Raw genomic sequence first — 56,138 nt, 5'->3', positions numbered from 1 at the left:
ACGAGTTTCAGATTGGCCCAGGCGAACGGGATTCCGATAATCGTGATGGCCAGGGCGATACTCGTGAAGATGTGCCCCAGCGCCAGCCACCAGCCCGCCACGATGAACCACACCACATTGCCGAGCATGGACGGCACGCCCGCGCCCGGCTTCTCGACGGCTTCGCGGCCGAAGGGCCACAGCACGAACGAGGCGATCCGGAACGACGCGATGCCCCACGGAATGGTGATGATCAGGATGCAGCAGATCAGCCCGGCGATCACATAGCCGACCGCCATCCAGAATCCGACCAGGACGAGCCAGAGGACGTTCAGTACGAGCTGGATGGGTTTCACGTCTTCCAGGATGCCAGCCGCCGGGGGCGGCTGGCATCAGGGAATACCCTTAATCAGGGAGTTCTCAGAAGAACCAGCCCGGTTCCGGATCACGATCGGCCGCGAACGCCTCGTCGAAGGCGCGCAGCACGGTCGCGTCCTTGGCTTGGATGCGATTGGCCGCGGCGAACACCTGGGCGCGGTGCGCGCCGAAATAGAGACTGCCGAGCACGTCGATGCCGAGCTCCAGATCGGGTGTCGCGGTGGTCGGTTCGCATTCGGCCACGCCGTCGCGCACTCGCAGCGCGAAGGCGCCGCCCGCATTGCGGAACGGATCCGTCACGGCGAGAACGACATCCAGATCGGCGCGGTAGCCGCGCGCGGTGAGGGCCGCGGGCACGTCCATGACGCGGGTCCACATGCCGTCGTAGCGCTCGGTGACCCGCACCAGGCGCGGATCGGTCACCAGATAGGGGAGCGGATCGCTCTCGGTGAGGCTGCCCTCGACCTTGTGACACAGATCCAGGCTGAGCAGCACCCGCCACAGCGCGATGTGCGCCTCGGGCGTGACCGAGCAGAATTCGGCGACCAGGGCGGTGTTCTCGTCGTTCTCCCACTTCCGCCGGTAGAGCACGTAGCCGTCGGGATGGGTGAGCACGAACAGCGCGGACGCGCCGTCGCGGTAGCGCTCCAGATCGGCGAACCAGATCTTCCAGTTCTGTTCGGGGCGGACCTGGGCGCCGGGCACGAGCCGCCGCCAGCGGTCGTACACCGCGCGGAGGTGATCCTGGGCGTCGGCCAGCACCTCGATGCTCACTCCACCGGGATCCGGTGTGCTGGGCCGGAATTCGGCCTTGCGCCGATTGATGCTGACCTCGTTGCGGATGGTCGAGGGCCGTAGCCGAAGCGGCCGTAGATGGTGCCCTCGCTGGCGGTGAACATGGTGATCGGCAGGCCGTCGGCCTCAGCGCGGCGGTGCAGTTCGGTGTAGAGCGCGCGCAGGATGCCCCGGCGGCGATGGGTGGGAGCCACTCCGACCGCGGAAACACCGCAGGCCTGCACGGTATTCAGACCGGGCACGGTGACCGTCATGGTGCGGTCCACGGTGTGTCCAACGATCTTGTCGCCGTCCACGGCGACGATCGCGCGCTCGATCGGGAACAGATCGGCCGAGATTTCCAGGTCGGCGGGGTCGGGTCGGGATCCGAAGCAGGTCGCCAGCAGTTCCCGGATACGGGGCCGGTCGTCCGGGGTGGCAGAGCGCAGGGTGATGGATGCCATTGGCCGACCATCCCATGAATTCGGGGGCGGGCGCATCCGATTTTCCGGTGTGCACGGCACCGAGGATCGGTACCTGCCACCCCCTCCGTGGCAGGTACCGATCCTCACCCCCTCGGGAGCTCCCCTCTCCCTTGACAAGAACTATGTCGGTGAGTGCTGGTGACTTCCTTAAAGATTCCTTGCGATAGCGAAAACAACGGAACCCGCCCTCGGTGAGGACGGGTTCCGTTGTGTGCGAAGCGATCAGCGCAGGGTGATGCCCTCGTAGTTGCGCTCCTCGTAGCCGGTGTAGATCTGGCGCGGGCGGCCGATCTTCAAAGGCTCGCGGTGCATTTCGCGCCAGTGCGCGATCCAGCCGGGCAGGCGGCCCATGGCGAACAGCACGGTGAACATGCGGGTCGGGAAGCCCATGGCGCGGTAGATGACGCCGGTGTAGAAGTCGACGTTCGGGTACAGGCGGCGCTCGATGAAGTAGTCGTCGGTGAGCGCGGCCTCTTCCAGGGCCTTGGCGATATCGAGCAGCTGGTCGTCGCCGCCGATCTTGGCCAGGATCTGGTCGGCGACCTTCTTGACCAGGGTCGCGCGCGGGTCGTAGTTGCGGTAGACGCGGTGCCCGAAGCCCATGAGCTTCACGCCGTCTTCCTTGTTCTTGACCTTGCGGACGAACTCCTTGACGTCACCGCCATTGGCCTTGATGTCGTCCAGCATCTCCAGCACGGCCTGGTTGGCGCCGCCGTGCAGCGGGCCCCACAGCGCGTTGATGCCGCCGGAGACGGAGGTGAACAGGTTGGCGTCGGAGGAGCCCACCAGGCGCACGGTCGAGGTGGAGCAGTTCTGCTCGTGATCGGCGTGCAGGATGAGCAGCATGTCCAGCGCCGCGGCGACCTCGGGGTCGACCTCGTACGGCTCGGCCGGGAAGCCGAAGGTCATGCGCAGGAAGTTCTCGACCAGGCTCAGCGAGTTGTCCGGGTACAGGAACGGCTGGCCGACCGACTTCTTGTAGGCGTAGGCCGCGATGGTGGGCAGCTTGGCCAGTAGTCGGATGGTGGACAGTTCGACCTGCTCCGGATCGCGCGGGTCGAGCGAGTCCTGGTAGTAGGCCGACAGCGCGTTGACCGCGGAGGACAGCACGGGCATCGGGTGCGCATTGCGCGGGAAGCCGTCGAAGAACCGCTTCAGGTCCTCGTGCAGCAGGGTGTGGCGGCGAATGCGGTTGGTGAAATCGTCCAGCTGGGCCTGGGTCGGCAGCTCACCGTAGATGAGCAGGTAGCTGACCTCGATGAAGGTGGACTTCTCGGCCAGCTGCTCGATCGGGTAGCCCCGGTAGCGCAGGATGCCGGCCTCACCGTCGATGTAGGTGATGGCCGACTTGGTCGACGCGGTGTTCATGAACCCGGGGTCGTAGGTCACATACCCGGTGCTGGCCAGCAGCTTGCCCAGGTCGATTCCGTCGTTGCCCTCGACAGCCTTGGCGACGGTCATCGGGTACTCGCCGCCGGGGTATGTCAGTACCGGCTTGGAGTCGTCGACGTTGATGATGTTCTCAGCGGGCACGGAAGGATCCCTCTCAGGCTTGAAACCGTAGGCATCGGACGCGGTGGCTCACGATGCGCTTGCCTTAACGCTAGCCGTTGTCCGGTAGGCCCGACCAACGAGGGTCACCAATAACTACCTCACAGTCACATCGCCGCGAGGTGAGGTGCGGTGCGGTCATGTGTTATTGGCATGATCCGCGATTTGTACCTCCGAATGGGCTCGTGAAACCCGGTATCTGAGGAATGCCGGGAAAATCAGAGCCGCTGCGACCATGCCGATCACCACCAGTACGCCGCCGCCTGCGGCTGCCGCGGCGGTACCCACGGCGGCCGCCGCGAAACCGTGCGCAACATCACCGATGCGGGGTCCGCCCGCGACCACCACGATGAAGACGCCCTGCAGGCGGCCGCGCATGTCGTCGGTGGCGACGGACTGCAGCATGGTGGTCCGCAGGGCGGCGGAGAACATGTCCACCGCGCCGCCGAAGGCCAGGCAGGTGAAGGCGATCCAGAGGGCGACGGTGACGGGCAGCGGCCCGCCCGCCGCGCCGACGGCCAGGCCGAAGCCGACCATGCCCAGCCCCCACAGCACGATCAGTCAGATCACCGCCAGGCCCTGCCGGTGGATGCGGGTCAGCCAACCGGAGAAGATGCCGCCCAGCACCGCGCCCACCGACATGGCGGCGAAGAGAATGCCCAGGGCGGTGCCGCCGTCATCGGAGCCGGGGAAGGTGTCCGAGGCGATCTCGGGGAACAGCGCGCGGGACATGCCGAAGACCATGGCGACGATGTCGACGGCGAAGGAGGCCAGCAGGATTCGCTGGGCGGCCAGATAGGCGAAGCCGTCGAAGACCTCGCGCAGGCCCTCCCGGCGGGATTCGCCGGTGGGTGGGATGGACGGCAGTTTCCAGGTGGCCCAGAGCATGGCCAGCAGCGCGATGGCGTCCAGTAGATACAGCGTGGACAGGCCCGTGACCGGAATCAGCATGCCCGCCGCGACGGGTCCGGCGATGGCGCCGAACTGGAAGACCGTCATGCTCAGCGAGTTGGCGGCGGGCAGCTGCTCAGGGGGTAGCAGGCGGGGGTAGATGGCCGCGCGGGCGGGCTGGTTCACCGCGAAGAACGCCTGCTGAACGGCGAAGAGCGCGAGGATGAGCCATTCGTTGTTCAGGTTCGCGGCGGCCTGGGCCCAGAAGGCCAGCGCGGTGAGACCGGTGCCCGTGCCGGTGATGAGCAGCAGTTTGCGGCGTTCCATGACATCGGCGAGGGCGCTGCCCCACAGACCGAAGACAACGAGCGGCACGAGGCCGAAGAGTCAGGCCAGCCCGACATAGGAAGAGTTGTGGGTGATGTCCCACAACTGCTTCGGCACCGCTACCACCGACAACTGCGCTCCGATGACCGTGACTACGCCGGTGGTCCACAGGCAGCGGTAGTCGGGGTTTCGGAGCGGGGTTATGTCGGCGAGCAGTTTCACTGAGTGCACATTAATGGGATGAATTGTGTTGGAACCAGCCTTTTTCGGCGGTCATCCCATGTATTGGAAGTGATACATGACACTCGAAGGGGTTTGGGGCGAAGCCCCAATGGGGGTCGTGGGGGCTAGCCCCCGCCCACCGGGGGTCCGGGGGCGGAGCCCCTGGGAAAGCACAGCTCAGGGCTGCAAGCGCTCTATCTTCATGGCGGCGATATCGGTATTGCCCGGTTCCAGCAGTACTCGAATCCGGTTGTGCATGCGGCTGCGGCGCCCCTGCCAGAACTCCACGGTCTCCGGTTCGATCAGGAACCCGCCCCAGAACGGCGGCACCGGAATGTCGTCCACCTCGGCGAAGCGCCGCTCGAATTCGTCCATGCGCCGGTCCAGATCCGCGCGCGAGGCAATGGTGCGCGACTGCTCCGAGGCCCAGGCGCCCAGCCGCGAACCGCGCGGGCGGGACTGCCAGTACACGGCCGTGACCTCGGGTGCGACCTGCCGGACCGGCCCTCGCACCGTCACCTGCCGCCCCATCGCGGTCCACACGAAGGTCGCCGACGCATACGGCGTGGCAATCAGCTGGCGCCCCTTGAACGATTCGTAATTCGTGTAAAAAGTCACACCCTCCGATGACAGTCCCTTGCACAGCACCGTGCGCGTGGACGGTCGCGGACCGGAGTCGGTCACCTCCACGGTGGCCAGCACCATGGCATTGGGATCGCGCACCCCCGCGCTCGTCGCGTCCTCGATCCAATTGCGCAGCAACGGCTCCCAGCCACCCGCCAGCCAGCTCTCGTCAAGGTCGGTTTCCAGCCCCGGATGGTTGTCCCCGGCGTCCACGCCGTACTCCACCCGCATGGCCGCGATATCGAGGTCGGAAGTGGCGAATTTCTCCTGGTCGCGCATGGGCCAGACGTTACTCCTGGGTAATCCGCGCGTTAAGGTCTAACTGATCGGCGTGGCCGCCCATCGGATCGGGCGGCCCGATTTGCAAGGAGAGTCACAACATGACTGCCAGCGCTGCGGTTCCCAGCCCTGCCGTCCCCGCCGACTTCGTCAGCGGCCTCGAAGGCGTGGTGGCATTCACCACCGATATCGCCGAACCGGACAAGGACGGCGGCGCGCTGCGCTACCGCGGCGTCGACATCGAGGACCTGGTCGCGAACCGGGTCACCTTCGGTGATGTCTGGGCCCTCCTGGTGGACGGCGAATTCGGCCGTGGTCTACCGCCCGCCGAACCGTTCCCGCTGCCGGTGCACACCGGTGACGTGCGCGTCGACGTGCAGGCCGGGCTGGCCATGCTGGCTCCGATCTGGGGTTATCAGCCGCTGCTGGACATCGACGACGACACCGCCCGGGAGAACCTGGCGCGCGCCTCGGTCATGGCGCTGTCCTATGTGGCGCAGTCGGCGCGCGGCATCTACCAGCCCGCCGTGCCGCAGAAGAAGATCGACGAGTGCACCACCATTACCGAGCGGTTCATGACCCGCTGGAAGGGTGACCCGGATCCGGCGCACATCGAGGCCATCGACGCCTACTGGGTATCGGCCGCCGAGCACGGTATGAACGCCTCCACCTTCACCGCCCGCGTCATCGCCTCCACCGGCGCGGATGTGGCGGCCTCGCTGTCCGGCGCCATCGGCGCCATGTCCGGCCCGCTGCACGGCGGCGCCCCGGCCCGTGTGCTGCCCATGATCGAGGCGGTCGAGAAGTCTGGTGACGCACGGGCCCTGGTCAAGGGCATCCTGGACCGCAAGGAAAAGCTCATGGGCTTCGGCCACCGCGTCTACCAGGCCCAGGATCCGCGCGCCAAGGTGTTGCGCGAGACCGCCAAGCGCCTGAACGCCCCGCGCTACGAGGTCGCCGCCGCGCTGGAGCAGGCCGCGCTGGCCGAACTGCGCGAGCGCCGCCCGGACCGCGCCATCGAGACCAATGTGGAGTTCTGGGCCGCGGTCATTCTCGATTTCGCCGAGGTGCCCGCGCACATGATGCCCGCCATGTTCACCTGTGGCCGCACCGCGGGCTGGTGTGCGCACATCCTGGAGCAGAAGAAGCTGGGCAAGCTGGTGCGCCCGGCCGCCATCTACACCGGTCCGGCCCCGCGCACGCCCGAGACGGTCATCGGCTGGGACAGCGTGATTCGCAAGTAGTGATCGGAAAGCGTGTGGCCCGCAGCGGATTCCGCTGCGGGCCACAGTGCTGTCCAGGCCGACCGATAATGCTGTCCAGGCCGACCGATAATGCTGTCCGGGCCGACCGGCGGGAACGCCCCGCCCCCGCCGGTCAGGCGCGGACGATCAGGCCTTCACCACGATGGATTTGACGATCTTGTCGGCGAAGGTCTGCTTCTTGGCATCCCACAGCGGCCACAGATAACCGATGTAGCAGGGCAGGCCGTCCACGATGTGGGCGAACTTCCGCCCGACGCCCGCTCCGGCGCCCAGGAGCTGACCGTCGGCCTCGCGGATCGTGCGCAGACCGACCACCTTCTTGCCCGGGGTCTGTCCGGTGGTGCCTTCCGTGTAGCCCAGGAAGACGGTGCCGCCGAGGGCGATCGCCCAGCCGAGCAGCAGCAGGATCCAGCCGACGGCGGAGTATCCGCCGCCGGTGCAACCGGCGCTGTAGGAGCTGCTGAAATCGCATTCCAGCGGTTCGGTGCCGACGCTCGCGGCCAGGCCGTACAGGATGCCCGCGGGCAGGCCCACGATCAGGTAGTCGATCAGGAACGAGCCCGCACGCTGACCCCAGCTGGCATAGGGGGCCTGCGGTGCGCCGTACTGCTGTTGCGGTGCGCCGTATCCCGGCTGCTGCGGGGGGTAACCGCCCGGCTGCTGCGGCTGCTGCGGGTAGGGATTGTTCGGGTAGGTCATTCGGGTCCTAGCTGACGTTGGAGCAGACAATGCGGACGTGTTGGGTGACCGCACCGCGCTGCAGTCTGGAGCATTCCGGCTCGTAACGTGAGCCGGACGCCGGATGCCCCGAATTCCGTGGGCCCTCGGCCGGATTCGGGACGGAGGTGGATCGTGGCGCTGGAGATGCGGACTCTCTGCGAACGATGTGAGGTTGCCGAGTTGCCTGCCGACGGGGCGGCACTGATCTGCTCATACGAATGCACATTCTGTGAAACGTGCGGTCGAACAATGGATTACGTCTGCCCGAACTGTGGTGGCGAGCTGGTTGCCCGACCGCGTCGGACGGCCTAATCGCCGTCTTCGAGCGAGGCCGCCCAATCCACCGCGACGGATTCGCCGCGGTCGACTGTGAAGAAGGCGACCTCGAGATGGCGGCCGAGGTCGACCAGTTCCAGTGCGGCCAGCGGCACCGGCTGGACTGTGCGCACGCGCCACGGCGACGGTTCGTCCCAGGTCTGCAGTTCCAGATCGAGGCGCAGGATCGGATCGTCGCGGCCGGTGTAGTCGGCGGCCAGCGGCGCGGCCGCGAGCACGGTGGCGCGGGCGCGGCGGCCGTCGCTGAGGATCTTGGCGATATTGGTGCGGGCGGTCTCGCCCGGCGGCGGGACATAGAGGACCACGCGATCGCGATCGTCCGGATCCACCCGGCAGGCGACCTCGTCGCCGGGCCGCATCCACTCCGCGTCGGCGGCGGTGACGTGCTGGCGGACCCGGGTCTCGTAGGGATGCTGACTCTCCAGCTTGATGCGCACCCAGTATTCGCAGCCCGGATCCGGTTCGGCATCGGTGCCGGAGCTCCTCGTCCCGGCGCGGACGCTGAGGATGGTCGCCGTGCCCTCGGCGCCGTGCATGAGCAGCTCGCGGCGGGCCGCGTCATCGAGCGCGGGACCGCGGCGGGACAGGCCGCGCGAGCCGAACTGCGAGGACAGGCGGGTGAACAGGCCCGGTCGCGGACGGTCTGCCGCGGGGGTACGCCGTTGTGCGCGTCCGGATTTCGCGGGTGCGCCGAATTGCTCGGCGTCGGTGTCAGGTCGCTCGTGCGCGGTCATATCCATGGCCGTACACCGTAATGGCTCTGTGGCCCGCCCCACACCAATACTCGCCGTTTGAACGGCACTCGAATTCACGGGCTTTCCAGTGGCTACCCACTCGCGTGCGCGGATACACCCAACCTCTACCCTTGTCGCCATGACCTCTGCGTTCCCGACCATCCCCGACGATCTCAAGCCCGCCGACGGACGGTTCGGCTGCGGACCCTCCAAGGTGCGTCCCGAACAGCTGCAGTCCCTGGTGGATACCGGCGCTTCCGTGTTCGGCACCTCCCACCGGCAGAAGCCGGTGAAGGATGTGGTGGCCCGCGTGCGCTCCGGTCTGCGCGAATTGTTCGCGCTGCCGGACGGTTACGAGGTCGTCCTCGGCAATGGCGGCACCACCGCGTTCTGGGACGCGGCCGCCTTCGGCCTGATCCGCGAGAAGTCGCTGCACCTGAGCAATGGTGAGTTCTCCTCCAAGTTCGCCTCGGTCGCCAAGGGCAACCCGTTCATCGGCGATCCGATCGTGGTCAAGGCCGAGCCGGGCAGCGCGCCCGAGCCGACCTCGGATCCCTCGGTCGACCTCATCGGCTGGGCGCACAACGAGACCTCCACCGGCGTCGCCATTCCGGTGTCCCGCCCGGCGGGTTCGGAGAATGCGCTCATCGCCATCGACGCCACCTCGGGCGCGGGCGGTCTGCCGGTGAACATGGCCGATGCCGACGTCTACTACTTCGCGCCGCAGAAGTGCTTCGCCTCCGACGGCGGGCTGTGGATCGCGCTCATGAGCCCCAAGGCCCTGGAGCGCGTGGAGGAGATCAAGAATTCGGGTCGCTGGACCCCCGAATTCCTGTCGCTGCCCATCGCGGTGGACAACTCCTCCAAGGATCAGACCTACAACACCCCGGCGCTCGCCACGCTGTTGCTGTTCGCCAACCAGATCGAATGGCTCAATGGCAATGGCGGTCTGGACTGGGCCGTGAAGCGCACCGCCGATTCCTCCTCGCGCCTGTACTCCTGGGCCGAGACCAGCGAATTCGCGACGCCGTTCGTGGCGAACCCGGCGCACCGCTCGCAGGTGGTCGGCACCATCGACTTCATCGATTCGGTGGATGCCGCACAGGTTGCGAAGATCCTGCGCGCCAACGGAATCGTGGACACCGAGCCGTACCGTAAGCTGGGTCGTAACCAGCTCCGCGTCGGCATGTTCCCGGCCATCGATCCCGAGGACGTGTCGCAGCTGACGCGCTGCATCGACTGGGTGGTCGGCCAGATCGGCTGATGCCGAACCACACAAGCTAATGCGGCGCGGGAGTCTGGCGACAGATTTCCGCGCCGCGTGTCTTGCCCCGTGATTCACAGAAGTGCACTACTGTTCCAGAACGTGGGCGGTATTCACCGGGCGGAGACCGACGGTCGCGAGCCTGGCGATATAGCTGTGAGGGACGCAGCGCTGTGCTTGATGCAGTGATAAGGAGGTAACGGTGCGTGAACTTCGAGTAATCGGATTGACACCCGATTCCGCGCATATCGTGTGCATCGATACCGAGTCCGGCCAGAAGTACCGGCTCGCCGCCGATGACAAACTGCGTGCCGCCGCCCGTGGAGACCTTGCCCGATTCGGCCAGATCGAGATCGAAACGGAAGCCACCATGCGTCCTCGCGATATCCAGGCTCGAATCCGTGCCGGTGCGTCGGTGGAGCAGGTCACCGAGGAATCCGGAATGCCCTCCAGCCGGGTGGAGCGCTTCGCGTATCCCGTACTGCTGGAACGGGCCCGGGCCGCGGAGTTGGCGCAGAAGGCGCATCCGGTCCGCAATGACGGCCCGGCGGTGGAGACCCTCATCGACATCGTGTCCGCGGCCTTCGCCGAGCGCGGCCACAATATCGAGGTCGCCGAATGGGACGCCTGGAAGGACGAAAAGGGCTACTGGGTGGCCCAATTGCAGTGGCAGGCCGGGCGCTCGGTGATCGCCGCGCACTGGCGCTACCAGCCGGACGCGCACGGCGGATCGGTGGTCCCGCTGGATGATCCGGCCGGGGATCTCATCGATCCCGATTTCGGCCGGGCCCTGCGCGGGCTGGCGACCATCCTGCCGGATCAGTCCGAGCCCGCGGTGGCGGAACCGCCCGCGCCGCGTGCGCCCGCGCCACGCGAGAAGCGGGCCGAGTACGCCGCGCCCACCCGATCGGCGAATCAGGAAAGCCTGGACGGCTATTTCGAGCAGCGCGCCGCGGTCGGCGACGGCACCGTGCCGGTGCCCACGGCCGCCGCTCCGGCTCCGGCCCCTGCTCCCGCTCCGGCAGCGCCCGCCGCGCCCAAAGCCCCGAATCCGCCCGCGCCCGCCGAGCATTCGGCTCCGGCGCCCGCCCCCGCGGCGCCCGCTGCGGCCGAACCGGCCGCCGCTGCGGCCGAACCGGCCGCCGCTGCCGCCGAACCGGCTCCCGCGCCCGCTCCGGAGAAGCCCGCCGCCAAGCCGAATGCGCAGAAGCCGAATCGCGCCAAGCGCGGCGGCAAGGCCCCCATGCCCTCCTGGGAGGACGTCCTCCTAGGCGTGCGCAGCTCCGGTCACTGAAATTTTCCGGAAGCTAAAAGTTTGCTAGACCGCTGATACTGTTGCGCGCCGGTTGCTGCCGTGCCATTCGGGCGGCTGGGTAGCCGAATCGATGCGGATATCCGTCACTGCCTGGACGTGCGGTTCGATCTTTGACCGTTTCGTCCGAACCTAATTCGCGGCCACGAGTTCGCCGCGCCGAGAACGGGCTCGAGCAACAGCGACATTTCCGGCCGTGGTGGGGGTAGATTTTGTACTGGTGGCGGTGATTGCCGGGGCGATCCGACGCCGAAGCGCAAGAACGGCCGCCGAGAGTTGCTCAAGATTTGCCATCTTGACTACAAGCAATTCGGGAGGTGCCGGACCGTGCCATCCACAGTGTCGTCCATCTGGTACGTCGACGCCCCCGATCCGGTCGCCGTACTGCGCGCGCATCCGGGACCGGATCCCGAAGCGGCCTGGGCCCTGGCGCGGCAACTCAATCCGGACCGCGATGTGGTGCCCGCCGCCTCCGGCACCATGAAGGTGTGGGCCGGGCCCGATCCCGAATCCGTCTATATCGGCTGCTATCCCGGCGTCACCGTGGTCTTCTCCACCCAGGCAGCCCTGCCGCGGCCGACCAAACTGCCCGAGCTGCTGGCGCGTCCGCTCGCCTCCGAGCACACCTTCCTCGTCTCCTACGATCTCTCCCTCGGCTGGGGCGCGTTCGCGCATTGGGAGCGCGGCGAATTCCGGCGGTCCTTCAGCGCGACGCGGGTGAACATTCTCGAGGACGCCGGACTGCCGCTGGTGTGGGAGCGGCCGTACTGGGCGGGGGACCACCCCATCGAACTCGCGCCGGGCGAATTGCCGGATCCCCAGCTGCTGCCGTTCGATCCGCCCGATTTCGCGGATGCCGCCAACGCCATCTGGCTCGGATTCCGGTATCGCGGCGGGGTTTCCGTGGATACCGAACCGCAGGGGCCGCCGCCGGACATCGAGATGACCATGCCCGATGGCGAACCCATCGATGTGGACGCGCCGCCACCGGACCGCTCGCCCCTGCGATCGGAGGAGATCGAAGTGTGCGGTTTCTCGCTGTTCCCCAAGGGCGAGGCGCCGCAACCGGAGGCGCCGCCGGAGACCCAGGTGGAGCACAACGGCAAGCGCGGACTGTTCAGCTGGCTGCGCGGCCGCGACCGGGTCTCCTGAATCCGGCCGGGCCTAACCGAAGATCAGCGCGAACCAGCCCAGCAGGACGCCCGCCGCGAGTCCGGCGATGACCCAGCGGGTCACCGGGGCGAAGCGCCAACGCCAGGCCGTGGGCGTCGCGCCGCCGACCGCGACCAGATTCACCACCACCGCCAGCACCGGATGCACCTCCGCCAGCGCCGCGCCGAAGGCGTAGACCCCGCACGCCGTGAGCGCCGCCACGATCGCCACGGCCATGATCCCGGCCGCCCACGGGGTCGGCTCGGAATACCCGTATCCGTACGGGCCGTCGGGTGGGTGGCTCACTGGATTCGCACTCTCTCGTAGAAGGCCATGGCTGCGGCGGTGGCCACATTAAGCGAATCGGTGCCCGGTGTCATGGGGATGCGGGCGCGAATATCGCTGGCCCGCATGGTCTCCTCGGTCAGGCCCGGGCCCTCCGCGCCGAGCAGCAGCGCCACCTTCTCGCCCGTCATGGCGGCGGCGAGGGTGCCGGACGCGGGGTCCGGGGTGAGCGCTATGATCTGGAAACCATTGTCGCGCAGGATATCCAGGCTACCCGGTAGCGGCGGCAGCTGCGCGAACGGTACCCGCAGCACATGACCCATGGAGACGCGCACGGCCCGCCGGTACAGCGGATCGGAGCAGCGGTCGCCGAACAGGACGGCATCCGCGCCCAGGCCCGCCGCATTGCGGAAGATCGATCCGATGTTCTCGTGATCGTTGACGCCCTCAAGCACCGCCACCGTGCGCGCCCGCGCCAGCGCCTCGTCGACGGTGAGTTCGTGCGGCCGCCGCGCCGCCGCCAGCACGCCCCGGTTGAGATGGAATCCGACGACCTCGGCCATGACCTCGGCGGTGGTCCGGTAATACGGCACGTCCACGTCCGCGAGATCCGCCTCGAGCTGTTCGAACCGCCGCGACACGCCGAGCAGTGCGAACGGAGTGAACCGCGAGGCGAGCATGCGCTGCACCACCACCGTGCCCTCCGCGATGACCAGGCCCTTCCCGCCCGGCAGGTCCGGACGGCGGTCCGCGGAATTGAGGTCGCGGAAATCGGCGATCCTCGGATCGGCGGGGTCGTCGATATCGATCACGTCAGCCACCGCATAAGGTTGTCACGATCCCGAATCCCCTAAAGAAGAGGACAGTCCATGACCAAGCCCGTAGTCGAGTTCCAGGAGGGCCCCGCCCCCACCGAGCTGGCGATCAAGGACCTCGTGGTGGGTGACGGCGCCGAAGCCAAGCCGGGTGACACGGTCGACGTGCACTACGTGGGTGTCGAGTTCGACAGCGGCGAGGAGTTCGATTCGTCCTGGAAGCGTGGCGAGTCCATTACCTTCCCGCTGCGCGGCCTGATCCAGGGCTGGCAGGAGGGCATCCCGGGTATGAAGGTCGGCGGCCGCCGCCAGCTGACGATTCCGCCGCACCTGGCTTACGGTGCGGCCGGTTCGGGTCACCCCCTGTCGGGAAAGACCCTGGTCTTCATCATCGACCTGCTCGACGTCCTCAACTGAGAACGGCATTCGAACGGCTCCGGGCCTGGCGGTCCGGAGCCGTTTGTTGGTCGGTCAGCCGCCGACGACCGTGTTCATGATGGTGCCCGCGCTGGTGGCGGTGGCGCCGCCGACCATGGCGTTGGCGATCATCTTGGGGGACTGGAGGCCGCCGCCGCCCCATTTTTCCCAGGCGAAGCGGCCGCCGCCGTAGGTGATGGCGGCGATGCCCGACATCTGGGTGAACCAGGTGAAGTAGCGGAAGAGCTTCATGAGTTTGTCGGCCATGGGCGGGGTTTCGGCCGTGGGGTTGCCCAACTGGGCCAGGACCGTGCCGTACATGTCGTGCGCGGCCAGCAGCATGCTCACGATCGTTTCCTCTCCGGTGCGGGTCAGGCGTGGAGCAGCGTGAAACGGGCGATCAGAGCAATTAGAGCGATTCGGGCATGAGTTTAGCTTCGCGAACCGCCGATTGTTGCTGATTGTTTGCAGACTTATTTGCGGACGATCTCCACCGGATCGGTCAGCATGGCCGAGATCAGCGACTGCTGCGGCACACTGCGCGCGGGCAGCGAGTTCAGCGCCTGATTGGCCTGATTGCCGAGCGTGGTGGTGACCGCCTGCAGCTGGGTGACCCCGGTGGTGAGCGCCTGCATGGCGGTCAGGAGCTGCGTGCTGCCCTGATCGGCGATCCGCGGAATCTGCTCCGCCAGCTGCGCACCCTGACTCAGTTGCGCGCCCGCTTCGTTCAGCCGGGTGGTGGCATCGCGCAGCAACTGGCTGATGGTGGTGTCGGCGGTGACATCGGTCCCGGTGATCTGGCCGAAGCCGCTGAGCTGCCCGCCCGCCTGATTCGCAATGGTCTGCAGGCTCTGCATCTGCTGGATGATCGAGGCCAGCTGCGGATCACCGGCGAACGGCAGCGCCTGCAACAGCGGCACCACCGTATTGATCCCGGTGCTCAGCGAGGTGGTGGCATCGGTGATCTGCCCGACCGTGAGCCCGGTGGCCTCCAGGGCGTCGGCGAGCTGATTGGCCTGCGCGGTGGCCGCGGCGACCGTGGTGTTCAGCTGGGCGATGGCCGAAGTCATCTGCGCCGCAACGGTTTTGGCCTGCTCCAGAAAGCTCAGCAGCTGACCGGCGCCGCTCTCGAACTGGCCCGCCCCGTCGGCGGCGGACTGCACCCCGGCGCTGAGCAGCTGCGAGGTGAACGCCACCTGCGAGACCTGCCCGCGCGCGGAGTTCATGGCGGCGAAGAAGGAATCCAGTCCGGCCGCACTGATCTGCTTGGTCACCTCGTTCACGGCGTCGTTCACCGTATTGGCATCGGCGCGGTCATGGGTGGTGACGGTGACCTGCGCCTTCCGCGGTTGGTCGGTGGCCAGCGAGGTGACCGAGGTGGACAGATCCTCGGGCAGGGTGATGATGGCGGCGTAATCGGCGGTGCTCGCCTCGTCCACCACGTCCCAGGTGCGAGTCCCGCTGTCCTGCAAGGCTTTCACGACCCGTTCGCCGGTCGGGCCGGTATCGGCGTTGATGAGCGCCACCCCCGTCGGCGCGGGTGCGTGCCGGAGTAGCGCGATCGCGCCCGCGGCGACCGCGGCTGCCAGCAGCAGAACGAACAGGGCCCAGCGGCTACGTTTTCCGAACACCATTCAGACCGTAGAGGTACCGAATGGCCCTAGCTCTGGCGTTTGTCTGAGAGTTCCGTAAATGGTTCGGGCTGCGGCGTGTCGCGGTCCGGCAATTCCAGGATCAATCGGACACCGCCCAGCAGGCCGTCGTCGAAATAGGCACGTCCGCCGTGCAATTGCGCCTGCTGGGCCACCAGCGCCAGCCCCAGCCCGGAGCCGCCCTTGCTGGCCTGGCTGCCACGGAAGAAGCGCGCGAAGACCGCATCGCGCTCGGCGGCCGGAATGCCGCGGCCGTTGTCGTCGACCGAGATGACGATGTACCCGCCGGGCGCCCGGTGCGCGGACAGCAGCGCCTCGGTGGCCCCGCCGTGCCGCGCGGAATTGGCCAGGGCATTGTCGATGGCCAGCCGCAGCCCGGTCGGCAGGCCGCGGGTGGGCAGTTCGGCATCGGTGTCGATGCGCACCTTCAACTCCGGGAAATGCCGCATGGCATCGTGCGCGGCGGCATCGCAGACCTCGGCCACATCGGTTTCCACGTGATCGCGCTCATTGGTGAGGTCACCGGCCGCGAGCCGTTCCAGCGCGGCCAGGGTGGCCTCCACCCGATTCTGGCTGCGCTGCAGGTCGGCCAGGATCTCTATGCGCTGTTCCTCGTTCAGGTCGAGGGTGCGCAGCACCTCCAGATCGGTGCGCATGGCGGTGATCGGGGTGCGCAGTTCGTGCGCGGAGACGGCGGCGAAATCGCGGGCGGTCTCCAGGGCGGCGGCGGTCTCGGCCTGCGCCCGGTCCACCCGTTCCAGCATGGTGTTGACGGCCTCGGCGAGCTTGTCCGCCTCCCGCACCCCGGATCCGGCCACCGGCAGCGGATCGCCCGGATCGCCATTGGGTCCGCGCCGGTCCAGTTGCCGGGTGAGGCTCACGATGGGCCGCACCGCCCGGCCGCCGAACAGCCAGCCCAGCCCGGCCGCCGCCGCCACCGAGGCCAGCGCCGCCCACAGCACCCAGCGGCGCTGCGCGGCGGTGGCCTGCTCCGTGGCGGTCATCGGAAGGCCAAGGGAGACAACGCGTCCCGTCGGCTGATTCTCGGCGGTGGTGAGTACCCGGTAGGTATTGCCCGCCACCGTCACGGTGGCCTTGCCGACCGGCAGCTCGGGCAGCTGCACCGAGGTGCTGGCCAGGGAGCCGTCGGCATTGCGGACGGTGACCGAGAGATCATTGCTGGGCCCCAGCACATTCAGCACGGTCACCGCGATCACGGGCTCGATGAGCACCACCCGGGAGGCCACCGCCAGCTGCTGATCGGCATTGGTGATGTTGTTGCGCTCGATGGCGTAGATGGTGACCCAGCTGAGCACCGCCACAATGATGGTGGCGCCGAGCGCGGCCGCGGCGGCGACGCGTGTCCGTACCGAATACGAACGCCGCCAATTCATTTCAGTGCTCGCAACATTTCGGGGCCCGTATCATTTCGGCGCCCGCAGCACGAAGCCCACGCCGCGGATGGTGTGCAGCAGCCGGGGCGTGCCGTCGGCCTCGAGTTTGCGGCGCAGATAGCCGACGAACACGTCCACCACATTGGTGTCGGCCGCGAAATCGTAGCCCCACACCAATTCCAGCAGCCGCTCCCGGCTCAGCACCACCCCGGCACTGCGCGCCAATGTCGACAGCAATTCGAATTCCCTTTTGGTGAGCTCGATTTCGCGCCCGTGCAGCAGTGCGCGATACCCGGCCACATCCACTTCCAGCGGGCCCACGCTGATGCCGCCGGGAATGGTGGAGGCCGGGACGTCCGAGCGCCGCCGCAGCAGCGCCTTGATGCGCGCCACCAGCTCGGCCAGCACGAACGGCTTCACCAGATAGTCGTCGGCCCCGGATTCCAGTCCGGCGATGCGATCGTCCACCGAACTGCGCGCCGACAGCACGCAGATCGGCACCTCGTTGCCCATGGCCCGCAGCGCGGTGACCACGCCCGCACCGTCCAGCACCGGCATATTCATATCGAGAACGACCGCATCGGGAGACTGCTCGGTCACGGCGCGCAAGGCCGCCACCCCGTCCCGGGCGATGACCACCCGGAAGCCCGAGAGCCGGAGCCCGCGCTCGACCGATGCCAGAACGTCCTCGTCGTCGTCCACGACGAGGACAGTGGGTAGCTCACCGCGTTCGACCACGGGCTCCATTGTCGCAGGCTCTACCTCAGTAGTTGTGGCACGTATCGGCCACCTGCTGGATGGCCGCGGCGATGCCACCGGCGCGCGGGTCGGCCTCGGCCTGGGCGGCGGCGTCCGGGTTGGCGTCGAGGTAGGCCTGGAACTCGGCCTGGCGCTGGGCGACGGGCTGGTCGAACTTGGCCTGCAGTTCGGCCTTCTGGCCCGGGTTCTGGTCGAGGAACTGGGCCAGCGCCGGGGCTTTGTCGTGCAGGGCGGCGTCCACCTGGGCGAAGCTGCACGTCGAATTCAGCAGCGGGGCGACCAGATCCGCCGGGGCCGCCGATGCGGTGGCCGGAGCCAGAGCAATGGCGATGGCGGCGAGGGCGCCGGTCCCGAGGACCGCGCCGACCCGGCGATTACGGACGAAACTCATGTGCATCGACCTTTCCGATTGGCGTGCGCGGTGATCCGCGCCCGCCCGACGGTATGGCACCGGCATGGGGGCCGATGAACGATCTCTGAGAAAACCGTGTGGGCGTCAGTTGGCTGCGGCGGCGTCGCCGGTGGCCGCGGCCGGGTCGATGCGGCGCAGGGGCATGGTGGCGGCCGCGGCGGCATCGGCCGCGGCAATCCGTTCCCGGTCCTCCATCACTGTGACGGCATCGCGGATCTGCTTCTCCAGGGTGGGCAGCATGCCCGCGTCCTCGATGGTGGGCGGCACCTCGAAGGCGTCCCCGGCCGCGATCTGACGCATGGTGCGGCGCAGGATCTTTCCCGACCGGGTCTTGGGCAGCGCCGAGACGGCCACCACGTCGTAGAGGGTGGCGATGGCGCCCACCCGCTCGCGCACCCGCGCGATCACCTCATCGCGCAATTGCGCGGCGTCGATATCGATTCCGGCCTTGAGCACCACATAACCAATGGGGCGCTGGCCCTTCAGCTCGTCCGGAATGCCGATGACCGCGGTCTCGGCCACGGCCGGATGTCCGGCGATGGCGGCCTCGATACCCCCGGCGGAGAGCCGATGCCCGGCCATATTGATCACATCGTCGCTGCGGCCCAGGACGTACAGATAGCCGTCCTCGTCGAAATAACCGGAGTCCCCGGTCAGATAGTGGCCGGGATAAGCGGACAGATAGGAGCGCTCGAACCGCTCGTCGTCGCGCCACAGCGTGGTGAGGGTGCCCGGCGGCAGCGGCAGCCCGATGACGATATTGCCCTCGGTGTGTGGCGGCACGGCGTTGCCCTCGGAATCCAGGACGCGCAGCCGGAATCCCGGCACCGGCACCGAGGCGGAACCGGTCTTGATCGGAAGCTGCTGCAATCCGAGCGGATTGGCGCAGATCGGCCAGCCGGTCTCGGTCTGCCACCAGTGGTCCACCACCGGGCAGTCCGGACGGTCGGCGAGCAGGGTGTCCACCGACCATTCGTAGGTGGCCGGATCCAGGCGCTCACCCGCGCAGAACAGGGCGCGCAGGGTGGACAGATCGTGGCGCTTGGCGGCGGCGGCCTCGGGATCGGCGCGCCGGATGGCCCGCAAAGCGGTTGGTGCGGTGAACATCACGTGCACCTTGTAGTCGTCGATCAGCCGCCAGAAGGTGCCCGCGTCGGGGGTGCCGATCGGCTTGCCCTCATAGAGAACAGTGGTCGCGCCGACCAGTAGAGGGGCGTAGACGATATAGGAGTGCCCGGCGACCCAGCCGATATCGGAGGTCGTCAACATGACTTGCCCGCCCCGCACGTCATAGATATTGCGCATGGACCAGGCCAGCGCCACCGCGTGCCCGCCGTTGTCGCGCACCACGCCCTTGGGCTTCCCGGTGGTTCCCGAGGTGTAGAGGATGTAGAGCGGATCGGTCGCCGCCAGTGAGACCGGTGCGGCCGGTTCGGCATCGCGGGTGGCGTCGTCCCAGTCCAGCCAGCGCGCGACCACCGTTTCCGAGGAGGCGGGCAGGGATTCGGTGGCGGCCTGTTCGGCCGGGAAGCGCAGCGCCGGAAAACCTTCGCGCTGTTTGACCAGAACGGTCCGCGGCGAGGTGGTCTCGGCGATATCGAGGGCCTGCAACACGATCGGCGGATATTCGATCCGGCGGCCGGGTTCAAGCCCCCCTGACGCAGTGATAATCAGCACAGGTTTGGCATCGTCGATGCGGGCGGCCAATTCGTGCGCCGCGAAGCCGCCGAACACCACCGAATGCACCGCGCCGATACGCGCGCAGGCGAGCATGGCGATGACCGCTTCGGGAATCATCGGCATATAGATGACGACGCGATCGCCGGTCCGAACACCAAGGCGCACCATGGATCCGGCAAATCGGGCAACTTCCTCCAGCAACTCGGCATATGTGTACACACGCCTGGCGCCGGTCATAGCGGAGTCGTATATTAGGGCGGGCTGATTCGCGCGACCCCCCTCCTGAGCGATGGATGCGCCGTCGGGGGCTGTGATCTCGCGCACATGCCGATCGAGGGCGTTGTAGGAGGTGTTGAGGCGAGCGTCGGTAAACCAGCGGGCCGTCGGCCGTGCCGCGGCATCCAGAATTTGGGTGGGAGGCACGTCCCAGCTGATGCAATCGGCCGCGTCACGCCAGAACTCCGAAGGATCGACCAGGCTCAGCTGATACGCCGGTCGGTACTCCTGCTTCGCGTTCAACCCCGTGACTCCCTAGCTCCGCACCAGCACGCTTGTGATGGGCATGGATGCCCGCCTCGATAGATCAGCCTGATTGTGGCAGACTTCACGCGACGTCCGGGCGGACGCCGCGACCTTTGATAATGCCTGGAATCGGCAGGTCAGAGCCCGGTGGTTGCCAAGAAGTCACACAAGAAGTTATTGATCCGTTAGAATCGCATGTCACATATTTCGGCCGTCATGGACGCAATTTCTCGGCCAGCCGCAATTTCTCGGCCAGCCGCAGTTCTCGGCCAGCCGCAGTTCTCGGCCAGCCGCAGTTCTCGGCCAGCTCTGTCTGTCGAGCCCAGCGTGCGATCGTGGAGGCTCGTGGATGGCGCGTGGCTTGGGCCAGTTTGGAAAGTGAGTGGGAGATGCGTGACGCCGCTAGGTCCGGCAGCACACGGCGCTGGGCGCTGAGCAACTGGGACCTGCGATGGAAGGTGACGGCAGTTCTGGCCGTCCCGCTGTTGGTCGCGGTCGCGCTCGGTGCGTCGAGGATCTCGGCGGAATTCGCCGAGTCGAGCCGGTACAGGACGGCAGTCGAGCACGTCGGGGTCATCCCGGCGATCACCGGTCTGTCCGCGGCCGACTCACAGGTGGCCTCCGGTCAGTCGATCATGTTGTCACCGACCCAGTCGATGACCTCCGAACCGGAACTGGCGGCCCTCGACACCGCCATCGCGTTCGCCGAGAAGGCCGCTCCCAAGTTGAGCGATATCCCGAGCGCGCGCTCCGCCATCGACGAGATGATCATCGGCGCCAAGTCGATCCGGGCCAGCGGTCTGGCGCCGACCAAGACGGTGGCCGATGCCACCGCCGCCATCGAGCGCATTCGAGGCAATAGCGTCCGCACCGTGGAGAGCATCGTGTCCACGGTCGCCGACAAGACCGTGGACCAGTACAAGCTGCGCCTGGTCGACTCGCTCAACACCCGTGTGGTCACGGTCAGCGAGATCGCGGGCGTGGCCGAGGCGCTACGCGGCAATACCAAGGACGGTCTGCGCGACTTCCAGGTCGGCGCGGCCACCGAACGCCACATGCTCAGCGTGCTCGCGCATCGCTTCGACGATGCCGACAAGACCATTGCCGAACTGAACCAGCTGGTCGACACCCGATTGCAGCTGACCTCCGGGCCGCAGGCCGCCTCCGGTTCATTGCCGATCTCCGAGCTGAAGGATTCGCTCGAACAGAGCATCAATCGCTATCAGGGCATCGTGAACGACTCCACCCGCGACATCGTGGACCGGGTGAACAGCCTCGCGAGCACCTCGCGCTCCGACGCCATCCGCCACGCGGTCATCGTGGTCGCCACCATTCTCGGCGCGCTGGCCCTGGCCGTTCTCATTGCGCGCGCCATGATCGTGCCGCTGCGCCGGCTGCGTCTGGCCGCGCTGCGCGTCGCCGAATACGACCTCGGTCAAGAGGTTTCCGCGCTGCGTGACGGCGCCGATCCCGAAGACGTGCCGCTGGAAGCGATGCCGGTGCACACCGAGGAGGAGATCGGTCAGCTGGCCCGCGCCGTCGACGACATCCACGGTCAGGCGCTGCGCCTGGCCGCCGACCAGGCCGCCATGCGTACCCAGGTCAACGACATGTTCGAGACCCTGGCGCGGCGCTCCAAGTCCCTCGTCGACCACCAGCTCTCGCTCATCGAGGCCATGGAGTACGACGAGAAGGACCCGCGCCTGCTCGAAAACCTCTTCCCCCTCGACCATCTCGCCGCGCGTATGCGGCGAAACGGCGATAACCTGCTGATTCGGGCCGGTACCAAACAGCGCCGGTCCAAGTCCGCCCCCGTCGAGATCGCGGACGTGCTGCGCGCCGCCATCTCCGAGGTGGAGGACTACGAACGCGTGAAGCTGGGCGCCACCCCGCGCGGCTCCCTGACCGAACCGGCCGCCTCCGACCTCGCGCATCTGTTCGCCGAGCTCCTGGACAACGCGCTGCGTGCTTCGCCCCCGGAGACGGATGTGAAGTTCACCTTCGCGCAGGCGCACGATCAGGGTCTGCTCATCGAGGTCGCCGACCGCGGTATCGGTATGCCGCCCGCGGAAATGGCCGAGATCAACCGTCGTCTGGAGAGCACCGTCGAGGTCGGCCCGGACACCGCCCGCCACATGGGTCTGTTCGTGGTCGGTCGGCTCGCGGAACGGCACGGCCTGACCGTGCGGCTGCGGCCGACCTTCGATACCGCGCGCGATCCGGGCGTCACCGTGACGGTGCACGTGCCCAAGCCGCTCATTGTCGGCACCGGCGGGCCCATCTCGGTGCCGCCGCAGCCGAATGCGCAGCAGCCCGCTCCGCAGGGCCCGGCGCCGCAGGGCGCGGGCGCGGCGGCCGGTGCGGGCGCCTCCATGCAGATGCGGGCGGTCACCCGCACCGCGACCGGCAATGTCATGGTCACCGTGGATCCCGGTGGGAGCGGGCCGATTCCGGCCGGTTCCGCACCGGCGGCGGCCAGTGCCGCCACCGGTTTGCCGCAGCGCCAGCCGGGTGCGGCGGCGCCGAGCGTCGGATTGCCGACGCGGCAGCCGGGCGTCAACGGCCCGACCGTCAAGCACACCGTGGCCACCCCGGGCGTATCCAGACCGGGTGGGCTACCCCAGCGGGATCCAGGCCAGCACGGTCCGGCCGGGCCGGGCGCCCAGCCGGGCGCGAATCTGCCGCAGCGCGCACCGGGCGAGGGTCCGGCGCAGCCGCGTGGCGGACTGGCCGCTAATATGCTCAAGCGCCAGGGCGGGGGCGGCCCGGTGCCGCCGCGTCCAGGTGCGCCCGGTGGTCCGGGTGAGGGATTGCCGCAGCGGGATTCGGGTCCGACCCAGCGCGGTCCGGTTCCGCCGCAGCGGGATTCGGCCGCCGGGCCGAGTGGTCTGCCGACCCGGCGGCCCGGCGCCAATGGCGCGCCGTCGCGGGAGCCGGGTCTCGGCCAGCCGCAGCGGTCCGCATCGGGCGGTTTGCCGCAGCGCGGCGGAGCCGATGGCGGTCTGCCGCAGCGTGAGCCGGGCAAGAACGGTGCGCCGCAGCGCGGCGCCGCGGAAACCGGGCTGAACGGCGGCCCGCAGCCGCCGCAGCGCGGTGGCGCGGACAGTGGTCTGCCGCCGCGTGATGTGGGTCTGCCGCAGCGCGGTGTGAGCGAGTCCGGTAAGCACGGCCTGCCGCAGCGGGACGCCGGTGCGACCGGTATTCCGCAGCGGGATTCGGCCGGTGGCGGCCTGCCGCGTCGTGCGCCGGGCAGCAATGGCGCGCCTGCGCCGGGTGGTCTCCCGTCACGTGATCCGTCCGGCGGTGGCTTGCCGTCGCGCGATGGACTGCCGCCGCGGGGTCCGGCCAATGGTTTGCCGCAGCGTGATGGTGGTCTGCCGCAGCGGGATGGTGGTCTGCCGCAGCGGGATGGTGGTTTGCCGCAGCGGGATCCGTCGGTCGGTCTGCCGCGGCGCGAGCCCGGTGCGGGTCTGCCGCCGCGTCCGGCTCCGCTGCCGGGCATCGGGTTGCCGCCGAGCGAGCCCGCGGGTGATCCCAAGGATCGCGGTCGGCACAGCTTCCGCTCGAATCCGCAGGAGGCGGCCTCGTTCTTCCAGACCCGGCTGCAGCCGGCCGGGGAGGCCGAGTCGTCCATGGGCACGCCGATTTTCGCCGAGATGATGTCGGCGTGGCTGTCGGATCCGAATGCGGACCGGTCCCAGGTGGCCGCCTCCTTCGAATCACCTGGCGATGAGGGCTGGCAGGCTGCGCGGCGTGCCATCGAGTCCACGCCGGAGAAGCGGACCGCGGAGGGGCTCCCGCAGCGTGACCCGGGCAACCGCCTCGTGCCTGGCGGTGTGAACGGAAACGCTGACAAGGCACCCTCTCGCGACCCAGAATCCATCAGGTCAAGTCTGAGTCGTCACCAGCAGGGCGTCCGGGATGGCCGCGCAATGAAAGCTATGAACCTAACCGGAGATAAAGGAGACCGATGAACCCCGATCTAGGTGGTACGAAGCGACAGCTGGATTGGCTGGTTTCGAACTTCGCCAATGAGGTTCCCGGCGTTGCGCACGCGGTTCTGGTGTCGGCCGACGGCCTGCTGATGGCCGCGAGCGCGCAGCTGCCGGTGGACCGCGCCGAACAGCTGTCCGCCGTGACCGCGGGGCTCGCGAGCCTCTCGGTCGGCGTATCCAATCTGTTCGAAGGCGGCACCGTGCTGCAGTCGGTACCTTGCAGTCCTGACCAATACGTCCTGCGACATCGGCCAGGTGGGATACGAAATGGCATTGTTGGTCGAGCGAGTGGGCCAGACCGTTCAGGCCACACCTCGCGTCACGATGGGTTCCTGATGGCGGGATGGACATAGACAACGAACGCGTTGGGAGCGCCGAGCCCAGTCTCGTACGCCCGTATTCCCTGACCGCCGGTCGCACGCGGCCGAAGGTGGAATTGGCGTTGGAAGCGCTCGTCGCATCGCATCCGGTCGCCCTCGAGCGGCAGTTCGAACTCACCAACATCGAGACGTCAATCGTGGAGTTGTGCAGAGAATCGCCGTCTGTCGCCGAGGTCGCCGCGCGCCTGGGTATCCCCATCGGGGTGGCCCGGGTGCTGGTCGCTGATCTGATCGAAGCCGGACATGTGCGGGTTTCGGCGACATTGAAAGACGATTCCAGCGACGATGAACGTCGCGAGCTGATCGAAAGGGTTCTCAGTGGACTCCGGCGTATTTGATTCGACGACACAGGTCGATACGCGCACCAGCAAGCCCACGTCGGCCAAGATCGTTGTGGCCGGTGGCTTCGGTGTGGGCAAGACGACCCTGGTAGGTGCCGTCTCGGAGATCGTTCCGCTGCGCACCGAAGCTCTGGTGACCAATGCCAGTGTCGGCGTGGACTCCCTGACCGGTGTTCCGTCGAAGGCCACCACCACGGTGGCCATGGACTTCGGCAGTATCAGCCTGGCCGATGATCTGGTGCTGTACCTGTTCGGTACTCCGGGTCAGTACCGCTTCTGGTTCATGTGGGACGACCTCATCCGCGGCGCCATCGGCGCGGTGGTGCTGGTCGACACCCGCCGGTTGGAGGACAGTTTCGCGGCCGTGGACTACTTCGAGGCGCGGAACCTACCCTTCCTGGTGGCCATCAACGAGTTCGACGATGCGCCGCGCTATCCGGTGGAGGACATTCGGCAGGCCCTGGCCATTCCGGCGGATGTGCCGATCATGTCGATCGACGCGCGGCGCCGGGAACCGGTGAAGCAGGCGCTGGTCGCGGTCACCGAGTACGCGCTGCGCAAGGTCGTGCAGGGCTACTAGGGCGGCGGCACTCCGTACACGGCCCGGCGTTGTCCGCAGCAACGTCGGGGCCGTTAAGCTCGCGCCGTGAAAATCTCGGCGCGGGAGTTACTCGGCGAATTGCTCGATCCCGGTTCCTTCCAGAGCTGGGATCGACCGCCGGTACCCGTCGACGCCTCCCCGTCCTATGCGGCGGAGTTGCGGGCGGCCGCGGTGGCGGCGGGCACCGATGAGTCGGTGCTCACCGGTCGGGGTCTGCTGCGCGGGCGCCCGGTCGCCGTCATCGCCTGTGAATTCGCCTTCCTCGCGGGCTCGATCGGTGTCGCGGCCGCCGAACGCATCGTCTCGGCCGTGGAGCGCGCCACCGAACTGGGCCTGCCCCTGATCGCCTCACCGACCTCCGGTGGCACCCGAATGCAAGAGGGAACAGTCGCTTTCGTGCAGATGGTGAAGGTCGCGGGCGCCATTGCCGCGCACAAGTCCGCGGGCAATCCCTATCTCGTCTATCTCCGCAACCCCACCATGGGCGGCGTCTTCGCCTCCTGGGGTTCGCTGGGGCACATGACATTCGCCGAGCCGGGCGCGCTGATCGGATTTCTGGGGCCGCGCGTCTACAAGGCGCTCTATGGCCGCGACTTCCCCGAGGGCGTCCAGACGGCCGAAAACCTGTACCGCAGTGGCGTTATCGACGGTGTCGTCCCGATCTCGGTCTTCCGCCGCATCGCCCACCGCGCCCTGAACGTGCTGTGCGACGCTCCCCAATCCTTGCCGGACAGGGAAAAGGAAAGGGATCCACGCGAATTCGATCGCGGCGTCGGCATCTTCGAATCGGGCCACGAACTCTACGGTCCCGCCCTGCGGGAGAGCGACGATCTGCCCGCCTGGCAGTCGGTGCTCATCTCCCGCCGCGCCGATCGGCCCGGTATTCGGGAACTGCTCCGCCATGCCACCGATCGAGTTCCCTTGTCCGGCACCGGACAAGGCGAGGCCGACCGCACCGTGGTCCACGCCTTGGCGCGCCTGCGCGGTCAGCCCTGCATCATCTTCGGCCACGACCGCGCCGGGCAGTCCACGGACCTGACCATGGGTCCGGCGGCCCTGCGCGAGGCCCGCCGGGCCATGCATCTGGCCGCCGAGCTGCGCATTCCCCTGGTTCTGGTCATCGACACCATGGGCGCGTCCCTGTCGCGGGAGGCGGAGGAGCGCGGCCTGGCTCCCGAGATCGCCCGCTGCCTGGCCGATCTCGTCACCCTGGACACGCCGACGGTCTCCATCCTGCTGGGCCAGGGCAGTGGCGGTGGCGCGCTGGCGCTGCTCCCGGCCGACCGGGTGCTCGCGGCCGCCAATGGCTGGCTCGCACCGCTGCCGCCCGAGGGCGCCAGCGTCATCGTCCACCGCGACACCATGCACGGCCCGCATCTGGCTGCGGCACAACGCATTCGCTCGGTCGACCTGCAGGAGGACGGCATTGTCGACCGCATCGTCCCCGAATATCCCGACGCCGCCGACGAACCGGTGGACTTCGCCCTGCGCATGGTCGCGGCCATTGCCCGCGAGGTGGCGGCCCTGACCGCCGAACCGGCCGCCGACCTGCTCGCGGCCCGCCACCGGCGCTACCGCCGCCTCGGCTTGCCGGGCGGCTGAGCCATCGGCCATATCGCGAGTAGTTGCCGAGGGATAACCAACAATCACATGCAGCCTTCAGAGTCCGCGACCAAGACAGGCGGACGACGAACCGGCATGGTCGTTGACCACACGGCAAACCGCTTCTACGGTCGAAACGGTGACCTACAGGAGTGAAACGAGCCCCATCCCGTCCATCGTTCTGAACGACGGGCAGGTGATGCCCAAGCTCGGGTTCGGCGTGTTCCAGGTCGCCGCCGACGTGGCGGTGAATACCGTGGCGACGGCGCTGCAGGTCGGCTATCGCAGCATCGATACCGCCGCCGTCTATCGCAACGAAGCGGAAACGGGCCGCGCGATCAGCGAATCGGGCCTGCCGCGCGACGAGATCTTCGTCACCACCAAGGTATGGAACGACCACCAGGGCTACGACGCCACCCTGCGCGCCTTCGACGAGAGCATGAAGCTGCTGGGACTGGACCACCTGGATCTGTACCTCATCCACTGGCCGATCGCCCAGGCCAATCTCTACGTGGACACCTTCCGGGCGTTGCAGGCCCTGAAGTCGCAGGGCCGCATCACCTCCATCGGCGTCTCCAACTTCCAGCGCCCCCACCTCGAGCGCATCATCGCCGAAACCGGTGAAACCCCGGTCGTGAACCAGATCGAACTCCACCCCTACCTATCCCAGCCCGACCTCCGCGCCTTCCACGCCGAACACGGCATCGCCACCGAAGCTTGGAGCCCCCTCGGCCAGGGCGCCGAACTCACCGATCCGGTCATCACCGCCATCGCTGCCGAAACCGGCCGCACCCCCGCCCAGGTCATCCTCCGCTGGCACATGCAACTGGGCAACGTGGCCATCCCGAAATCCATCACCCCCTCCCGCATCGCCGAGAACTTCGAGGTCTTCGACTTCGAACTCACCGGAGACCAGATGGCCCGAATCCACGCCCTGGACAAGGGAACCCGCATCGGACCGGATCCCGATACCTTCATGGCAGGCGCCCCGGTCTAAGGAAACGCAGTCGACCTATCCCATACCCAGGTAGGCGGTGAGTTCAACGGCGGCGGCGCGTCCGGCGCGGTTGGCGCCGATGGTGCTGGCCGACGGGCCGTAGCCGATGAGGTGGATGCGGGGGTCGGCTGCCACCTGGGTTGCGAGGCGGCCGGTCATGGTGATGCCGCCGCCGGGGCCGCGCAGGCGGAGGGGGCCAGGTGGTCGAGGGCGCTGGGAAAGCCGGTGCACCAGAGGATGACGTCGGCGCGCTGGAAGGTGTTGTCGGGCCAGCGGATTCCGGCGGGTTCGATGTGGTCGAACATGGGGTGGCGGTCGAGGGCGCCGCGGGCGCGGGCGGCGCGGACGCGGGCGTCTTCGAGGAGGCCGGTGACGGAGACGACGGAGCCGGGCGGGAGGCCGCGGCGGACGCGGTCCTCGACGATGGCCACGGCGGCGCGGCCGTTCTCGGGGGCGAATTCGCCGGTGCGGAAGACGGGTTCGCGGCGGGTCACCCAGGTGGTCGTGGTGACCTTCGAGATTTCGTCGAGGAGCTGGACGGCGGTGATGCCGCCGCCGACCACGACGACGTGCTTGCCCTCGAATTCCGTTGCGGTGCGGTAGTCGTGGGCGTGCAGCTGGCGTCCGGCGAGGGTTTCCGCGCCCCGGTAATAAGGAATGAAGGGCTTGTCCCAGGTGCCGGTGGCATTGACCAGTCCGCGCACGCGCACGGGGGTGTCGGTGGTGGCGGCGGGCTTCAGTTCGGCGTGCAGCAGGCCGTCGACGGCCTCGCCGGGGCAGGTGGCGGGGGTGGCGCGGTCGCAGACCACGGTGACCGATTCGGGCCGGTGCACGCGTAGGTCGAATTCCTTCTCGTACAACGCGAAGTAGTGCGGGACCGCCGTCGCCGCCTGCGCGTTCTCCGATCCGGGCGGCAAGGTTTCCGCGAACGACATGCCGGGGAGATCGTGGACCCGGTTGACGGTGCTCAATGTCAAGGACGGCCAGCGGAACTGCCACGCGCCGCCGGGCGCGGGGGAGTGATCGACGATGAGGAAATCCCGTTCGGGCGCGAGGCCGAGTCGGTGCAGGTGGTAGCCGACCGAGAGTCCGGCCTGGCCCGCGCCTATGACGAGGATGTCGACATCGGGTGTTGCTGTCACCGTCCCGACATTACGCACGCTTAGAGTGAAGATGACCTTGGGTACGCAGCACACAGTGGGGAAGGACAGATGCTCGGAGTAAGCCGTGATGGTGATGTGGTCACCATCGAATTGCAGCGCCCGCAGCGCCGGAATGCGCTGAACGAAGAGCTGGTCGGGCTGTTGCGGACGGCATTGACCGAGGCCGCGGAGTCGGCGCGGGTGATCGTGCTGACGGGACAGGGGCCATTGTTCAGCGCGGGCGCGGATCTGGACGGGGTGTACTCGGACACCTTCCTGGGCGGTCTGCTGGGCATGTTGCGGACCATCGAAACGGTGCCGGTGTCGGTGATCTCCGCCATAAACGGCGGCGCGCTGGGCGCGGGGGTGCAGCTGGCGCTGGCCTCGGATCTGCGGGTGATGAGCCCGGACTCCTATGTCGGCATTCCGGCCGCGAAACTCGGTATCTCCGTTGATCGTTGGACGGTACGGCGGTTGTCGTCACTGATCGGTCCCGGACCGGCGCGCACGATTCTGCTGGGCGCGGAGCGGGTGTCGGCCCAGGACGCCTACGCCTTCGGTTTCGCCAACCGGATCGGCAGCCTGGCCGACGCCCAGGCCTGGGCCAAGCAGATCGCCGAACTCGCGCCGCTGTCGCTGCGGCACATGAAGCTGGTGTTCAACGACGACGGCACCCGCGGAGCGGACACCCCCGAACAGAGCGCGGCCCTGGCGGCGGCCTGGAGCAGCGCGGACGCACAGGAGGCGCGGATGGCACGGCAGGAGAAGCGCGCCGCGAGGTTCACCGGCCGATGAACGGGAAGCGCATGGCCGCGAATTCGCGGAGACTGGTGGGTATGGCTGCGGGTGCGTTTGGAATCGGCTGGGTGGTGCGGGCCGCGTGGGGGATCCCGTCGGCCATGGGTGCGTCCATATCGGCCATCGCGCCGACCGCCATGGGCGCCACCACCTACCGCAAGGGCCAGTTCCACAACACCGAGCCGAGCGCCCAGATCACGCCGGGTTCGGGTCTGGGGCTGCTGTACCAGCTGGTGACCCAGCGCAATGCGGGCCGCCCGCCCGGCCCTATTCCGCTGGAGACGCCCGCGCAGCCGGAACACGCCGCCGATCTGGCGGTCACCTGGTACGGCCATGCCAGCTGCCTGGTCGAAGTGGACGGCTACCGGGTGCTCACCGATCCAGTGTGGAGCGACCGCGTTTCACCCTCGCCGCTGGTGGGCCCGGCCCGCCTGCATCCGGTGCCGACGCCCCTGGCGGCGCTGCCGCCGGTGGATGTCGTGCTCATCTCACACGACCACTACGACCACCTGGACCGCGAGACCGTGGACGAGCTGGTGCGCACCCAGGACGCGGTCTTCATCGTGCCGATCGGCATCGGCGCGCATTTGCGGCACTGGCAGGTGCCGGTCGAGCGGATTGTCGAATTGGATTGGGGCGCTTCGATTTCCCTGTCCGAACTGGAGCGCGCCCGCCCGGACGGCACCGATCTGGTGATCACCTGTTCGGAGGCCAGGCACTTCTCCGGCCGCGGCCTGGTGCGCAACACCACGCTGTGGGCGTCGTGGTCCATCGCCGGTCCGACACGCCGGGTGTATTTCGGCGGCGACACCGGCGACACCGGCTACACCAAGGCCTTCGCCGAAGCGGGCGCGCGACTCGGCCCGTTCGATCTCACCCTGCTGCCCATCGGGGCCTACGATCGGCACTGGCCGGACGTGCACATGAATCCCGAGGAAGCGGTGCGCGCACACGCCGACCTGTGTGTCGGCGATCCGGGGCACGGCCTGCTGGTGCCGATCCACTGGGCGACCTTCAACCTTGCCTTCCACGGCTGGTCGGAACCGGTCCGCCGATTGGTCGCGGCGGCGGGCGAGGCGGACACGCGAATCGCCGTGCCGAAGCCCGGACAGCGGATCGACCCGATTGGCCTCCCGCCTCGAGATACGTGGTGGGAAGATGTTCGCCAGTGACCGAGGACCAGGAGTGAAGGAGTAGGACTGTGAGTCTGATTGACACGCTCAAGGGTTTGGTCGGCAAGGGCAAGGACGTGGCGGCCCAAAACGCCGAGAAGATAGAACAGGCGGTCGACAAGGCCGGCACGTTCATCGATGAGAAGACGGGGCACAAGTACTCCGACAAGATCGAGAAGGGTAAGGAAGCGGCCAAGAACGCCATTCCGACCGAGCAGGCCGCGGATGCCGCGCCCGCCCCGGCCGAGGCGGCGGCCGAGCCCGCCCCGGAACCCGCTCCGGAGCCGGAGCCCGCACCCGAACCCGCGCCCGCTCCCGAGGAGGGGCAGCAGCCACCGGCCTGATTTCACCGGCCGTACCGGGCCGTTCAGGTTCCGGCGGATACCCTCCGCCGGTGACCCGAACGGCCCGTTGGTTTTTCGGAACCGCGGACGTGCCCGATGTCGCCGACTCCTCGCTCTAGACTGGTTCTATGGGGTCCCGGAGGAATTTCGGGGGGATCGAGGTTGGGCTGACCAACCTCGACAAGGTGCTGTATCCGGCGACCGGGACCACCAAGGGCGAGGTCATCGACTATTTCACCGCCATTGCCCCGGCGCTGCTGCCGCATATCGCGCAGCGGCCGGTGACGCGCAAGCGGTGGCCGAACGGGGTGGAGGAGACCTCGTTCTTCGAGAAGAATCTGGCCGATCACGCGCCGAAATGGCTGGCGCGGCGCAGCGTTGAACACTCCGACCGGACGGTTGTGTATCCGCTCATCGATTCGGTGGCCGGTATGGCGTGGCTCGGGCAGCAGGCGGCGCTGGAACTGCATGTGCCGCAATGGCGTTTCGACGGCGCCGAAATGGGGCCCATAACGCGCCTGGTCTTCGATCTGGATCCCGGGCCGGGAGCCGGACTGGCCCAGTGCGCCGAGGTGGCGCTCATCCTGCGCGATGTGGTGCGCGATGTCGGCCTCGACGCCTATCCGGTGACCAGCGGTTCCAAGGGGATTCATATTTATGTGCCCCTCGACCGGCGGCTCGGGCCGAACGGCGCGTCGGCGGTGGCCAAACAGGTGGCGACGAATCTGCAACAGTTGCGGCCGGAACTGGTGACCGCTACCATGGCCAAATCGGCGCGCGGGGGGAAGGTCTTCCTGGACTGGAGCCAGAACAATCCGGCCAAGACCACCATCGCGCCGTACTCCCTGCGCGGGCGGACCGAGCCGTGGGTGGCCGCGCCGCGCGACTGGTCGGAGATCGAACAGTCGAAGAAGTTGCGGCACTTGCACTTCGAGGACGTGCTACGGCGGTGGGAGCAGGACGGGGACCTGCTCGCCGGGCTCGACGAGGCGCCGCCGGACCGGCTCGAGAAGTACCGCTCCATGCGCGACCCCGAACGCACCCCGGAACCGGTGCCGGTCGTAACGCCCGCGCCGAGCGCCGGGAATCGCTATGTGGTGCAAGAACATCGGGCCCGGCGGCTGCACTACGACCTGCGGTTGGAGCGCGACGGCGTGCTGGTGTCGTGGGCGGTGCCCAAGGGGCCGCCGACCGATACCCACGAGAATCGGCTCGCGGTGCACACCGAGGATCATCCGCTCAAGTATCTGGAGTTCCGCGGCACCATTCCGAAGGGGCAGTACGGCGCCGGGGAAATGACCATCTGGGATACCGGCACCTACGAGACCGAGAAGTGGCGCGACGACGAGGTCATCGTGCGGCTGCACGGGGAACGACTGGATAGGCGGTACGCGCTGATCCAGACCAATGGCAACCAGTGGCTGATGCACCTGATGAAGGATCAGCGACCGGCGGAGCAGGAAGGCAATGGAGCACAACGGAGTTCGCCCCCGAGGAGCGATGCGCCGCTACCGCACGGTCTCACCCCCATGCTCGCCACGCCCGGTGATGTCTCGACCCTCGATGCCGAGCACTGGGCCTTCGAAACCAAATGGGACGGCTTTCGGCTGATCGCCGAAATCGAGGACGGCGGAGTGACTTTGCGCAGTCGCAAGGGCCTCGTGGTGACGGGAAAGTATCCGGGTGTGGCCCGCCTCGGCGCGGAACTGTCCGGACATCGCGTTGTGCTGGACGGCGAGGCGGTGGTCTTCGACGATCACGGCGCCGCGAATCTAGTTCTGCTGCACGAGAATTCGGGCCGGGCGATCTTCCTCGCCTTCGATGTGCTCTATCTGGACGGCACCTCGCTGGTGCGCAAGCGCTACGACGACCGGCGGCGGGTGCTGGAAGCCCTGGCGGGGCGGGCATCCTCGCTCATCGTGCCGCCGCGTCTGGACGGCTCCGGCGCGGCGGCCCTGCGCTACAGCCAGGAGCACGGTATGGAGGGCGTGGTCGCCAAGCGCCGGGATTCCATCTATCTGCCCGGCCGCCGCGGCCAATCCTGGATCAAGACGCGCAATTGGCGCACCCTGTCGGTGGTGGTCGGCGGCTACCGCAGATCCGAACTACGGCAGTTCGCTTCGCTACTGGTGGGCGTCCCGCACGAGGACGGGCTCTACTATCTGGGCCGGGTCGGGACCGGTTTCAGCGAACAGGAGATGAGCGAGCTGGCCGCGCGGCTGCGCCGCCTGGAACGCAAGACCAGCCCGTTCGACAATGAACTCACCGCCGACGAGCGCAAGGACGCCGTCTGGGTGAGCCCGAAACTCACCGGCACGGTGCGGTTCATGAACTGGACCGAGGGCGGGCGGCTCTGGCATCCCGCCTGGATTCCCGCCTCGGACTGAGTCTTCCGGCTAGCTCGTCTTCTCCAGCAGCGGGGTGATGGTGTCGCTGTCGGTGACCATGGCATGCCCCTGGAACTCGAATTCCGCCCAGGCGCGGCGCAATCCGGCCTCGTCCTTACCGCCGACGGCATCGCGCACCACCACCGGAACGAAACCCAGATCGGTGGAGTGGGCGACGGTCGGCGCAATGCCGATCTCCAGGGCCACGCCGGTGATGGCGTACGCGCCGATGCCCAGATCCCGCAGGGTGGAGGCCAGCGGCGTGCCTTCGAAGGCCGACATGGAGGTCTTGTCGAAGACGATCTCGCCCGGCTGCGGCTGTAGTTCCGGCACCAGCTGGAAGCCCGGGGTGTCGCGCTGCAGGATGGGTTTCACCTGCTCGACCGAGTCCACGCCCTGCCAGCTCATGGCCATGCGCAGCGCGAAGGCGCCCATGAGCCGCTTGGGCAGGAACATGTGGCGCAGGAAGATGATCGGGTAGCCGCCGCGCCGGGCGGCCTCCACCACCCGCACCACCCGCTCGGTGATCCGCGGCCCGTCCGCCAGCTGGCCGAGCACGCCGACCTGCATGTCGTACACGATCAATGCCATGCGCTCGGGCGCGCACACATCCTCGAGGGTCTCCGGAATCTGCAGCCCGTTACCGTGTCGCATCGCACCCCGCTATCGGTAGCTCTCACAACAGCTTTCGCTGCCCCACAGTACCCCTGTGATTTCCGGCGCGGGCGCGGCCCGGCTCAGGCGGCGACGGCCGCCCCGCCGACCTTCGGGTCGCGTTCCTCGGTCGCCGCGGCGTGCTCGCCGACCTGGTGGAAGCCCGGCAGGAACCGGTCGACCACCGGAATCAGCACGTGAATGAGCGGCCCGATCCCGAAGGCGTACACGAGCGTGCCCACGCCGAGGCTGCCGCCCAGCAGGAAGCCGACGATCAGCACGGTCACCTCGATACCGGTCCGCACCATCCACACCGGTTTCCCGGTCCGCCAGACCAGTCCAGTCATCAGGCCATCGCGCGGTCCGGGCCCCATGCCCGCGCCGATGTAGAGCACCGTGGCGATCGCATTCAGCACCACCGCCGCCGCCATGGTCGCGATCTGCCAGCCCAGCCCGTGGACCTGCGGCAACAGCCACAGCCCGGCATCGACCGATACGCCGATCACCACCACATTGCTGACCGTCCCCAGTCCGGGCCTCTGCCGCAAGGGAATCCACGCCAGCAATACCGCCGCGCCCACGACCGCGGTGACCATCCCGAAGCTCAGCGGCGCGTGGTTCGCCACTCCCTGATGGAAGACGTCCCACGGATCCAGCCCCAAAGCCGCGCGGATCATGACCGCCATCGAGAACCCGTACAACCACAAACCGACGTACAGCGCGATCAACCGACGAAACAACATTTCGCCATCATCCCGGCAACTGGCCTGCCGAAAACAGATTCAGTCACCGATTGCTGGCCTGATCTTCTGGACCTGGATCGGTGCACCGGATTCCGAGCGAGCGTCAGCAGGTGGCGAGCCCGTTGACGACCAGCGTCACGCCGAGCAGCGTGACCGCGGTACCGGCGACCGGCACCCGGTACCGCCGGTCGATCCGCTCCAGCCCGCGCCGGACCCGCGCGGGCATCGAGCGCAGCAATTGCGCGACAGCCGCGGGCAATCCGCTCACGCGAGCGAGCCGGGCCGATGGCTCAGCGGATGGTGTGCCGCCCACCGAGCCGTTCCTCCGGCGCAGGCGGCGAATGAATCCGAGTGTCGTGACAATGAGCGTGGCGATCAGCATGGCCGAGTCCTCTGAGGTGGGGGTTGTCGTCAGGCCGAGGCGGTTTGGGGGCGGGGGGCTTTGCGGGGTGTGTGGGCGCGGGGTGCGCCCGGGTCGGTGACGACGCCGAGGCGGATGAGGCTTTCGGCGGTGTCGAAGAGGGTCTGCTCGATGGGGCGCATGGTCCAGCCGAGTTCGCGTTCGGTCTTGGCGGCGCTGAGGAGTTCGCGGCGGCCCAGGTAGCGGGCGGCCAGGGTGGCGGAGGGGTTGAAGCGGGCGGCCAGGCGGACCAGCCAGTCGGGGAGGGCGCGGGTGGGCACGCGGTAGCGGGTGGCCAGGATGCGGGCCATATCGGGCAGTGAGATCTCCTGGCCCGCGCAGATATGGCGGTTGCCCGCGGCGGCCGGGTTGGTCATGGCCAGCCGGTGGGCCACGGCCAGATCGCGGACGTCGACGGTGGCGAAGTTGAGGCGCGGCGCGCCGGGCATATCTCCCGCGAGCAGGATGCGGATCCCGTCGACGGAGGTGCGGACCTCGGGGTACTGGATGGGGCCCAGGATCATGCCCGGATTGATCACCGCCAGCTCGAGTTCCGGGTGCGCGTCGGCGAAATCCCAAGCGGCGCGCTCGGCGAGGGTCTTGCTCTTCTCGTAGGCATTGCACGCCTGCGGCTTCGACCAGTCGTCCTCGGTGAGCACGCGATCCCCGGTGTGCCCCACCCGGACCGCGGCGATCGACGAGGTCAGTACCACCCGCTCGACCCCGGCTTCGGCTGCCGCGCGCAGGACCCGCAGCGTGCCGTCCACCGCGGGCCGCACCAGTTCATCCTCGTGCTTCGGCTCCGACGGCGGGAACGGCGAGGCGGTGTGCACCACGTACCGGCAGTCCGCCACCGCGGCGGCCCATCCGGCATCGGAGGTGAGGTCGGCCTCGACGAGTTCGACCTCGGGCAGATGCGGCAGAGTGCCGCTGCGCGCGAGCGACCGAACCGTTCCGCGCACCCGGTAGCCGTGTCCGACCAGCTCGCTGATGATGTGCCAGGCCATATAGCCGGAAGCCCCGGTGACGAGAACCAGATCCGACATGTGCGTCTCCAATCTGAGCAGTGCTTAGAATCTAATTACTGTTTAGATCCAAGGAGCCGCAGCTGTCAAGCCTCTACAGTCATCCCATGCCACCGACCAAGGACCGCTACCACCACGGAGACCTCCGCGAGGAGCTCATGCGAGCCTCCTTGCAGCTCATCGACTCCGAGGGTCTGGCAGCGGTGAGCCTGCGCCGCGTGGCACGCGAAGCGGGCGTCAGCCCCGGCGCCCCGTACCACCACTTCGCCGACCGCTCGGCGCTCCTGGCCGCCCTGTCCACCCACGGCTTCGAACTCCTCCGTGATCAGATGGTCGCCGCCAAGGCCCGCGCCGCCACCCCCCGTGACGTCCTGACCGAACTGGCCGTCGGCTACGTCCGATTCGCCGTCGAACAGCCCACGTACTTCCGCCTCATGTTCCGCCCCGAACTCTCCCAGCCGGAAAAACACCCCGACGCCATGGTGGCCGGTGAAGCCGCCTTCGCCGTCCTCGCCGACACCGTCGACGAAGCCGTCCGCGCGGGCGTCCTGCCCGCCGACAAAGCGGGCACCCTCGCCGTCGCCTGGTGGAGCATGGCCCACGGCCTCGCCGCCCTCACCGTCGACGGCCGGCTCGGCAAGCGCGCGGGCCTGATGGGCACCACGCCGGAGGAATTGACCTGCAGGATCACAAGCATGTTCGCCGCCTTCGTGGACTCCGCGCGCTCGGGCGACTGATCGAGACCCGATCAATCTTCGCGAATCCGGCATTACCCTTGGTCGCTGTGACCTCCGAATTGCGTAGTTGGGCGGCGCGGACCGCGCACGCTCGATTACGCGGGCTGCCGCGTCGATGGGCACACACCCAGGGGGTGGCGCGGCAGGCGGCGCTGGCCGCGGGCGTCGTGGACGATCCGGATCTGCTGGTCGCGGCGGCCTGGTTGCACGACATCGGATATTCGCCCGATCTGGTGCGCACGGGTTTCCATCCGATCGACGGCACGATTCATCTAGCCGCACAGGGGGTTTCCGAGCGGCTGTGCGCGCTGGTGGCGCACCATTCCTGCGCCTGCGTCGAGGCGCGCAATCGGGGACTGACCATCGAATGGCTGGATGAGCGGACGGCGCTGCGCGATGCGCTGTGGTGGGCGGATATGACGACCACACCGGCGGGCCGGATTACCGACGGGCGCAGCCGGATTGCGGAGGTCCGGCATCGGTACGGGGCCGATCACGTCGTCGCCCGATCGGTGACCGAGGCGTCGCCGGAGCTGCTCGCCGCGGTGACGCGCACCGAACGGCTACTGGCCGAACCGAATCAGGCGTAGTAGGGCTCGGCGCGGTATTCGAGGCCGCGATCGATGCGCAGCCGGATCGACGGGTGGATATCGCGGGCGGCCAGCTCGTCGGGCGCAACCCATTCCACGGCTTTCGATTCCGCGCTCGGCCGCAGCGCGCCGCCGATCGGGTCGGCCCGGAAGCAGACCGAGAACTCTTGGCGCACTTCGCCGTCGTCGTAGGCGATCACATGGTCCGGATTGGAGAACACGCCCACCAGCCCCGTCACCACGACATCGATGCCGGTCTCCTCCTTGACCTCCCGCACCACCGCCTGCACCGGCGTCTCGCCGATCTCCAGCCCGCCGCCGGGTATCGAATGCCTGCTGTTGTCGGTGCGGTGGATCAGGAGCAGCCGCCCCGCGTCGTCGCGCACCACGGCACTGACCGCGACCCGGATGCTGTTGGCTCTGGGCGCTTCCGGATCGTTGAAGAAATCGATTCGACTCATGCCCGGATCCTCGAAAAGCTCGCGGCCTCCGAGGCCGACCACACGTGCTCGAAACTTGTCATATAGGTCTCGAACATCTCACCCGCCGGCAATCGGCGCAGATGTAGCGCCGGGGCGTAGGCGCCCGGCATGCCGAAGACGTGCATGTTCACAATCATTTCGTCGTCGAAGCGGAAGACCGAGTTGTACAGGGTGGTGCTGTGGAAGCGCAGCTCGACGCCGTCGATCTCCTGCAGCGATTCCACCAGCGCCAGCGCATTGCGGATCCGGGCCTGCACCGCTCCGGCCGCCAGCCGCTCCTCCGCGCTGCGCCGCGCGGCCTCGTCGGCCAGCGGGTCGCCGAACAATATCCGGACCGAAACGCCCTGCCGCGCTTTACTCTTGAGCAGCCGGACGAACACCGGATCCTCGGCGAGGAACAGCCCCGCGAGCAACAGGATGTCGATCCTGGCGGCGCAGGAGCTCAGCAGCCGGTTCCACAGGTCCGCGGGGACCGAGCTCCGGTGCGGGTAGACCGTGACCACTTCGGCCGTATGCGTGCCGGAGCTGCGCTCCTGCCCGGTGAACTGCTCGAACAGGTCGCCGATGGACCGATCGGGGAACATGGCCTGCAGGATGCGACAGTGGTGCGGATAGGGGAGGCCGGTGAGATCGCCGGACAGCCAGCGGTAGAACTGCGCCTTCTTCGGGCCGCAGCCGACCAGCTCGGGCTCGATCAGCCGGGCGAGCCGGTCGTACTCACGATTGAACGACGAAACGGTTTGCAGATGTCGTTGTTGCAGTAGCGCTTTCAGCACCGTTGCCATATCGCCGCCTCGATCGAGCCGCCGTGCACATGCGGCGATCCTACCTGCGAAAACGAGACATAGAGGAGACATTGGAGCAATAGAAGGTACCTCGGCGGCGACGCGCCGAGACGCCGGTCCGGGCCAAGATCGTGCCATGAAAATGCGGTACCGACCAGCCGCGCTCGGCTATCTGCGCACGGATGTCTCCGGCATCGGCCAACTGTGGGACGAGGAACGCATACGGCGAATCGCCGAGCGGTCCGGTTACGACTTCTGCGGGATGGTCGTCTACGACCCGCGCACCGGCAAACCGCCCCTGGCCTGGCTGCGGGCGCTGGCGAATCGGCTGGACGTGACGGCCGTGATCGCACCCGGCCCCGACCATTTCGTCGGCGGCCGGATCCCGGATGCCCTGATGGCGCGGGTCGAGGTCATTACCGTCGGCTCGCACTATCTGGCCGGTTACCAGGACAATTCCTTACAGTGGGCGGCGGAGTCCGCGCCCTCCACCTGAAGCGTGGCGTGCTCGATGTGGAAGTCGTCGGCCAGGATCCTTTGCGCCGCGCGCAGCACGTGGTCGCCGCTGTGGCCCGCGGTGACCGCGAGGTGCGCGGAGGCCACCTCCATACCGGAGGTGAGGGTCCACACGTGCAGATCGTGTACGTCGGCGACACCGGGCACGGCCTGCAGGGCCGCGGCGATCTGCTCCACATCGAGGTCTTCGGGGCTGTGCTGGAACAGGATTCGCAGCGACCGTTTGGCCAGGACATAGGCGCGCGGCAGCACCCAGAAGCCGATGGCGACGCCGATGATCATATCGGCGTACCGCCAGCCCGTGGTGAGAGTGATTGCGGCGGAGATCAATACGCCCACCGAGCCGATGAGATCGGCGAAGACCTCCAGATACGCGCCGCGCACATTGATGCTCTCCTGCGCGCCCTGGCGCAGCAGCAGGAAGGAGGCGATATTGGCGACCAGGCCGAGGACGCCCACGATCAGGACCGGCCAGCCCGGAACCTCCGGCGGCTCACCGAGACGCGCGATGGCCTCGTAGAGGACGTACACCGCGACCGCGAACAGCAGGATCGCATTGGCCAGCGCCGCGAGCACTTCGGCGCGGTAGTAGCCGAAGGTGCGGGTATAGGTGGCGCGCGTCCGCTTGGCCAGCAGGATCGCCGACAGCGCCATCGAGATGCCGACGATGTCGGTCAGCATGTGCGTCGCATCGGAGAGCAGTGCCAGCGAGGAGGTCGTGAACGCCACGACGAACTCCACCGCCATGAAGACGAGGGCAATGCCCAATGCCAGTACCAACCGGCCCAGATATTTCCCCAAGGCGCTCTCCGGGGCTACGCCGTGCGAATGATCATGTCCCACAAGCCACCAGCATATGCATAGTTGCGCATGAATGCAAGGACCCGACCCGGTTGGCGGCGAGCGACCAGGGTAGATGAGCGGACACGGCAAACTGGTTGACGTGACTGATACGTCCCAGCCCTCCGGGGCGCCACCCATGACCCGGGGTCCGCTGCGGCCCATCGAACTCGCCACGGGGGCCGTACTGGGCGGGGCGACGGTCGGGCTGGTGACCGTGGGGGCGCTGGTGCCGTTCGCGGCCGCACTGCAATTGGTGGCGGCGGTGCCCATGGGACTGCTCGCGCATCGGCACCGGCTGCGGGCGGTCGGTACGACCACGATCGCGGCCACGCTGGTGACCTTCGTGGCGGCGGGCCTGGTGCCCGCGGTGAATCTGGTCGGCGGGATCATCGGCATTGTCAAGCGGCGGCACGGCGGGCTCCTCGCGGTGCTCGGGCTGTCCGCGCTCGCCGGACTGCTGGGGGCATGTTTCTCCGTCGGACTGCTGCTGCTGTTCTCCCGGTCACGCCAACTGCTTTTCGACACTATCCGCAATTCGGCGCGCAGCCTGGAAAATCTGGCGGCGCGCCAAGCCTGGCTGGAACCGCTCGGGCGCTGGGTCGCCGAGGCCACCGATTCGATCCTGCGCTGGTGGTGGGTTTGGGTCGGGGGCGGCGTCATCGCCGGGGTGATCGTGAGCGGCGTGGTGTCCTGGTATGTCCTCGGCTCGGTGCTGGACCGGCTGGCCTGGCTGCCCGGACGCGATGATCTGCTCGACGCGCCCGCCGACGACCGTCCGGTCGCCCCGCTGCCGGTCACCTTGCGGGAGGTGGCCTTCCGCTATCCGGGCGCGCGCACCGACGCCCTGCAGGGCATCGACCTGACCGTGCGGGTCGGGGAATTCGTGGCGGTGGTCGGGCACAACGGATCCGGAAAGTCCACGCTCACCAGGATTCTCGCGGGCCGCCCGCCGACCGGCGGCAGCGTGACCCGGCCCGGATCGGCGGGGCTCGGGCTGCGCGGCGGCACCGCCATGGTGTTGCAGCGCCCCGAAAGTCAGACGCTCGGCGTGCTGGTGGCCGACGACGTGGTCTGGGGTCTGCCGACCGAGCTGGCCGCCGAGGTGGATATCGACGGACTGCTGGCCGAGGTCGGGTTGGCGGGCATGGGCGATCGGGAGACGGCGACGCTGTCAGGCGGGCAGCAGCAGCGGCTCGCCGTGGCCGCCGCGCTGGCCCGGCAGCCCACCCTGCTGCTGGCCGACGAGGCCACGTCCATGATCGATCCGGAGGGCCGCCGCGATCTGGTCGGACTGCTGGCCGCGCTGCCGAAACGGCACGATATGGCGGTGGTGCTGGTGACCCACCACGAGGCCGACGCCGCGGCCGCCGATCGCGTCGTACATCTGATGCGCGGGCGCGCGGTCGAGCACCTGCCCGCCTGGCCGCGGCCCGTCCGCGACCAACGGCGCAGGCCCATGGGCGAACCCGTGCTGGAACTGACCGATATGCGGCACATCTACAACCGGGGCACGCCGTGGGAGGCCCCCGCGCTGCACGGCGTCGATCTCAGCGTCCGGCGCGGCGAGGCGCTGCTCGTCGTGGGCGGCAACGGCTCCGGCAAGTCCACGCTGGCCTGGATCATGGCCGGGCTGACCGTGCCCACCGGCGGCGGCTGCGTACTGCGCGAGCACAGCGGCGCGAAACCGGTGCACAAGCGAATCGGCGCGGTACAGCTGGCATTTCAGCACTCCCGGCTGCAATTGCACCGGCAGACCGTCGGCGAGGAGATCGAGGACTGGGGCGGGCACGGCACCGCCGCCGTCGCTCGCGCCCTGGATGCCGTCGGCCTCGACCGCGCCCTGGCCACCCGGTCCATCGAGGAGCTCAGCGGCGGGCAGGCCAAACGCGTGGTGCTGGCCGCCATCGTCGCCAGCCGCCCGCAGGTGGTGGTGCTCGACGAGCCGCTGGCCGGACTCGATCCGGAGGGGCGGGCGGGCGTGGTGGAACTGCTTGCCCGGCTCCGGGATTCGGGCCTCACCCTGATCGTCATCTCGCACGATGTCGCGGATATGGCCGCGGTCTGCGATCGCACCGTGCACCTGCGCGAGGGTCGCATCATCGACTCCGCCGCACCGGCGCACCCCGCCGCCCCGCGGGTTCCCGACTTCACCGGAGGCTTCCGATGAGCAGCGTCATTCTCCGCGAGGTCCCCGTCGACAGCCCGGTGCATCGACTCTGGGCCGGTACCAAGATGATCGCGGCCTTCGCCATTAGCGTGCTGCTCATGTTCATGCCGTCCTGGCCGGTGCTCGGAATCGGCATCGCATTCCTGGTGGCGGTGTGGATTTCGGCGCGACTGCCGCTGGGCACGCTGCCGCGCTTCCCGTGGTGGTTCTGGCTGGGCATCGCCATCGGCGCGCTCATCAATCTGCCGGTGGGCGGGGCCGCGGTGCTGCGCTACGCGAATGTCATGGTCTTCGGATTCATCCTGCTGGGTGCGTCGTTCCTCATCGCGTGGACGACGCCCATGGGTGAGATCGCGCCCGCGCTGGCGAAACTCGGTGCACCGCTGCGGCGTATCGGCTGGACGCGCAAGGGCGTGCGGCACCGGGTGCCGGTGGACGAGTGGGCGGTGGTGGTCGCGCTGACGCTGCGCGGGCTGCCGTTGCTGCTGGAGGAGCTGCGAATCCTGCGGGCGGCCCGCAAACTCCGGCCCAAGGATTCGCTGCTGCATCGGTCGGCGGAGAATCCGCTGGTCGACATCCTGACCGCGAGCATGGCCGTATCCAGCCGCCGCGCGGGCGAACTCGGCGAGGCCATCACCACCCGCGGCGGCACCGGCGAATTGACGGCGCGGCCGAGTGATCCGGGACGCGGTGATGTCATTGCGCTATCGATCGTGGGCGCGGTATGCGCCCTCTGCATCGGTATCGACCTGCTGTTTTGAATGACACTCGAGTCAAAAATGATCCGAGGTGTCGGTGTCGCGCATTACTGTGATAGCTCGTAGAGCGCAATGCGCCGCGACACGGGCTCGGCAGCACTCTTCGAGGGGAGGAATCGATCCGGTGACCCGCGTGTTGCCTTCGAAGCCTGATGAAGATTGGAAGTTCCATGCTGCGCAAGATCACTGCTGTCGCCGCCCCCGTAATCACCGCGCTCGCCATTACGAGCGCGGGCGTCGCACAAGCTGATCCGGCCATCCCGAACGTGGGGTACGAGACCAAACTGGTCGGCAACACCGTCGTCACCACGCTGACCGACGGCTCCTTCGAGGTCGCGGGCAGTGCCGTGAACGTCAAGGACATTTCCGGCAACACCGTGGTGAGTCTCCCGCTGTCCTTCGCGCAGGACGGCCTGCAGTACGCCCTGCCGCACAATGTCTCCGGCGACGGCCGGACCCTCGAGCTGACCGCCGTCAAGGATGTCGCCTCCGCCCGCCCGGTGCCGGTGCAGCCGGTCGCCTCCACGGAGGAGAACCAGAAGGCCATGCAGGCCTTCAGCAGCCAGTTCGGCATCGCCACCGCGGTCGGCAGCTTCATCGGCCTCGCCGTCGGCGCGGTGGTCGGTCTGATCGGCTTCGCGGGCGGCGCCTTCGGTCTGGCCACCATGCCGGTCGCGGCGGGCATCGGCGCGATCATCGGCACCCTGGCGGTCGGCGGCCCGACGCTGATCATCGCCGGTGTGGATCTGATCAACACGCTCACCGCGGCGCCCGGCACCACCAAGTGGGCCAACTAGTAGTCGCCGCCGAATTCCGGTAGGGGCGCACGCATTCCGCGTCGCCCCGCCGGGCTTCAGCGCACGTGACAACCGGTCTCGGCCGGGATTCCGGCGAAGCGATCGGACAGATAGTTCAGGGCGCCCACGGATTCCACCACGGCTGCGGGATTGTGGCCCGGGATGGCGGAGTGCACCGCGGTGAGATTCGCGCCCAGGGCGCAGTAGCGGTCGACCAGGGCCGTATAGCCCGCCACCGGAATGACGTCGTCGCCGGTGCTGTGATACATGTACAGCGGGATGTCCGGCGCCAGGTCGCCCAGTTCCTGTTTCCACGTCGCGGCCTGGAATGCCGGATGCCACAGCAGATTCGGTTCCTTGCCGTAGTCGTCCAGGCGCCGGTTCAGGTGACGCACCACCATTTCCGCGCCGCAGGCCTGCGCCTCCTGCGCCAGTAGCTCCCGGCCGCGCTCGTTCAGCGCGTCGAGCAGTCCGGATCCGGGATCATTGCGCGCCAAGGCGACCAGGATGAGCACCGCGAGCCCGGCCTGGGTCTCCCCGTCGACCTGGCGGGCGATGGCGGCGATATCCGCGGGCACGCCACCGGCCGTGACCCCGGCGAACCACAGCTCCGGCGCATAACTCGCCCGCTGCTCCATGGCCCAGAGCGTGGCGAACGCACCGCCCGAATACCCCCAGGCCCCGATCGGACTCTGCTCGGTGATCCCCAGCGGCGGAAACGATCTCGCCGCCCGCACGCCGTCGAGGACCCCGCGCCCGGAGGTCACCCCGTCGAAGAAGCGCGACTGCGGCCCCTCGTAATCGGACACCACCACGGCCCACCCCCGGCGCAGCAGCTCCGCCAGGAACGGAATGTCCAGCATGGTGTTCACGATCGACCAATCCCGCCTGCCCCGTAGGGCGTACGACGGCGCGCACCGGGTCCCGAGGCTGTCCTGCTCCACCTGGTACGACAGCAGCGGCCGCCCGCCCGGTCCGAGCCAGGGCAGCAGCGGCGCGAGCACGGTCGCCATATCCGCGATCGCCGCCCCGGTCGAATCCGTCGACCGATACTGCACCTGCCACCCCGCCACCGGCAGCGGCAAGCCCAGCACCGCGATCGGCCGCGAGTTCAGCACATCCCCGTTCCCGAAGTCCGCCAACCCGGCCGGGGCCGCATAGAACGGATCGTCATCCGGGTACGGAATATCCGCCCTCGTGAAGGGCGTCACGACCGCGGCCGCGAGCAGCACGGTGAGCGCCACCAGCCCCACCCGCCACCACGATCGACGCCGCGAACCCCCTGCAAAACCCCGTGCGAATCCCCCGGACCATGCGTCATCCCGCCGCATCACGCCTCCAGCGTCGTAACCTCCGACGCTCCAGCACTACGGACTCGCATCTAGCGCCGACCACGATCTCCGGCGCATCGGACCACCCAAGTTACTGCCCGGCATACCCCCTGGTCAACGCCTCACCCACGTCGTAGCCAGAGCGTTGCCAACGAAAGACCTTGCCGCCCATCACAATAGGACCATCCGGTCTTGTCGGACGGCATCGGCCCTCGCCGGTCCTTACTACTCGTCGGTGAATTCGACGATGCTCACCGGAAACGGCAGGCTGAGTTCAACGGTGGCCCAACGGGATCGGTCGGTGGTGATGATCTCCCAATCCAGGTAGCGCGCTACCGAGACCGCGTGAGCCGCGGTCACATCGATGGGCTCCGTGGCCGAAGCCAATATATCCGCGAGCTCATTGGCGTCTTCGGTGGTCGCGAGCGCCGCAATCTGGACCGAGTCGAGATTGTCGACAACACCGTTCACCTGGGCGCGTTGATCGTCGGACAATCCGGCCAGGCTGGTGGCAAGCGCCAGGAATGGCACGGCCATGCGAATATCGCGACCGTCGAGGACCGCGATCAGGTTGGATACGTTCGCATCGCCGTGGGCATACGCGTGGATGACGGTGTCGTCGAGCACGTAGCCAACGCTCACCCCTGGGCCTCCTGCCGCTGCGCGAGCCGCTCGGCGAGCCGGTCCGCTTGGCGCTCGGCCCAAGCGACCGCCCCCGAGTTCTGACGGTCCTGCGCGATGCGGTTCTCCCACGCCAGCCGATTACGGGTCTGAGTCGACTTGTAGTGCGTGATCAAGCGATTGATGACCGCATCCAAGGATTCGTTGGGCTTGGCCAGCGTCTGTAGTTCGTCTCGGGTAGCGGGCCGAGTCGTGATCGTCGTCTTGTTCTCAGCCATGCTTGCAAGCATACCTGTAATGCTCAGAGCATTACAGGCGTTACGAGGCCGGTTCTTTCGAGATCACTTTGATCAGATGCCAAGTACTCGACGGAGCGTCCGCGGGCGGGTTCACCCAGGGTCGTTCTTCGATGAGCAGCCGGTAGGTGTACCCCGGCTGGTAGTCGAACCCGTCGATCCCGTCGTAGTGGAGTTCCCACGGCGAGTTGGGGTCTCGGCGGACCTGGAGGCAGGTCTGGGGGACCATGCTCGTGCAGGGGACTTCTTCGGGGGCCACGTAGATCTCGAACTGCCGGGTGCCCGGGATGGTCGTGGTGGCGGCCGTGGTGGCGGGGCTCGGCGCCGGATCGCCGGAGGAACAGGCGCTCACCGGGATCAGGGTCAGCAGGGCGAGGGGAACGGCCAGGCGGAGGCGGGTTCGCATGGCGTGAATATGGCACACGGGGGAGTGGGGACCGGGGATCAGCGGGCTACGTGGGTGAGTCGATAGTCGGCGAGATCGACCGTGCGGGTGAGGCGGCGGTAGCTGCGGGTGGTGCCGGGCCAGTTGTTGGTGATGCGGCCGGAGGGGGTGCGGTACCAGCTGGTGCAGAAGTTCCAGGGGGTGCGGGCCAGGCGGGCTTGCAGGGCGGTGTTGAAGGCGCGCTCGGCTTCGGGGCGGACTTCGAGGACCTGACCAAGGCGTTCGGCCAGGAGCTGCAGGGCCCGGCGGATGTAGTGGGCCTGGGATTCGATCATGTAGATGATGGAGCCGACGCCGAGATTGGTATTGGGCCCGTAGATCATGAACATATTGGGGAAATCGGGGACGGTGATGCCCAGGTAGGCGTGGGCGCCGCCGTCCCACGCGTCGGCCAGGTTCACCCCGGCGCGGCCGCGAATCTTCATGGGCCACAGGAACTCCGTGCCCTTGAATCCGGTGCCGTAGATGATGACGTCGGCGCGGTGCAGGGCCCCGTCCTCGGTGCGGACGCCCTCGGCCACGATCTCGGTGATGGGCGTGGTCTCGACCGCCACGTTCGGCTGGGTGAGGGCCGGATAGTAGTCGTTGGAGAACAGGCCGCGCTTACAACCGATGGGATAGTCGGGGGTCAGTTTGGCGCGCAGTTCCGGATCGGTGACCTGGTCTTCGAGGTGCCGTTCGGCAATGCCGGACACCAGCCGGACGATGCCGGGGAACTCGACCAGGCCGAGGGCGACGAATTCGGCGATCGCCCACCAGGAGAAGCGCTCGGCCACCGGCAGACCCGGGACGTGCAGGAGTACGTGCTGGTGGATGGGCTTGTAGTCGGTGTCGAACTTGGGCAGCACCCAGGCGGCGGTGCGCTGGAAGAGGGTCAGATGGTCCACCGTGGGCTGGATCTCCGGGACGTACTGGATGGCGCTGGCCCCGGTGCCTATGCAGGCCACGCGTTTTCCGGTCAGGTCGATCTCGTGATTCCACTGCGCGGAATGGAAGGATTGCCCGGCGAAGGAGCCGATGTCCGGGATGGCGGGCAGGGCGGGCCGGGACAGCTGCCCGACCGCGGAGATGAGGATATCGGCGGTGCGGGCGGCCCCGTCGGCGGTGCGCACCGTCCACCGGCCGGTGCTCTCGTCATACTCCGCCTCGGTGACCTCCGCGCCGAATACGATGTGCTCGTCCAGCCCGTGCCGGTCGGCCACCCCGCGCATGTACGCCCAGATGTCCTCGCGCGCCGAATACCGCTGCCGCCATTTCGGTTTGGGCTCCCGGGAGAACGAGTACAACGGCGACGGCACATCGCAGGCCGCACCCGGATAGGTGTTCTCCCGCCAGACCCCGCCCAGGTCAGCGGCCCGCTCCAGGATGGTGAACTCGCGAAAGCCATTGCGTTGCAGCTCTATCGCCATGCCGAGCCCGCCGAACCCTGCACCGATGATGATGATCGACGGCATGTGTGGCACCCCTCACATCGGAGACGCTTTCCACTGTAGGAGGGTGTGTCGCGGTTCGTGGGGGTCCTGATCGAGAGTTTCGGCCATAATCCGGGGATGAGCTCGGTGCAGGAGGCGGGGATACGGGACTGGGACTTTCCGCGGGGGGGGGGGGGCGGGGGCAGTGTCGTGCTCATGGTGGGGTTCGGGCGCGAGCACGGGGTGCCGGTGAGCCGCATGCTGGCCGGATCGGGGCTCGGTGAGAAGGCCCTCGCGGATCCGGATGCGCAGATCGACGCCCATACCGAGCTGGCGGTCATCCGGAATATGGTGCGGGAGCTGGGGGAGCGGCCCAACCTCGGGCTGGAGGTCGGGCGGCGGTATCGGATCACCACCTTCGGGATCTTCGGCTTCGCCTGCGTGAGCAGCCCGACGCTGGGGGAGGCCATTGCCTTCGCGCTGCGGTATCTGGAATTGAGCTTCACCTTCTGCATTCCGGTGGCGCGCTGGCGGCCCGGCGAGTTCGTGGCGCGGATTCACGACGAGCGGATTCCGGCGGATGTGCGGCGCTTCCTGGTGGAGCGGGATGTGACCGCCATGCATCAGATGCTGTGCGATCTGCTCGGGCACCGGGTGGAGCTGGTGCGGGCCGAATTCGACTTCCCGCCGCCGGGCGATCGGCGGCTGTACGACGAAATCTTCAGGCTGCAGCCGCAATTCGATTCCCCGCACAATCTGTTCAGCCTCGATCCCGCGGTACTGGATCAGCCGCTGCCGCAGGCCAATGAGCACACCTGGGCCATATGCCTGGCGCAATGTCAGGAATTGGTGTCCCGGCGGCGGGCGCGCACCGGTATCGCGGCGGATGTGCGTGAGCGCCTGGTACCGCGCGGCGGGGTGGACGGTTTCGCGGCGCCGCCGGGAATCGACGCCGTGGCACGGGATCTCAATATGAGCACCCGCACGCTGCGCCGTCACCTCGATGCCGCGGGCACCAGCTACCGGCAATTACTGGACGAGGTGCGGCGCGCGCTGGCGGAGGAAATGCTCACCGCCACACCGCTGTCGGTCAGCGATGTGGCCATCCGGCTGGGATATGCGGAGGCGTCCACCTTCATTCACGCCTTCAAACGGTGGACGGGGACCACGTCCTCGGCCTATCGGCGCGCGGCGGTCACTCCCGCGGTTCGCTGAGCCAGCCGCCCATGGCCACGGGGCGGAAGGCGGACAGCAGGCGGCCGTCCTGAATGGAGTGGAAGACCAGCACCGGGTCCGGGGCGAAATCGATGGGCACGTGCCCGGGGCGGGCCGTCTCCCATTCGCAGCCGATGGTCGAGGAGACGCTGGGGGCCACGATGAGCGGCTTACCGGCGAAGGTGGTGGTCAGACCGGAGTGCACATGGCCGGTGAGGACCGCGGCAATGCGGTCGTCGGCGGCGACGATCTCGGCCAGGCGGTCCGGATTGGTGAGGCGAATGGGGTCGACGACGGTGGAATGCACCGGCACCGGCGGATGGTGCATGGCGATCAGCACGATGTTGTCGGCCGGGGTCTCGGCCAGCAGGGTGGTGAGAAAGTCGTAGGTCTCGTCGGTGAGCTCGCCCGCGGACTGATTCGGAATGGTGGAATCGAGCAGTGCGAGGGTCACGCCGTCGACGCTGAACGATTGATTGATCGGTGCGTGCGAAGGCGATTCGCCGAACAGCACGGTGCGCATATTGGCGCGATCATCGTGATTGCCGGGCAGGATGACCACCGGGACATCGGCCTTCAGGGCGACGCGGGCCTGCTGGTATTCCTCGATATCCCCCTCATCGCCGATATCGCCGCTGACGAGGATGACATCCGGTCGCTGTGGCAGCTCGGCCAGAAAGGCCATGACCCGTTCCGCGCGTTCGAGATTCCGATCGCCCATATTGAAGTGGGTGTCACTGAGCTGTGCCAGCAGAACCATCGGCATTCGCTTTCTGTGAAGGGCAGCGCCTTTGCGCCCGAGCGGACCGCGAGCGGCCACCTTTTCAGGCTAGATGACCTGCCCGGATACGGTCTCGGTGAGACTCGCCACCGAATATAGCGTTTTCACATCAAATGCCGGTGGGTGTGCCCTGCGTCATGAGCGCGGCGGCAATGCTCAATAGTTGCTTCGGATCGGCGGAAACGGGTGCGCCGCCCACCTTCCAGAAATCCGCGCCCGGTTCGGCTTCCAGTTCCAGTACCGCCGGATCACGCCACGGCGCGTCCAGCCGCAGCCGCCACGAATGCAGATGGGTGCGCTCGTGCGCACCGGACTTGTCGAACAGCGGGTCGCCGGTGATGGCGTGCCCGATCCAGGCCAGGTGCACGCGAATCTGATGCCGCCGCCCGGTGACCGGGCGCAGCGCCAGCACGGTGTGGGTGGCGATGCTCGCGACCGTCGCGAATTCGGTGATCGACGGATAGTTCTTGCCCGCCAGCAGGTCGTGCTCGTCCACCCGCCAGGTATCGCCCACCCGCCGGATGGCCTCGCGCGGCGCGGCGATCCGCACCCGGTTCTTGCGGCCCACGCTCAGCGGCAGTTCGATGACCCCGCGCTCGGGCAGCCCGGCCGATTCGACGATGGCCAGATACGCCTTCTCGGCCGTGCGCTTGTTGAACTGCCGGGTGAGCTGCCCGTGCGCGGGCAGCTGTTTGGCCAGCAGCACCAGTCCGGAGGTCACCTTGTCGATGCGATGCACCGGGTACAGCGTCTCCCCGGCGGCCGCGGCGAGCTCGACGATATCGGTGTCGTGGCGCTCGCCGGTGACCGAGATACCGGGGGGGTTTGTTCAGCGCCAGCACCGCCTCGTCCTCGGCGAGCAGGCACTGTTTCCGCAGTTCGGGCCAACGCGTATGCACTCGCCCAGGGTAGAGATCAGGCGGTGGCCCGTTCCAACTCGGTCAGGCCCGCCTCCAGCAGATCCGGGAAACGGTCCAGATCCGGCACACTGCGGCGGCAGCCCACCAGTCCGAAGTCGAGATTGTCGCCATTGGTGGCGAGCGTGATGTTCATGGCCTGGGATTCGAACGGAATCGAGAGCGGATAGTTGGCGTCCAGCCGCGCGCCCCGCATGTACACCGGCTTGCGCGGCCCGGGCACATTCGAGATCACCAGATTGAACGGCATGCGCGGCAGCGCCTCGAAGCCCGGCAGCAGCGAAACCCCGAGCGGCGTCATGAGCAGCGCCGACAGGGCCATGGCCTCCAGCTTGGGCAGCTGGGTGAAGACCTGTTTGGTCTCGCGCATGGAGGCGCTGATGGACCGCAGCCGCGCCAGCGGATCATCCAGGTGGGTCGCCAGATTCGCCAGGCAGGCGGCCACCATATTGCCCTCGGCGGTATCGGCCTCGGCAATGCTGCGAATATTCACCGGCACCATGGCGATCAGCGGATCGTCCGGCAGCGCCCGGTGTTCCAGCAGATACGACCGCAGCGCCGCCGCGCTCATGGCCAGCACCACATCGTTGACGGTCGCGCCGGTGGCGTACCGGATGGCATTGATGCGCTCGGTCGGCCAGGACCGCACCGCGATTCGCCGCGCCCCGCCGATGGAGGTATTGAGGATGGTCTTGGGCGCGGTCATGGGCATGGTGAGCCGCCCGTCCAGCGCGCCGCGCAATGGCTCGGCGATCGATCCGGCGCTGCGCAGCATGCGCGGCAGCGCCTTTCGTAGTTGCTGCCAGGGGTTCTGCGCATCGCCGTCGCGCGGCACCGGGGGCGCGCCCCACGGCACCCGGACGCGGGTGTCGAACGGATCGTCGGTGAGCGTGCGCTGCATGAGCCGCATGGCGGAGACGCCGTCGATGAGCGCGTGGTGCATCTTGATGTAGACGGCGAAGCGCCCGTCGTCGAGGCCCTCGATGAGTCGCCCCTCCCACAGCGGCCGGTGCCGGTCCAGCAGCGTGCCGTGCAGGCGCTCGGTCAGATCCAATAGATCGGCCATGCCGCCGGGCGTGGGCAGGGCGCAGCGCCGCAGGTGGTAGTCGAGATCGACGGAATCGGCATGGGACCAGGTCAGACTGGAGAAGCCGCCCAGCATGCGGCTGGGGCGCCTGCGGAAGCGGGTGCGCACCTCGCCCGCGGCGACCATGTCCGCGAACAGGTCGCGGGCGAAGTCTGGACCCGCGTCGGCGGGCGGTTCGAACAGCTGGAGTCCGCCCACGTGCATGGGATGTTCGCGGGATTCGAAGGCCAAGAAGATCGCGTCGAGTGGATTCAGAAGGTCCATCGGTTTTCGCCTAACCGGGAGAAAACGGTATGGCGACACTGCCCCCGTGTGTTAACGGTGAATCAGGTTATCACTGTGCTTGATTCGTCATAACCCGAACACGGCCCGGTAAACCCGCACCGTGTCTGCTCGCGGATTGCTCGCGCCGCAGATCCGCTGTCGAGGCGAAGGACATGGTCACGATGGTGCGGCGGCCGTGGGTGAAGGGGTGCACGCGGTGCAGGGTGGTGTCGGCGCGAATCAGATAGAGGTCGCCGGGGTGCAGTTCCCAGGAGCGGATCGGATTGCGGATGAGGGTGCGATGGATATCGGAGTGGTCCCAATCGCGGCGGGTGTGCGCCACGGTCTGGACGAAGTCGCCCTCCTCCAGCGACGGGTATTCCACGACCAGGGCAAGCATGAAAGAGTAGTCGCCCCAATGCTATTCGCTCGGTCGATCATCGTGGTGCAGACGGGTGACGCCGTAGCGGCGCGGACCCGGTCGGGGCAAAACGTCCTCGGCCGCAATGACGGATAGCCTGTGCCGCAAGGATTCACAGTCGTAGAGCTGCGGAATGAACTGGCCGTGCGCGTCGACTTCCTGTTGCTCGACATCGATTCCGTGCCGGGAGGGCTCGTTCCCGGGCAGTTTGGCGCCCAATTCCTGATACCGGTCCAGCAGAGCCAGCGCCTCGGCGGCGAGGCTGCGTTTGACCTGGTGCGGCAGCAGGAAACCGAGCCGGGCTATCCCGCTCTCGGTCAGTCGGTCGCGGGCGTGGAGCAGCGCCTCCGGGTCGATCCGGAGCAAATGCTTGCGTGCATTGTCGAGCGTGCTGTGTTGCTGCACCTCCTCGATTGTAATCCGTTGCCCGGCAACGACCTTGGATTCAGATTCCCACTTGATCACGATCGGGGACGATTGCCGTGATCTGCGTGTCGGAAAGGACTCGCCGAGATAGGGGGCTTGGCGGCCCGCCCCCTTCCGGCGGGAGTAGCTTGGGATTCGCTATGGGCGATTACGGACATGAGCTGAGGTTCGGGATCTTCGTTCCGCCCGAGGCGGCGCGCGGCCGGTCGCTGCTGCGGCTGGTGCGCCATGCCGACGAACAGGGCCTGGAGGTCCTCGCCGTCCAGGATCACCCGTATCAGCCCGCCTTCCTCGACACCTGGACCCTGCTGTCCTATGTGGCGGCCGTGACCCGCAACCTCACCCTCATGCCCGCCGTCGCGAATCTGCCGCTGCGCCCGCCCGCCGTGCTGAGCCGCAGCGCCGCCAGCCTGGATCTGCTCAGCGGCGGCCGGGTCGAACTGGGTCTGGGCGCGGGCGCGTTCTGGGATGCCATCGACGCCATGGGCGGCGAGCGCCGTACGCCGGGACAGGCGCTGCGGGCGCTGCGCGAGGGCATCGCCGTCATCCGGGCACTGTGGAGTGCGGAGGAGCGGCCGTACCTGGACGGTGAGTTCTACGCCCTGCGCGGTGCGAAACCCGGGCCGCGCCCGTCCCATCCGATCGCCATCTGGCTCGGCGTCTACGGCCCGCGCGCCCTGGCCATGACCGGTGAGCTGGCCGACGGCTGGCTCGGCGGATTCGCCTACGCCCCGCCGGATTCGCTGGCCGCGCTCATGGCCGCCATCGATACCGGCGCCCGTGCGGCCGGGCGCGTCCCGGCCCTCATCCGCCGCGCCTATGTGATCGAACCGGCCATGACGGCGGATCAGCTCACCGAGATCGCCCTGGCCCACGGCATCAGCGAATTCCTGCTCCAGGTCGCCCCGGACGACGAATGGGAGACACAGCGTTTCGCGGTCGAGACCGCCCCCGCGGTGCGGGCCGCCGTCGCGGCGGCCCGCGTCGCCTGATCGGCGCGCCCGATTTAAAGGGGGCTCGACATATAAAGGAGACTCAGCCCCGGCCCAGCAGCGGGCTGTCGAGGATCTGCCGGATGGGCGACGGCGCACCCGAATGGGGCGTGCGCTCGGCGCGCACGATATGCACCGAACTATCGCCCCGCGCCGGATCCTCGCAGAGCACGTGCACGTCCTTGCCCCCGCCCGCGTCGAGCGTGAGCCGCACGGTGCCGTCCGCCGCGACGGTCTCCCACGGTCCGCTGACGCTCTTGCCCGCCAGCTGGCAGCGGTTACCGGGCTTCTCGCCGGTGACCGAGGCGGTGAGCGCGTGGCGGCCGTGGATGACCGCGCGCGGTTCGTGCTGGGCGAGGGCCGCGCCGGTGGCCAGCAGGGCGCCGAGCGCGCCGACCACGACGGCGGTGCTGATCCGGGTGCGCAGCGATCTGCTCATACCTCGATGGTGCCGGGTCGGTCGTGAGGATTTCGTGATGCCGGGTGGCGAGTCGCCCAGGTGATGTGCGGAAAAGGGTGTCCTGACTGTCCGGTCGGAGTGTTCTCTGCCAGAATCGAATTGCTGTGAGTACGCTGAGCGCCGTTCATCGTGGGTTCCGGAGCCGATAGTCCAAGCTGCGGACGGATCTCGAGGAGGATGTGGTGACTGCCGTAGCTCCCAAGCCGCAATCGGGATTGGAGCCGACTCGGCCCTATCCGCCGCGGCTGGGCCCCAAGGGTTCGTTCATCTACAAATGCGTCACGACGACCGACCCCAAGGTCCTGGGCGTCATGTACCTGTGCACCGCCATTTCGTTCTTCATGATCGGCGGATTGATGGCGCTGCTCATGCGCGCCGAACTGGCGCGCCCGGGTATGCAGTTCCTGTCCACGGAACAGTTCAACCAGTTGTTCACCATGCACGGCACCATCATGCTGCTGTTCTATGCGACGGCCATTCTGTTCGGTTTCGCGAACATCGTGCTGCCCTTGCAGATCGGCGCGCCCGATGTGGCCTTCCCGCGATTGAACGCCTTCAGCTACTGGCTCTATTTGTTCGGCGGCACCATGGCGACCGCCGGATTCATCACCCCCGGCGGTGCGGCCGACTTCGGCTGGACCGCCTACAGCCCGCTCACCGATATGGTGCACGCGCCCGGCGTGGGCGCCGACCTCTGGATTCTGGGTCTGGCCGTCTCCGGTCTGGGCACCATCCTGGGCGGCGTCAATATGATCACCACGGTCATCTGCCTGCGCTGCCCGGGCATGACCCTGTTCCGCATGCCCATCTTCACCTGGAACATCATGGTGACCTCGGTGCTCGTGCTGCTGGCCTTCCCGATCCTGACCGCGGCGCTGTTCGGCATCGCCTACGACCGGCACCTGGGCGGGCACATCTACGATCCCGCCAATGGCGGCACCCTGCTCTACCAGCATTTGTTCTGGTACTTCGGCCATCCCGAGGT

Annotated in this window: 55 protein-coding genes and 4 pseudogenes (2 of these 59 cut by a window edge); 25 read left to right on the top strand and 34 right to left on the bottom strand. The window is 67.9% G+C overall.

Translation table 11 applies throughout. The features are described from left to right. The 5 genes and pseudogenes from NC4_RS00505 to pdxH form a co-directional block, all read right to left on the bottom strand. Positions 1–335: the 5' portion of a YccF domain-containing protein gene (locus tag NC4_RS00505; protein ID WP_067531034.1), read on the bottom strand. It extends 64 nt beyond the left edge of the window; only the first 335 of its 399 coding nucleotides appear in the window; it begins with the start codon at positions 333–335; its stop codon lies off the left edge, out of view. 64 nt (positions 336–399) lie between these two features. Then, positions 400–1,595 (bottom strand): annotated as a pseudogene (locus NC4_RS45030) (GNAT family N-acetyltransferase). 243 nt (positions 1,596–1,838) lie between these two features. Then, a complete protein-coding gene (locus NC4_RS00495; protein ID WP_084528314.1) occupies positions 1,839–3,149 on the bottom strand; it encodes a citrate synthase in 1,311 nt (436 codons plus the stop codon). A gap of 156 nt (positions 3,150–3,305) precedes the next feature. After that, positions 3,306–4,607: pseudogene (locus NC4_RS00490) on the bottom strand (MFS transporter). Positions 4,608–4,784: 177 nt separating this feature from the next. After that, positions 4,785–5,510: a pyridoxamine 5'-phosphate oxidase gene (gene pdxH, locus NC4_RS00485; protein ID WP_067531033.1), complete on the bottom strand. Its 726-nt coding sequence runs from the start codon at positions 5,508–5,510 to the stop codon at positions 4,785–4,787. Positions 5,511–5,611: 101 nt separating this feature from the next. On the opposite strand from pdxH, the gene NC4_RS00480 reads away from it, so the two are divergent. Further along, a complete protein-coding gene (locus NC4_RS00480) occupies positions 5,612–6,754 on the top strand; it encodes a citrate synthase 2 (protein WP_067531032.1) in 1,143 nt (380 codons plus the stop codon). A gap of 147 nt (positions 6,755–6,901) precedes the next feature. Here the strand turns inward: NC4_RS00480 and NC4_RS00475 are convergent, their stop codons facing one another. Further along, a complete protein-coding gene (locus NC4_RS00475) occupies positions 6,902–7,474 on the bottom strand; it encodes an RDD family protein (RefSeq protein ID WP_067531031.1) in 573 nt (190 codons plus the stop codon). A gap of 165 nt (positions 7,475–7,639) precedes the next feature. Here NC4_RS00475 and NC4_RS38575 point away from each other — a divergent pair, with 165 nt between their 5' ends. Then, positions 7,640–7,807 (top strand): DUF1272 domain-containing protein, encoded by a 168-nt coding sequence (locus NC4_RS38575; protein ID WP_084528323.1) that lies wholly within the window; start codon positions 7,640–7,642, stop codon positions 7,805–7,807. Here NC4_RS38575 and NC4_RS00470 read toward each other — a convergent pair. Continuing rightward, positions 7,804–8,571 (bottom strand): hypothetical protein, encoded by a 768-nt coding sequence (locus NC4_RS00470; protein WP_245721419.1) that lies wholly within the window; start codon positions 8,569–8,571, stop codon positions 7,804–7,806. The genes NC4_RS38575 and NC4_RS00470 overlap by 4 nt on opposite strands. Before the next feature lie 133 nt (positions 8,572–8,704). Here NC4_RS00470 and serC point away from each other — a divergent pair, with 133 nt between their 5' ends. The 3 genes from serC (at position 8,705) to NC4_RS00455 (ending at position 12,293) form a co-directional block, all read left to right on the top strand. Continuing rightward, a complete protein-coding gene (serC, locus tag NC4_RS00465; RefSeq protein ID WP_067531029.1) occupies positions 8,705–9,829 on the top strand; it encodes a phosphoserine transaminase in 1,125 nt (374 codons plus the stop codon). Positions 9,830–10,031: 202 nt separating this feature from the next. Beyond that, the gene (gene sepH / locus NC4_RS00460) at positions 10,032–11,123 is read left to right on the top strand and encodes a septation protein SepH (RefSeq protein ID WP_067531027.1); all 1,092 of its coding nucleotides are present in this window, start codon (positions 10,032–10,034) and stop codon (positions 11,121–11,123) included. A 345-nt stretch (positions 11,124–11,468) separates the two neighbouring features. Further along, positions 11,469–12,293: a DUF6928 family protein gene (locus NC4_RS00455; protein ID WP_067531025.1), complete on the top strand. Its 825-nt coding sequence runs from the start codon at positions 11,469–11,471 to the stop codon at positions 12,291–12,293. A gap of 12 nt (positions 12,294–12,305) precedes the next feature. Here NC4_RS00455 and NC4_RS00450 read toward each other — a convergent pair whose 3' ends face one another. Continuing rightward, entirely contained in the window at positions 12,306–12,599 is a 294-nt protein-coding gene (locus tag NC4_RS00450) for a DUF2537 domain-containing protein (RefSeq protein WP_281186206.1), read from the bottom strand. After that, positions 12,596–13,399, bottom strand: a complete 804-nt coding sequence (locus NC4_RS00445; protein ID WP_067531023.1) for a TrmH family RNA methyltransferase — start codon at positions 13,397–13,399, stop codon at positions 12,596–12,598. The genes NC4_RS00450 and NC4_RS00445 overlap by 4 nt, the downstream gene beginning before the upstream one ends. A 48-nt stretch (positions 13,400–13,447) precedes the next feature. Between NC4_RS00445 and NC4_RS00440 the strand changes: the two genes are divergently transcribed. Further along, on the top strand, positions 13,448–13,810 hold the full coding sequence (locus NC4_RS00440) for an FKBP-type peptidyl-prolyl cis-trans isomerase (protein WP_067531019.1): 363 nt from the start codon (positions 13,448–13,450) through the stop codon (positions 13,808–13,810). Positions 13,811–13,864: 54 nt separating this feature from the next. Here NC4_RS00440 and NC4_RS00435 read toward each other — a convergent pair whose 3' ends face one another. The 6 genes from NC4_RS00435 to NC4_RS00410 form a co-directional block, all read right to left on the bottom strand. Continuing rightward, positions 13,865–14,152 carry a hypothetical protein gene (locus NC4_RS00435; protein ID WP_174566812.1) on the bottom strand — a complete coding sequence of 96 codons (288 nt, stop codon included), beginning with the start codon at positions 14,150–14,152 and terminating at the stop codon, positions 13,865–13,867. Between the two features lie 131 nt (positions 14,153–14,283). Further along, the gene (locus tag NC4_RS00430; protein ID WP_067531015.1) at positions 14,284–15,444 is read right to left on the bottom strand and encodes a YhgE/Pip domain-containing protein; all 1,161 of its coding nucleotides are present in this window, start codon (positions 15,442–15,444) and stop codon (positions 14,284–14,286) included. Between the two features lie 26 nt (positions 15,445–15,470). Then, positions 15,471–16,856: a sensor histidine kinase gene (locus NC4_RS00425; protein ID WP_067531013.1), complete on the bottom strand. Its 1,386-nt coding sequence runs from the start codon at positions 16,854–16,856 to the stop codon at positions 15,471–15,473. A 30-nt stretch (positions 16,857–16,886) separates the two neighbouring features. Next, positions 16,887–17,603, bottom strand: coding sequence for a response regulator transcription factor (locus tag NC4_RS00420; protein ID WP_067531011.1), 717 nt, complete (start codon positions 17,601–17,603; stop codon positions 16,887–16,889). Between the two features lie 16 nt (positions 17,604–17,619). Further along, positions 17,620–18,006 carry a hemophore-related protein gene (locus NC4_RS00415; protein ID WP_067531010.1) on the bottom strand — a complete coding sequence of 129 codons (387 nt, stop codon included), beginning with the start codon at positions 18,004–18,006 and terminating at the stop codon, positions 17,620–17,622. 105 nt (positions 18,007–18,111) lie between these two features. Next, the gene (locus tag NC4_RS00410; protein ID WP_084528313.1) at positions 18,112–20,226 is read right to left on the bottom strand and encodes an AMP-binding protein; all 2,115 of its coding nucleotides are present in this window, start codon (positions 20,224–20,226) and stop codon (positions 18,112–18,114) included. A gap of 392 nt (positions 20,227–20,618) precedes the next feature. Here NC4_RS00410 and NC4_RS00405 point away from each other — a divergent pair, with 392 nt between their 5' ends. From NC4_RS00405 to NC4_RS00380, 6 genes and pseudogenes are all read left to right on the top strand, one after another. Beyond that, a complete protein-coding gene (locus tag NC4_RS00405; RefSeq protein ID WP_084528312.1) occupies positions 20,619–24,203 on the top strand; it encodes a HAMP domain-containing sensor histidine kinase in 3,585 nt (1,194 codons plus the stop codon). After that, a pseudogene (locus tag NC4_RS38570) lies at positions 24,200–24,560 on the top strand (roadblock/LC7 domain-containing protein). Before NC4_RS00405 ends, NC4_RS38570 begins: the two are co-directional and overlap by 4 nt. Before the next feature lie 7 nt (positions 24,561–24,567). Beyond that, positions 24,568–24,942: a DUF742 domain-containing protein gene (locus NC4_RS00395; protein WP_067531005.1), complete on the top strand. Its 375-nt coding sequence runs from the start codon at positions 24,568–24,570 to the stop codon at positions 24,940–24,942. Continuing rightward, positions 24,923–25,525, top strand: coding sequence for a GTP-binding protein (locus NC4_RS00390; protein ID WP_174566810.1), 603 nt, complete (start codon positions 24,923–24,925; stop codon positions 25,523–25,525). Before NC4_RS00395 ends, NC4_RS00390 begins: the two co-directional genes overlap by 20 nt. 66 nt (positions 25,526–25,591) lie before the next feature. Beyond that, positions 25,592–27,148 carry an acetyl-coenzyme A carboxylase carboxyl transferase subunits beta/alpha gene (locus NC4_RS00385; RefSeq protein WP_067531003.1) on the top strand — a complete coding sequence of 519 codons (1,557 nt, stop codon included), beginning with the start codon at positions 25,592–25,594 and terminating at the stop codon, positions 27,146–27,148. 139 nt (positions 27,149–27,287) lie between these two features. Further along, the gene (locus NC4_RS00380; protein WP_281186205.1) at positions 27,288–28,145 is read left to right on the top strand and encodes an aldo/keto reductase; all 858 of its coding nucleotides are present in this window, start codon (positions 27,288–27,290) and stop codon (positions 28,143–28,145) included. A 15-nt stretch (positions 28,146–28,160) separates the two neighbouring features. On the opposite strand, the gene NC4_RS45025 is transcribed toward NC4_RS00380, so the two are convergent. Continuing rightward, the gene (locus tag NC4_RS45025) at positions 28,161–28,304 is read right to left on the bottom strand and encodes a hypothetical protein (protein WP_439957462.1); all 144 of its coding nucleotides are present in this window, start codon (positions 28,302–28,304) and stop codon (positions 28,161–28,163) included. Then, positions 28,301–29,287, bottom strand: coding sequence for an FAD-dependent oxidoreductase (locus NC4_RS00375; protein WP_439957461.1), 987 nt, complete (start codon positions 29,285–29,287; stop codon positions 28,301–28,303). The genes NC4_RS45025 and NC4_RS00375 overlap by 4 nt, the downstream gene beginning before the upstream one ends. 69 nt (positions 29,288–29,356) lie before the next feature. Here NC4_RS00375 and NC4_RS00370 point away from each other — a divergent pair, with 69 nt between their 5' ends. The 4 genes from NC4_RS00370 (at position 29,357) to NC4_RS00355 (ending at position 33,988) form a co-directional block, all read left to right on the top strand. After that, the gene (locus NC4_RS00370) at positions 29,357–30,082 is read left to right on the top strand and encodes an enoyl-CoA hydratase (protein WP_067531001.1); all 726 of its coding nucleotides are present in this window, start codon (positions 29,357–29,359) and stop codon (positions 30,080–30,082) included. An 11-nt stretch (positions 30,083–30,093) separates the two neighbouring features. Then, positions 30,094–31,257 (top strand): MBL fold metallo-hydrolase, encoded by a 1,164-nt coding sequence (locus tag NC4_RS00365; RefSeq protein ID WP_084528322.1) that lies wholly within the window; start codon positions 30,094–30,096, stop codon positions 31,255–31,257. 29 nt (positions 31,258–31,286) lie between these two features. Continuing rightward, entirely contained in the window at positions 31,287–31,601 is a 315-nt protein-coding gene (locus tag NC4_RS41415; protein ID WP_067530999.1) for an antitoxin, read from the top strand. Between the two features lie 128 nt (positions 31,602–31,729). Then, positions 31,730–33,988: an ATP-dependent DNA ligase gene (locus tag NC4_RS00355; protein ID WP_067530997.1), complete on the top strand. Its 2,259-nt coding sequence runs from the start codon at positions 31,730–31,732 to the stop codon at positions 33,986–33,988. 9 nt (positions 33,989–33,997) lie between these two features. Here the strand turns inward: NC4_RS00355 and NC4_RS00350 are convergent, their stop codons facing one another. The 4 genes from NC4_RS00350 to NC4_RS00335 all read right to left on the bottom strand — a co-directional run bounded on the left by NC4_RS00350 (position 33,998) and on the right by NC4_RS00335 (position 36,831). Beyond that, a complete protein-coding gene (locus tag NC4_RS00350; protein ID WP_067530996.1) occupies positions 33,998–34,642 on the bottom strand; it encodes a cysteine hydrolase family protein in 645 nt (214 codons plus the stop codon). A gap of 83 nt (positions 34,643–34,725) precedes the next feature. After that, a complete protein-coding gene (yczE, locus tag NC4_RS00345) occupies positions 34,726–35,385 on the bottom strand; it encodes a membrane protein YczE (RefSeq protein ID WP_084528311.1) in 660 nt (219 codons plus the stop codon). A 103-nt stretch (positions 35,386–35,488) separates the two neighbouring features. After that, positions 35,489–35,767 carry a hypothetical protein gene (locus tag NC4_RS00340; protein WP_067530994.1) on the bottom strand — a complete coding sequence of 93 codons (279 nt, stop codon included), beginning with the start codon at positions 35,765–35,767 and terminating at the stop codon, positions 35,489–35,491. 29 nt (positions 35,768–35,796) lie between these two features. Continuing rightward, positions 35,797–36,831, bottom strand: a complete 1,035-nt coding sequence (locus NC4_RS00335) for an SDR family oxidoreductase (RefSeq protein WP_067530992.1) — start codon at positions 36,829–36,831, stop codon at positions 35,797–35,799. An 86-nt stretch (positions 36,832–36,917) separates the two neighbouring features. On the opposite strand from NC4_RS00335, the gene NC4_RS00330 reads away from it, so the two are divergent. Beyond that, positions 36,918–37,547 carry a TetR/AcrR family transcriptional regulator gene (locus tag NC4_RS00330; protein ID WP_067530990.1) on the top strand — a complete coding sequence of 210 codons (630 nt, stop codon included), beginning with the start codon at positions 36,918–36,920 and terminating at the stop codon, positions 37,545–37,547. Between the two features lie 47 nt (positions 37,548–37,594). After that, positions 37,595–38,137: an HD domain-containing protein gene (locus tag NC4_RS00325; RefSeq protein ID WP_245721418.1), complete on the top strand. Its 543-nt coding sequence runs from the start codon at positions 37,595–37,597 to the stop codon at positions 38,135–38,137. On the opposite strand, the gene NC4_RS00320 is transcribed toward NC4_RS00325, so the two are convergent. Both NC4_RS00320 and NC4_RS00315 read right to left on the bottom strand, forming a co-directional pair. Continuing rightward, a complete protein-coding gene (locus tag NC4_RS00320; RefSeq protein ID WP_067531097.1) occupies positions 38,128–38,598 on the bottom strand; it encodes an NUDIX hydrolase in 471 nt (156 codons plus the stop codon). The genes NC4_RS00325 and NC4_RS00320 overlap by 10 nt on opposite strands. After that, positions 38,595–39,404 carry a DUF5919 domain-containing protein gene (locus NC4_RS00315; protein ID WP_084528310.1) on the bottom strand — a complete coding sequence of 270 codons (810 nt, stop codon included), beginning with the start codon at positions 39,402–39,404 and terminating at the stop codon, positions 38,595–38,597. Before NC4_RS00315 ends, NC4_RS00320 begins: the two co-directional genes overlap by 4 nt. Positions 39,405–39,540: 136 nt before the next feature. On the opposite strand from NC4_RS00315, the gene NC4_RS00310 reads away from it, so the two are divergent. After that, positions 39,541–39,900 carry a hypothetical protein gene (locus NC4_RS00310; RefSeq protein WP_067530988.1) on the top strand — a complete coding sequence of 120 codons (360 nt, stop codon included), beginning with the start codon at positions 39,541–39,543 and terminating at the stop codon, positions 39,898–39,900. Here NC4_RS00310 and NC4_RS00305 read toward each other — a convergent pair. Continuing rightward, a complete protein-coding gene (locus tag NC4_RS00305; protein WP_067530986.1) occupies positions 39,849–40,763 on the bottom strand; it encodes a cation diffusion facilitator family transporter in 915 nt (304 codons plus the stop codon). The genes NC4_RS00310 and NC4_RS00305 overlap by 52 nt on opposite strands. A gap of 136 nt (positions 40,764–40,899) precedes the next feature. On the opposite strand from NC4_RS00305, the gene NC4_RS00300 reads away from it, so the two are divergent. The 3 genes from NC4_RS00300 (at position 40,900) to NC4_RS00290 (ending at position 44,485) form a co-directional block, all read left to right on the top strand. Further along, complete coding sequence (locus NC4_RS00300; protein ID WP_067530984.1) at positions 40,900–42,930, top strand: ABC transporter ATP-binding protein; 2,031 nt, start codon at positions 40,900–40,902, stop codon at positions 42,928–42,930. Then, positions 42,927–43,691 (top strand): energy-coupling factor transporter transmembrane component T family protein, encoded by a 765-nt coding sequence (locus tag NC4_RS00295; RefSeq protein WP_067530982.1) that lies wholly within the window; start codon positions 42,927–42,929, stop codon positions 43,689–43,691. Before NC4_RS00300 ends, NC4_RS00295 begins: the two co-directional genes overlap by 4 nt. Positions 43,692–43,840: 149 nt before the next feature. Continuing rightward, entirely contained in the window at positions 43,841–44,485 is a 645-nt protein-coding gene (locus NC4_RS00290; protein WP_245721417.1) for a DUF8020 domain-containing protein, read from the top strand. 56 nt (positions 44,486–44,541) lie between these two features. On the opposite strand, the gene NC4_RS00285 is transcribed toward NC4_RS00290, so the two are convergent. The 5 genes from NC4_RS00285 to NC4_RS00265 form a co-directional block, all read right to left on the bottom strand. Further along, a complete protein-coding gene (locus tag NC4_RS00285) occupies positions 44,542–45,738 on the bottom strand; it encodes a lipase family protein (RefSeq protein WP_067530980.1) in 1,197 nt (398 codons plus the stop codon). 303 nt (positions 45,739–46,041) lie between these two features. After that, on the bottom strand, positions 46,042–46,458 hold the full coding sequence (locus NC4_RS00280; protein ID WP_067530975.1) for a hypothetical protein: 417 nt from the start codon (positions 46,456–46,458) through the stop codon (positions 46,042–46,044). Continuing rightward, positions 46,455–46,715: a hypothetical protein gene (locus tag NC4_RS00275; protein WP_157554100.1), complete on the bottom strand. Its 261-nt coding sequence runs from the start codon at positions 46,713–46,715 to the stop codon at positions 46,455–46,457. Before NC4_RS00275 ends, NC4_RS00280 begins: the two co-directional genes overlap by 4 nt. Positions 46,716–46,755: 40 nt before the next feature. Continuing rightward, positions 46,756–47,139 carry a DUF4377 domain-containing protein gene (locus NC4_RS41435; RefSeq protein ID WP_084528308.1) on the bottom strand — a complete coding sequence of 128 codons (384 nt, stop codon included), beginning with the start codon at positions 47,137–47,139 and terminating at the stop codon, positions 46,756–46,758. Positions 47,140–47,177: 38 nt separating this feature from the next. Then, positions 47,178–48,632 (bottom strand): flavin-containing monooxygenase, encoded by a 1,455-nt coding sequence (locus NC4_RS00265; RefSeq protein ID WP_067530973.1) that lies wholly within the window; start codon positions 48,630–48,632, stop codon positions 47,178–47,180. A gap of 174 nt (positions 48,633–48,806) precedes the next feature. On the opposite strand from NC4_RS00265, the gene NC4_RS00260 reads away from it, so the two are divergent. Further along, a complete protein-coding gene (locus NC4_RS00260) occupies positions 48,807–49,805 on the top strand; it encodes an AraC family transcriptional regulator (RefSeq protein WP_245721416.1) in 999 nt (332 codons plus the stop codon). Here NC4_RS00260 and NC4_RS00255 read toward each other — a convergent pair. The 4 genes and pseudogenes from NC4_RS00255 to NC4_RS45020 form a co-directional block, all read right to left on the bottom strand. After that, positions 49,786–50,571: a metallophosphoesterase gene (locus NC4_RS00255; RefSeq protein WP_245721415.1), complete on the bottom strand. Its 786-nt coding sequence runs from the start codon at positions 50,569–50,571 to the stop codon at positions 49,786–49,788. The genes NC4_RS00260 and NC4_RS00255 overlap by 20 nt on opposite strands. Before the next feature lie 124 nt (positions 50,572–50,695). After that, positions 50,696–51,367, bottom strand: a complete 672-nt coding sequence (locus NC4_RS00250; protein ID WP_369690655.1) for an RluA family pseudouridine synthase — start codon at positions 51,365–51,367, stop codon at positions 50,696–50,698. 134 nt (positions 51,368–51,501) lie between these two features. Continuing rightward, entirely contained in the window at positions 51,502–52,854 is a 1,353-nt protein-coding gene (locus NC4_RS00245) for a WS/DGAT/MGAT family O-acyltransferase (protein WP_067530971.1), read from the bottom strand. Between the two features lie 70 nt (positions 52,855–52,924). Continuing rightward, positions 52,925–53,680: pseudogene (locus NC4_RS45020) on the bottom strand (HalD/BesD family halogenase). Positions 53,681–53,841: 161 nt separating this feature from the next. Between NC4_RS45020 and NC4_RS00230 the strand changes: the two are divergent. Beyond that, on the top strand, positions 53,842–54,693 hold the full coding sequence (locus NC4_RS00230) for an LLM class flavin-dependent oxidoreductase (RefSeq protein WP_067530965.1): 852 nt from the start codon (positions 53,842–53,844) through the stop codon (positions 54,691–54,693). Between the two features lie 43 nt (positions 54,694–54,736). Here NC4_RS00230 and NC4_RS00225 read toward each other — a convergent pair whose 3' ends face one another. Beyond that, positions 54,737–55,132 (bottom strand): hypothetical protein, encoded by a 396-nt coding sequence (locus NC4_RS00225; protein WP_067530963.1) that lies wholly within the window; start codon positions 55,130–55,132, stop codon positions 54,737–54,739. Positions 55,133–55,335: 203 nt separating this feature from the next. On the opposite strand from NC4_RS00225, the gene ctaD reads away from it, so the two are divergent. Next, a protein-coding gene (gene ctaD / locus NC4_RS00220; RefSeq protein WP_067531087.1) for an aa3-type cytochrome oxidase subunit I crosses the window boundary here: on the top strand, positions 55,336–56,138 show its 5' end (the start). It continues 934 nt past the right edge of the window; only the first 803 of its 1,737 coding nucleotides appear in the window; the start codon lies at positions 55,336–55,338; its stop codon lies off the right edge, out of view.

This window comes from Nocardia crassostreae (genome assembly GCF_001613405.1).
GTDB lineage: Bacteria > Actinomycetota > Actinomycetes > Mycobacteriales > Mycobacteriaceae > Nocardia > Nocardia crassostreae.
Note: the sequence above shows the minus strand (reverse complement) of the source record. Positions and strands in the feature narration are given on the sequence as shown.

Bases quoted from the DNA above. Each gene is read 5' to 3' on its own strand.
- yczE (WP_084528311.1), bottom strand. From the start codon at position 35,385: ATGTTGTTTCGTCGGTTGATCGCGCTGTACGTCGGTTTGTGGTTGTAC.
- NC4_RS00275 (WP_157554100.1), bottom strand. From the start codon at position 46,715: ATGGCTGAGAACAAGACGACGATCACGACTCGGCCCGCTACCCGAGAC.
- NC4_RS00365 (WP_084528322.1), top strand. From the start codon at position 30,094: ATGGCCGCGAATTCGCGGAGACTGGTGGGTATGGCTGCGGGTGCGTTT.
- NC4_RS00300 (WP_067530984.1), top strand. From the start codon at position 40,900: ATGACCCGGGGTCCGCTGCGGCCCATCGAACTCGCCACGGGGGCCGTA.
- NC4_RS00295 (WP_067530982.1), top strand. From the start codon at position 42,927: ATGAGCAGCGTCATTCTCCGCGAGGTCCCCGTCGACAGCCCGGTGCAT.
- serC (WP_067531029.1), top strand. From the start codon at position 8,705: ATGACCTCTGCGTTCCCGACCATCCCCGACGATCTCAAGCCCGCCGAC.
- NC4_RS00430 (WP_067531015.1), bottom strand. From the start codon at position 15,444: ATGGTGTTCGGAAAACGTAGCCGCTGGGCCCTGTTCGTTCTGCTGCTG.
- NC4_RS00440 (WP_067531019.1), top strand. From the start codon at position 13,448: ATGACCAAGCCCGTAGTCGAGTTCCAGGAGGGCCCCGCCCCCACCGAG.
- NC4_RS00370 (WP_067531001.1), top strand. From the start codon at position 29,357: ATGCTCGGAGTAAGCCGTGATGGTGATGTGGTCACCATCGAATTGCAG.
- NC4_RS00310 (WP_067530988.1), top strand. From the start codon at position 39,541: ATGAAAATGCGGTACCGACCAGCCGCGCTCGGCTATCTGCGCACGGAT.
- NC4_RS00225 (WP_067530963.1), bottom strand. From the start codon at position 55,132: ATGAGCAGATCGCTGCGCACCCGGATCAGCACCGCCGTCGTGGTCGGC.
- NC4_RS00230 (WP_067530965.1), top strand. From the start codon at position 53,842: ATGGGCGATTACGGACATGAGCTGAGGTTCGGGATCTTCGTTCCGCCC.
- NC4_RS00475 (WP_067531031.1), bottom strand. From the start codon at position 7,474: ATGACCTACCCGAACAATCCCTACCCGCAGCAGCCGCAGCAGCCGGGC.
- NC4_RS00265 (WP_067530973.1), bottom strand. From the start codon at position 48,632: ATGCCGTCGATCATCATCATCGGTGCAGGGTTCGGCGGGCTCGGCATG.
- NC4_RS00420 (WP_067531011.1), bottom strand. From the start codon at position 17,603: ATGGAGCCCGTGGTCGAACGCGGTGAGCTACCCACTGTCCTCGTCGTG.
- NC4_RS00355 (WP_067530997.1), top strand. From the start codon at position 31,730: ATGGGGTCCCGGAGGAATTTCGGGGGGATCGAGGTTGGGCTGACCAAC.
- NC4_RS00245 (WP_067530971.1), bottom strand. From the start codon at position 52,854: ATGGACCTTCTGAATCCACTCGACGCGATCTTCTTGGCCTTCGAATCC.
- NC4_RS00405 (WP_084528312.1), top strand. From the start codon at position 20,619: ATGCGTGACGCCGCTAGGTCCGGCAGCACACGGCGCTGGGCGCTGAGC.
- NC4_RS00340 (WP_067530994.1), bottom strand. From the start codon at position 35,767: ATGCTGATCGCCACGCTCATTGTCACGACACTCGGATTCATTCGCCGC.
- NC4_RS41435 (WP_084528308.1), bottom strand. From the start codon at position 47,139: ATGCGAACCCGCCTCCGCCTGGCCGTTCCCCTCGCCCTGCTGACCCTG.
- NC4_RS00395 (WP_067531005.1), top strand. From the start codon at position 24,568: ATGGACATAGACAACGAACGCGTTGGGAGCGCCGAGCCCAGTCTCGTA.
- NC4_RS00330 (WP_067530990.1), top strand. From the start codon at position 36,918: ATGCCACCGACCAAGGACCGCTACCACCACGGAGACCTCCGCGAGGAG.
- NC4_RS38575 (WP_084528323.1), top strand. From the start codon at position 7,640: ATGCGGACTCTCTGCGAACGATGTGAGGTTGCCGAGTTGCCTGCCGAC.
- NC4_RS00315 (WP_084528310.1), bottom strand. From the start codon at position 39,404: ATGGCAACGGTGCTGAAAGCGCTACTGCAACAACGACATCTGCAAACC.
- NC4_RS00255 (WP_245721415.1), bottom strand. From the start codon at position 50,571: ATGCCGATGGTTCTGCTGGCACAGCTCAGTGACACCCACTTCAATATG.
- NC4_RS00320 (WP_067531097.1), bottom strand. From the start codon at position 38,598: ATGAGTCGAATCGATTTCTTCAACGATCCGGAAGCGCCCAGAGCCAAC.
- NC4_RS00470 (WP_245721419.1), bottom strand. From the start codon at position 8,571: ATGGATATGACCGCGCACGAGCGACCTGACACCGACGCCGAGCAATTC.
- pdxH (WP_067531033.1), bottom strand. From the start codon at position 5,510: ATGCGCGACCAGGAGAAATTCGCCACTTCCGACCTCGATATCGCGGCC.
- NC4_RS45025 (WP_439957462.1), bottom strand. From the start codon at position 28,304: ATGACCGGCCGCCTCGCAACCCAGGTGGCAGCCGACCCCCGCATCCAC.
- NC4_RS00435 (WP_174566812.1), bottom strand. From the start codon at position 14,152: ATGCTGCTGGCCGCGCACGACATGTACGGCACGGTCCTGGCCCAGTTG.
- NC4_RS00290 (WP_245721417.1), top strand. From the start codon at position 43,841: ATGAAGATTGGAAGTTCCATGCTGCGCAAGATCACTGCTGTCGCCGCC.
- NC4_RS00425 (WP_067531013.1), bottom strand. From the start codon at position 16,856: ATGAATTGGCGGCGTTCGTATTCGGTACGGACACGCGTCGCCGCCGCG.
- NC4_RS00260 (WP_245721416.1), top strand. From the start codon at position 48,807: ATGGTGGGGTTCGGGCGCGAGCACGGGGTGCCGGTGAGCCGCATGCTG.
- NC4_RS00335 (WP_067530992.1), bottom strand. From the start codon at position 36,831: ATGTCGGATCTGGTTCTCGTCACCGGGGCTTCCGGCTATATGGCCTGG.
- NC4_RS00480 (WP_067531032.1), top strand. From the start codon at position 5,612: ATGACTGCCAGCGCTGCGGTTCCCAGCCCTGCCGTCCCCGCCGACTTC.
- NC4_RS00350 (WP_067530996.1), bottom strand. From the start codon at position 34,642: ATGCGACACGGTAACGGGCTGCAGATTCCGGAGACCCTCGAGGATGTG.
- NC4_RS00415 (WP_067531010.1), bottom strand. From the start codon at position 18,006: ATGAGTTTCGTCCGTAATCGCCGGGTCGGCGCGGTCCTCGGGACCGGC.